Origin of the sequence: Streptomyces sp. NPDC017448, from assembly GCF_044330565.1 — a bacterium.
GTDB lineage: Bacteria > Actinomycetota > Actinomycetes > Streptomycetales > Streptomycetaceae > Streptomyces.
This window is the reverse complement of record NZ_JBIRLM010000008.1, coordinates 1-56,795: the sequence shown is the minus strand read 5'-3', so window position 1 is coordinate 56,795 and position 56,795 is coordinate 1. Positions and strand designations below refer to the sequence as shown.

The 56,795-nt window shown below is 71.0% G+C and carries 48 protein-coding genes and 3 tRNA genes (1 of these 51 running past the window's edge); 26 read left to right on the top strand and 25 right to left on the bottom strand.

Annotated elements, in window-relative coordinates; translation table 11 throughout:
• A protein-coding gene (cutA, locus tag ACH4K1_RS15600; RefSeq protein WP_398089804.1) for a divalent-cation tolerance protein CutA crosses the window boundary here: on the top strand, positions 1-131 show its 3' end. The gene continues 211 nt to the left of window position 1, outside the view; 131 of the gene's 342 nt are visible here — the last part of the coding sequence; its start codon lies beyond the left edge, outside the window; its stop codon occupies positions 129-131.
• A 385-nt stretch (positions 132-516) separates the two neighbouring features.
• Here cutA and ACH4K1_RS15595 read toward each other — a convergent pair whose 3' ends face one another.
• Complete coding sequence (locus tag ACH4K1_RS15595; protein ID WP_398089803.1) at positions 517-1,239, bottom strand: vancomycin high temperature exclusion protein; 723 nt, start codon at positions 1,237-1,239, stop codon at positions 517-519.
• A 454-nt stretch (positions 1,240-1,693) separates the two neighbouring features.
• On the opposite strand from ACH4K1_RS15595, the gene ACH4K1_RS15590 reads away from it, so the two are divergent.
• The 5 genes from ACH4K1_RS15590 to ACH4K1_RS15570 all read left to right on the top strand — a co-directional run bounded on the left by ACH4K1_RS15590 (position 1,694) and on the right by ACH4K1_RS15570 (position 8,625).
• Complete coding sequence (locus ACH4K1_RS15590; protein ID WP_398089801.1) at positions 1,694-2,458, top strand: sirohydrochlorin chelatase; 765 nt, start codon at positions 1,694-1,696, stop codon at positions 2,456-2,458.
• A gap of 53 nt (positions 2,459-2,511) precedes the next feature.
• Positions 2,512-3,906, top strand: coding sequence for a deoxyguanosinetriphosphate triphosphohydrolase (locus ACH4K1_RS15585; RefSeq protein WP_398089800.1), 1,395 nt, complete (start codon positions 2,512-2,514; stop codon positions 3,904-3,906).
• Between the two features lie 138 nt (positions 3,907-4,044).
• Positions 4,045-5,304, top strand: a complete 1,260-nt coding sequence (locus tag ACH4K1_RS15580; RefSeq protein WP_398089799.1) for an NAD(P)/FAD-dependent oxidoreductase — start codon at positions 4,045-4,047, stop codon at positions 5,302-5,304.
• 93 nt (positions 5,305-5,397) lie between these two features.
• Positions 5,398-7,332: a DNA primase gene (gene dnaG / locus ACH4K1_RS15575; protein ID WP_398089798.1), complete on the top strand. Its 1,935-nt coding sequence runs from the start codon at positions 5,398-5,400 to the stop codon at positions 7,330-7,332.
• A 201-nt stretch (positions 7,333-7,533) separates the two neighbouring features.
• Positions 7,534-8,625 carry an RNA polymerase sigma factor gene (locus tag ACH4K1_RS15570; RefSeq protein ID WP_398089797.1) on the top strand — a complete coding sequence of 364 codons (1,092 nt, stop codon included), beginning with the start codon at positions 7,534-7,536 and terminating at the stop codon, positions 8,623-8,625.
• 15 nt (positions 8,626-8,640) lie between these two features.
• Here the strand turns inward: ACH4K1_RS15570 and ACH4K1_RS15565 are convergent, their stop codons facing one another.
• From ACH4K1_RS15565 to ACH4K1_RS15550, 4 genes are all read right to left on the bottom strand, one after another.
• The gene (locus ACH4K1_RS15565; RefSeq protein WP_398089796.1) at positions 8,641-10,569 is read right to left on the bottom strand and encodes an ABC transporter ATP-binding protein; all 1,929 of its coding nucleotides are present in this window, start codon (positions 10,567-10,569) and stop codon (positions 8,641-8,643) included.
• On the bottom strand, positions 10,569-12,302 hold the full coding sequence (locus ACH4K1_RS15560; protein ID WP_398089793.1) for an ABC transporter ATP-binding protein: 1,734 nt from the start codon (positions 12,300-12,302) through the stop codon (positions 10,569-10,571). Before ACH4K1_RS15560 ends, ACH4K1_RS15565 begins: the two co-directional genes overlap by 1 nt.
• A gap of 206 nt (positions 12,303-12,508) precedes the next feature.
• A complete protein-coding gene (locus tag ACH4K1_RS15555) occupies positions 12,509-13,960 on the bottom strand; it encodes an FGGY family carbohydrate kinase (RefSeq protein ID WP_398089791.1) in 1,452 nt (483 codons plus the stop codon).
• An 84-nt stretch (positions 13,961-14,044) separates the two neighbouring features.
• Entirely contained in the window at positions 14,045-14,350 is a 306-nt protein-coding gene (locus ACH4K1_RS15550; protein WP_398090048.1) for a YtxH domain-containing protein, read from the bottom strand.
• Between the two features lie 182 nt (positions 14,351-14,532).
• Between ACH4K1_RS15550 and ACH4K1_RS15545 the strand changes: the two genes are divergently transcribed.
• The 3 genes from ACH4K1_RS15545 to ACH4K1_RS15535 all read left to right on the top strand — a co-directional run bounded on the left by ACH4K1_RS15545 (position 14,533) and on the right by ACH4K1_RS15535 (position 14,993).
• Positions 14,533-14,605: transfer RNA gene (locus ACH4K1_RS15545), tRNA-Asn, on the top strand.
• Positions 14,606-14,610: 5 nt separating this feature from the next.
• Positions 14,611-14,683 (top strand) — tRNA-Asn (locus ACH4K1_RS15540).
• A 236-nt stretch (positions 14,684-14,919) separates the two neighbouring features.
• Positions 14,920-14,993: transfer RNA gene (locus ACH4K1_RS15535), tRNA-Ile, on the top strand.
• A gap of 336 nt (positions 14,994-15,329) precedes the next feature.
• On the opposite strand, the gene ACH4K1_RS15530 is transcribed toward ACH4K1_RS15535, so the two are convergent.
• From ACH4K1_RS15530 to ACH4K1_RS15510, 5 genes are all read right to left on the bottom strand, one after another.
• The gene (locus tag ACH4K1_RS15530; RefSeq protein ID WP_398089789.1) at positions 15,330-16,646 is read right to left on the bottom strand and encodes an ABC transporter ATP-binding protein; all 1,317 of its coding nucleotides are present in this window, start codon (positions 16,644-16,646) and stop codon (positions 15,330-15,332) included.
• Positions 16,647-16,694: 48 nt separating this feature from the next.
• Positions 16,695-17,219 (bottom strand): DoxX family membrane protein, encoded by a 525-nt coding sequence (locus ACH4K1_RS15525; protein ID WP_398089787.1) that lies wholly within the window; start codon positions 17,217-17,219, stop codon positions 16,695-16,697.
• A gap of 148 nt (positions 17,220-17,367) precedes the next feature.
• Positions 17,368-18,021 carry a lytic polysaccharide monooxygenase gene (locus ACH4K1_RS15520; protein WP_398089785.1) on the bottom strand — a complete coding sequence of 218 codons (654 nt, stop codon included), beginning with the start codon at positions 18,019-18,021 and terminating at the stop codon, positions 17,368-17,370.
• A gap of 79 nt (positions 18,022-18,100) precedes the next feature.
• Positions 18,101-18,541 carry a DoxX family protein gene (locus ACH4K1_RS15515; protein ID WP_398089784.1) on the bottom strand — a complete coding sequence of 147 codons (441 nt, stop codon included), beginning with the start codon at positions 18,539-18,541 and terminating at the stop codon, positions 18,101-18,103.
• Between the two features lie 97 nt (positions 18,542-18,638).
• Positions 18,639-21,014: a family 49 glycosyl hydrolase gene (locus ACH4K1_RS15510; protein WP_398089782.1), complete on the bottom strand. Its 2,376-nt coding sequence runs from the start codon at positions 21,012-21,014 to the stop codon at positions 18,639-18,641.
• A gap of 743 nt (positions 21,015-21,757) precedes the next feature.
• On the opposite strand from ACH4K1_RS15510, the gene ACH4K1_RS15505 reads away from it, so the two are divergent.
• The 5 genes from ACH4K1_RS15505 (at position 21,758) to ACH4K1_RS15485 (ending at position 28,050) form a co-directional block, all read left to right on the top strand.
• Positions 21,758-22,939 carry an ROK family protein gene (locus tag ACH4K1_RS15505; protein WP_398089780.1) on the top strand — a complete coding sequence of 394 codons (1,182 nt, stop codon included), beginning with the start codon at positions 21,758-21,760 and terminating at the stop codon, positions 22,937-22,939.
• Between the two features lie 82 nt (positions 22,940-23,021).
• Positions 23,022-24,755, top strand: a complete 1,734-nt coding sequence (locus ACH4K1_RS15500; RefSeq protein ID WP_398089778.1) for an alpha-glucosidase — start codon at positions 23,022-23,024, stop codon at positions 24,753-24,755.
• A 71-nt stretch (positions 24,756-24,826) separates the two neighbouring features.
• Positions 24,827-26,149 (top strand): extracellular solute-binding protein, encoded by a 1,323-nt coding sequence (locus tag ACH4K1_RS15495; protein ID WP_398089776.1) that lies wholly within the window; start codon positions 24,827-24,829, stop codon positions 26,147-26,149.
• 93 nt (positions 26,150-26,242) lie between these two features.
• Positions 26,243-27,136: a carbohydrate ABC transporter permease gene (locus tag ACH4K1_RS15490; protein WP_398089774.1), complete on the top strand. Its 894-nt coding sequence runs from the start codon at positions 26,243-26,245 to the stop codon at positions 27,134-27,136.
• A gap of 2 nt (positions 27,137-27,138) precedes the next feature.
• Entirely contained in the window at positions 27,139-28,050 is a 912-nt protein-coding gene (locus tag ACH4K1_RS15485) for a carbohydrate ABC transporter permease (RefSeq protein ID WP_398089772.1), read from the top strand.
• A gap of 756 nt (positions 28,051-28,806) precedes the next feature.
• On the opposite strand, the gene ACH4K1_RS15480 is transcribed toward ACH4K1_RS15485, so the two are convergent.
• The 9 genes from ACH4K1_RS15480 to rfbB all read right to left on the bottom strand — a co-directional run bounded on the left by ACH4K1_RS15480 (position 28,807) and on the right by rfbB (position 37,732).
• Positions 28,807-29,721, bottom strand: a complete 915-nt coding sequence (locus tag ACH4K1_RS15480; RefSeq protein ID WP_398089770.1) for an MBL fold metallo-hydrolase — start codon at positions 29,719-29,721, stop codon at positions 28,807-28,809.
• Entirely contained in the window at positions 29,718-30,599 is an 882-nt protein-coding gene (locus ACH4K1_RS15475) for a 4'-phosphopantetheinyl transferase family protein (protein WP_398089768.1), read from the bottom strand. Before ACH4K1_RS15475 ends, ACH4K1_RS15480 begins: the two co-directional genes overlap by 4 nt.
• Positions 30,600-30,601: 2 nt before the next feature.
• Positions 30,602-32,329: an acyl-CoA dehydrogenase gene (locus ACH4K1_RS15470; protein WP_398089767.1), complete on the bottom strand. Its 1,728-nt coding sequence runs from the start codon at positions 32,327-32,329 to the stop codon at positions 30,602-30,604.
• The gene (locus ACH4K1_RS15465) at positions 32,329-32,829 is read right to left on the bottom strand and encodes a flavin reductase family protein (protein ID WP_398089765.1); all 501 of its coding nucleotides are present in this window, start codon (positions 32,827-32,829) and stop codon (positions 32,329-32,331) included. The genes ACH4K1_RS15470 and ACH4K1_RS15465 overlap by 1 nt, the downstream gene beginning before the upstream one ends.
• 108 nt (positions 32,830-32,937) lie before the next feature.
• Positions 32,938-33,195, bottom strand: coding sequence for an acyl carrier protein (locus ACH4K1_RS15460; protein WP_398089763.1), 258 nt, complete (start codon positions 33,193-33,195; stop codon positions 32,938-32,940).
• A gap of 135 nt (positions 33,196-33,330) precedes the next feature.
• Complete coding sequence (locus ACH4K1_RS15455; protein ID WP_398089761.1) at positions 33,331-34,599, bottom strand: ketosynthase chain-length factor; 1,269 nt, start codon at positions 34,597-34,599, stop codon at positions 33,331-33,333.
• The gene (locus ACH4K1_RS15450; RefSeq protein WP_398089760.1) at positions 34,596-35,864 is read right to left on the bottom strand and encodes a beta-ketoacyl-[acyl-carrier-protein] synthase family protein; all 1,269 of its coding nucleotides are present in this window, start codon (positions 35,862-35,864) and stop codon (positions 34,596-34,598) included. Before ACH4K1_RS15450 ends, ACH4K1_RS15455 begins: the two co-directional genes overlap by 4 nt.
• Entirely contained in the window at positions 35,861-36,625 is a 765-nt protein-coding gene (locus tag ACH4K1_RS15445) for a thioesterase II family protein (RefSeq protein ID WP_398089758.1), read from the bottom strand. The genes ACH4K1_RS15450 and ACH4K1_RS15445 overlap by 4 nt, the downstream gene beginning before the upstream one ends.
• A gap of 135 nt (positions 36,626-36,760) precedes the next feature.
• Complete coding sequence (rfbB, locus tag ACH4K1_RS15440; protein ID WP_398089756.1) at positions 36,761-37,732, bottom strand: dTDP-glucose 4,6-dehydratase; 972 nt, start codon at positions 37,730-37,732, stop codon at positions 36,761-36,763.
• A gap of 176 nt (positions 37,733-37,908) precedes the next feature.
• On the opposite strand from rfbB, the gene fabG reads away from it, so the two are divergent.
• From fabG to ACH4K1_RS15415, 5 genes are read left to right on the top strand one after another with little or no spacing between them, the layout of a single operon-like run.
• Entirely contained in the window at positions 37,909-38,694 is a 786-nt protein-coding gene (fabG, locus tag ACH4K1_RS15435) for a 3-oxoacyl-ACP reductase FabG (protein WP_398089754.1), read from the top strand.
• Between the two features lie 19 nt (positions 38,695-38,713).
• Entirely contained in the window at positions 38,714-39,652 is a 939-nt protein-coding gene (locus ACH4K1_RS15430) for an aromatase/cyclase (RefSeq protein WP_398090047.1), read from the top strand.
• Positions 39,649-40,494, top strand: coding sequence for an oxidoreductase (locus tag ACH4K1_RS15425; RefSeq protein WP_398089752.1), 846 nt, complete (start codon positions 39,649-39,651; stop codon positions 40,492-40,494). The genes ACH4K1_RS15430 and ACH4K1_RS15425 overlap by 4 nt, the downstream gene beginning before the upstream one ends.
• The gene (locus tag ACH4K1_RS15420; protein ID WP_398089750.1) at positions 40,491-41,069 is read left to right on the top strand and encodes a hypothetical protein; all 579 of its coding nucleotides are present in this window, start codon (positions 40,491-40,493) and stop codon (positions 41,067-41,069) included. The genes ACH4K1_RS15425 and ACH4K1_RS15420 overlap by 4 nt, the downstream gene beginning before the upstream one ends.
• Positions 41,063-42,505: a multicopper oxidase family protein gene (locus ACH4K1_RS15415; RefSeq protein ID WP_398089748.1), complete on the top strand. Its 1,443-nt coding sequence runs from the start codon at positions 41,063-41,065 to the stop codon at positions 42,503-42,505. The genes ACH4K1_RS15420 and ACH4K1_RS15415 overlap by 7 nt, the downstream gene beginning before the upstream one ends.
• A gap of 77 nt (positions 42,506-42,582) precedes the next feature.
• On the opposite strand, the gene ACH4K1_RS15410 is transcribed toward ACH4K1_RS15415, so the two are convergent.
• On the bottom strand, positions 42,583-44,253 hold the full coding sequence (locus tag ACH4K1_RS15410) for an MDR family MFS transporter (protein WP_398089747.1): 1,671 nt from the start codon (positions 44,251-44,253) through the stop codon (positions 42,583-42,585).
• Between the two features lie 36 nt (positions 44,254-44,289).
• Positions 44,290-45,006: a DsbA family protein gene (locus tag ACH4K1_RS15405; RefSeq protein ID WP_398089745.1), complete on the bottom strand. Its 717-nt coding sequence runs from the start codon at positions 45,004-45,006 to the stop codon at positions 44,290-44,292.
• 285 nt (positions 45,007-45,291) lie between these two features.
• Here ACH4K1_RS15405 and ACH4K1_RS15400 point away from each other — a divergent pair, with 285 nt between their 5' ends.
• From ACH4K1_RS15400 to ACH4K1_RS15385, 4 genes are all read left to right on the top strand, one after another.
• Complete coding sequence (locus ACH4K1_RS15400) at positions 45,292-46,422, top strand: glycosyltransferase (RefSeq protein WP_398089743.1); 1,131 nt, start codon at positions 45,292-45,294, stop codon at positions 46,420-46,422.
• Entirely contained in the window at positions 46,419-47,018 is a 600-nt protein-coding gene (locus ACH4K1_RS15395) for a dTDP-4-dehydrorhamnose 3,5-epimerase family protein (RefSeq protein ID WP_398089741.1), read from the top strand. Before ACH4K1_RS15400 ends, ACH4K1_RS15395 begins: the two co-directional genes overlap by 4 nt.
• On the top strand, positions 47,015-48,148 hold the full coding sequence (locus tag ACH4K1_RS15390) for a DegT/DnrJ/EryC1/StrS family aminotransferase (RefSeq protein WP_398089739.1): 1,134 nt from the start codon (positions 47,015-47,017) through the stop codon (positions 48,146-48,148). Before ACH4K1_RS15395 ends, ACH4K1_RS15390 begins: the two co-directional genes overlap by 4 nt.
• A 63-nt stretch (positions 48,149-48,211) precedes the next feature.
• Complete coding sequence (locus ACH4K1_RS15385; protein ID WP_398089737.1) at positions 48,212-48,664, top strand: nuclear transport factor 2 family protein; 453 nt, start codon at positions 48,212-48,214, stop codon at positions 48,662-48,664.
• 96 nt (positions 48,665-48,760) lie between these two features.
• On the opposite strand, the gene ACH4K1_RS15380 is transcribed toward ACH4K1_RS15385, so the two are convergent.
• The 3 genes from ACH4K1_RS15380 to rfbA all read right to left on the bottom strand — a co-directional run bounded on the left by ACH4K1_RS15380 (position 48,761) and on the right by rfbA (position 51,933).
• The gene (locus ACH4K1_RS15380) at positions 48,761-49,711 is read right to left on the bottom strand and encodes an NADP-dependent oxidoreductase (RefSeq protein WP_398089735.1); all 951 of its coding nucleotides are present in this window, start codon (positions 49,709-49,711) and stop codon (positions 48,761-48,763) included.
• Between the two features lie 54 nt (positions 49,712-49,765).
• Positions 49,766-50,932 carry an acyltransferase family protein gene (locus tag ACH4K1_RS15375; RefSeq protein ID WP_398089733.1) on the bottom strand — a complete coding sequence of 389 codons (1,167 nt, stop codon included), beginning with the start codon at positions 50,930-50,932 and terminating at the stop codon, positions 49,766-49,768.
• Positions 50,933-51,000: 68 nt separating this feature from the next.
• The gene (gene rfbA, locus ACH4K1_RS15370; protein WP_398089731.1) at positions 51,001-51,933 is read right to left on the bottom strand and encodes a glucose-1-phosphate thymidylyltransferase RfbA; all 933 of its coding nucleotides are present in this window, start codon (positions 51,931-51,933) and stop codon (positions 51,001-51,003) included.
• Positions 51,934-51,991: 58 nt separating this feature from the next.
• On the opposite strand from rfbA, the gene ACH4K1_RS15365 reads away from it, so the two are divergent.
• Positions 51,992-53,113, top strand: coding sequence for an SDR family NAD(P)-dependent oxidoreductase (locus ACH4K1_RS15365; protein WP_398089729.1), 1,122 nt, complete (start codon positions 51,992-51,994; stop codon positions 53,111-53,113).
• Between the two features lie 54 nt (positions 53,114-53,167).
• Here the strand turns inward: ACH4K1_RS15365 and ACH4K1_RS15360 are convergent, their stop codons facing one another.
• Positions 53,168-54,355, bottom strand: coding sequence for an acyltransferase family protein (locus ACH4K1_RS15360; protein ID WP_398089727.1), 1,188 nt, complete (start codon positions 54,353-54,355; stop codon positions 53,168-53,170).
• Positions 54,356-54,615: 260 nt separating this feature from the next.
• Here ACH4K1_RS15360 and ACH4K1_RS15355 point away from each other — a divergent pair, with 260 nt between their 5' ends.
• Complete coding sequence (locus ACH4K1_RS15355) at positions 54,616-55,899, top strand: DUF6365 family protein (RefSeq protein WP_398089725.1); 1,284 nt, start codon at positions 54,616-54,618, stop codon at positions 55,897-55,899.
• A gap of 120 nt (positions 55,900-56,019) precedes the next feature.
• Positions 56,020-56,661 carry a hypothetical protein gene (locus tag ACH4K1_RS15350; protein ID WP_398089723.1) on the top strand — a complete coding sequence of 214 codons (642 nt, stop codon included), beginning with the start codon at positions 56,020-56,022 and terminating at the stop codon, positions 56,659-56,661.
• Positions 56,662-56,795 lie beyond the last annotated feature (134 nt).

The window sequence follows — 56,795 nt, the reverse complement described above, 5'->3', positions numbered from 1 at the left end:
AGCTGGAGGAACACATCCAGCGGGAGCACGACTACGACACGCCGGAGGTCATCGCCCTGCCGGTGGTCCGGGGCAGCGCCCGCTACCTCGGCTGGGTGACGGCGGAGACGGCGCCCCCGGCACCCCTGTGACGGCGGCGACCCCGTCCGTGCTGGGCGACCGCCCCACCGGCGCCGAGCCGCCCTCCTCCGGGGCCGGGACGCTGCTTCCGGGCGGGGCCCCACCGCGCCCCGGCCCTCCGGGGCGTGGCGGGGCCCGCGTGACGCCGGGCCCCACCGCGCCCCGGAGGGCGCGGCAGCGGGGCGTGGGCGGAGGCCGGCCACGGGGCCGGGGCGGGGAGCGGCCACCGGGTCGGCCCTGCGCCCCTCCACCGGGGGGCGGACCTGCGCGCTCCTCCGCCGGGGGCGGTCCTGCGCCCCTCCACCCGGGGGGCCGGACCTGCGCCCCTCCACCGGGCCGGTCCTGCCCTCTCCTCCACCGCCGGGCTGGTCCCGCCTCCCTCCACCGGGCGGTCCGTCACCGCGCCCCGGTCGCCAGGGCCTCCGCCACCCCCGGCTCCCGCGGCCCCAGGAAGCGCGGGTCGGGCCGGAGCAGGGCGTCCAGGGCCGCCTTGCCCGAGGCCGCCAGTTCCCGGGCCCCGCCGTAATACCAGGTGGCGTCCCGCGGTTCGTCGACGCCCACGCCGTACGCGTCGATCCCGGCGGACCGGCACAGCGCGACCGCCCGGTGGATGTGGAAACCCTGGCTCACCAGTACCGCCCGGTCGACCCCGAAGATCTTCTTGGCCCGGACGCAGGAGTCCCAGCTGTCGAACCCGGCGTAGTCGCTCACGATCCGCCCGTCCGGTACCCCGTGCCCGGTGAGGTACGCGCGCATCGCGTCCGGCTCGTCGTACTCGACGCGGCTGTTGTCCCCGGTGACCAGCACGACCCGCACCTTCCCGGCGCGGTACAGCTCGGCCGCCGCGTCCAGCCGGTGGGCGAGGTACGGGGTCGGCCGGCCCTCCCACAGCCCCGCGCCGAAGACCACGGCGACCTCCCGCGCCGGGGCGTCGGCCACCGAGCCCACCCGGCCCCCGGCCTCCAGACGCATCCAGGTGGCGGGCACGAGGGCCAGCACGCAGGCGGCCACCACGCCCTGCACCAGCCGTCGCCGCCCCCGCCGGGTACGCGGCAGCCGCAGGGCCGCGAGCCGCCGCAGCCCCCGCACGCCCGCCGCCCGCACAGCCGCGAACCGCACAGCCGCGAACGGCCCCCGCAGGCCCGGGGCGCCGAACCGCCGCCGCAGCCCCGCGCCCGGCGACGCCGACCGCTCCCGCGGCGTCACGGACCGCCGCCCGAGCCGCTTCCGACCCTCCTCGCGCGTCCCGCCCGTCCCCCGCGCGCCCCTCGTTCCCCGCACCGCGACCCCCGCCCCTCGATCCGTCCGTCGCGCCGTGCGCGCCCGGTGCCCCCACACCCCCTGACGACCGGAGCACCGCAAAGGTTCGCCCCCCGCCCCGGTTGTGGCGTCCGACACCGCCGGCGAACCGGGCGGCCCAGCCCCCTACACCGCCCCCGCCCCCACCGCGGGAGGTCCGCGAACCGGGCGGAGAAGCCCCCGCACACCGCCCCCGCCCCCGCCGTGAGGTGGAGGCAACCCCCCGTGACCCCGGCGCAACGGCCGGGCAACCTCCGCCCGGCACCATCGCCCCATGACGGAGCACGCCCCGCGACACCCCGCCCCCGCCCTGGTCGCCGTGGCGCACGGCAGCCGCGACCCGGAAGCCCTGCGCACCGTGCTGGCCCTCCTGGACCGGGTGCGCGAGCTGCGCCCCGGACTCGACGTCCGGCTCGGCCACATCGAACTGAACGCGCCCCTGCTCCCGGCCACCCTGGACGGCCTGCGCGGGGCCGACGCCGTCCTCGTACCGCTGCTCCTGGGGCGCGGCCACCACGTCAAGCGCGACCTGCCCGCCACGGCCGCCGCCGCCCCCGCCGTACGCACCAGGACCGCCGCGCCCCTCGGCCCGCACCCCCTGCTCGCGGAGGCGCTGTACGGGCGGCTCCTCGACGCCGGCTGGAACCCCGCCGACCGGGGCGGCCGGCGCGCCGCCGTGGTCCTCGCCGCCGCCGGCTCCCGCGACCCCGAATCCGCCCAGGACACCCGGAGCACCGCCCGCCTGCTCGCCGAACGCCTCGGCGTCCCCGTCGTCCCCGCCTACGCCTCCGCCGCCGCGCCCACCGTCCCCGCCGCCCTGCGCGCGCTCGCCGCCCGAGGACGCCACCGGGCCTTCGTCGCCTCGTACTTCACCGCCCCCGGCCGCTTCGCGACCGCCTGCGCCGCCGCCCTGCCGCACCGGGCCGCGGCCCCGCTCGGCGCCCACCCGGCGATGGCCCGCCTCGTCCTGCACCGCTACGACCGGGCGCTCTCCGCGAGCCCCCCGGACCAGGCGGCCGTCCCGCTCGCTTCCGCCTGACACCCCGGCCCGCGCACGCCGCCCTGTCCGTCCCGGTCGCTACTGTCGGGAGCATGGAAGGCACACAGGACACACAGGGAGCACCCGGGACGGACCGGGCGACCGGCGCTCACGGCGTACACGGCGCTCACGGCGCACCGGCCGTACGGCACGCGCCGGGCGGCCGGGGGGCGAGCCCCTACGGGCCCGCCGACACCGAGCGGTTCGACACCGAGGAGGACAAGCGCCCCGGCCGTACCGCCTTCCAGCGCGACCGCGCCCGGGTCCTGCACTCCGCCGCCCTGCGCCGCCTCGCAGGCAAGACCCAGGTCGTCACGCCCGGCACCCGCTCCCCCCTGTGGGACGCCAGCCCCCGCACCCGGCTCACCCACTCCCTGGAGTGCGCCCAGGTCGGCCGCGAGCTGGGCGCGGCCCTCGGCTGCGACCCGGACCTGGTGGAGACGGCGTGCCTCGCCCACGACCTGGGCCACCCGCCCTTCGGCCACAACGGCGAACAGGCGCTCAACGACTTCGCCTCCGACTGCGGCGGCTTCGAGGGCAACGCCCAGTCGCTGCGCCTGCTGACCCGGCTGGAGCCCAAGCGGTTCGTCCACGACCCCCGCAGCGGCGACCTGGTCAGCGTCGGCCTCAACCTCACCCGGGCCGCCCTGGACGCCGCCACCAAGTACCCCTGGCCGCGCGGCGCGCACCCCACCGACCCGCACGCGGTGAAGTTCGGCGTGTACGCCGACGACCTCCCGGTCTTCACCTGGGCCCGCGAGGACGCGCCCGAGGACCGCACCTGCTTCGAGGCCCAGGTCATGGACTGGTCCGACGACGTGGCGTACTCCGTGCACGACTTCGAGGACGGGCTGCACGCCGGGCACATCGACCCCAACTGCCTCTACGCCGAGCCGGAGCGCGAGGAGATCTGGGCGGTCGCCGTCGGCCGCTACGTCCCCGCCGGCACCGACCCGCAGGAGCTGGCCGACGCCCTGGACCGGCTGATCGCCCAGGAGTGGTGGCCGCACGGCTACGACGGCTCCGCCGTGGCCCAGGCCCGGCTCAAGGACGCCACCAGCCAGCTCATCGGCCGGTTCTGCCTGCAGGCCGAGACCGCCACCCGGGCGGTGTACGGCCCCGGCCGCCTCGGCCGGTACGCCGCCGAGCTGGTCGTCCCGCGCGAGGTGCGCCACGAGTGCGCGGTGCTCAAGGCGGTGGCCGACCGGTACGTGATGCAGCGCGCCGAACAGGAGACCCTCCGCGCCGACCAGCGCGTCGTGATCGCCGAGCTGGCCGCCGCCCTCACCGCCCGCGCCCCCGAGGGGCTGGAGCCGCACTTCCGCGCCCTGTTCGACCAGGCGGCCGACGACCACGCCCGCAAGCGCGTCCTGGTCGACCAGATCGCCGCCCTGACCGACGCCTCCGCACGGTCCCTGCACGCCGCGCTCACCGACCGTCGCGGCTGACCGGCAGACTGGAAGGGGCCGGACACCCGACCACCGGGTGTGACCTGTCCGGGGCACACCCTCTTTCGCCACCACGCCGCGTGCGGGACGCTCGCAGCAGTGGGGGCGCCGCGCAGCACAGCACTGAGGAGGCATCACGTGGTCGACGCACACCAGACGTTCGTCATCGTCGGAGCGGGGCTCGCAGGAGCGAAGGCGGCCGAAACACTGCGCGCCGAAGGGTTCACCGGCCGCGTGATCCTCATCGGCGACGAGCGCGACCACCCCTACGAACGGCCGCCGCTCTCCAAAGGGTTCCTGGAGGGCAAGGCCGAACGCGACACCGTCTTCACCCATGAACGGCCCTGGTACGCCGGGGCCGACGTCGAGCTGCACCTCGGCCAGCCGGTCACCGCGCTCGACCGGTACGCGAAGACCGTCCAGCTCGGCGACAACACCGTCATCCACTACGACAAGCTGCTGCTGGCCACCGGCTCCGAACCGCGCCGCCTGGACGTCCCCGGCACCGACCTGGCCGGCGTCCACCACCTGCGCCGCCTCGCCCACGCCGACCGGCTGCGCAACGTGCTCGCCGCCCTCGGCCGCGACAACGGCCACCTGGTCATCGCCGGGGCGGGCTGGATCGGCCTGGAGGTCGCCGCCGCCGCCCGCGGCTACGGGGCCGAGGTCACCGTCGTCGAGCCCGAGCCCACCCCGCTCCACCAGGTCATCGGCCCCGAGCTGGGCCAGATCTTCACCGAGCTGCACAGCGCGCACGGCGTCCGCTTCCACTTCGGGGCCCGCCTCACCGAGATCATCGGCCAGGACGGCATGGTGCTCGCCGCCCGCACCGACGACGGCGAGGAGCACCCCGCCCACGACGTGCTCGCCGCGATCGGCGCCGCCCCCCGTACCGCCCTCGCCGAGGCCGCCGGGCTGGAGACGGCCGACCGCGCCCACGGCGGCGGCATCGCCGTGGACGCCTCGCTGCGCACCTCCGACCCGCACATCTACGCCGCCGGCGACGTCGCCGCCGTCCTCCACCCGCGGCTCGGCACCCGACTGCGCGTCGAACACTGGGCCAACGCACTGAACGGCGGACCGGCCGCCGCCCGCGCCATGCTCGGCCAGGACGTGACGTACGACCGCGTGCCGTACTTCTTCTCCGACCAGTACGACCTGGGCCTCGAGTACAGCGGCTGGGCCCCGCCCGGCTCCTACGACGAGGTGATCATCCGGGGCGACGCCGGGAAGCGGGAGTTCATCGCGTTCTGGCTCAAGGACCGCCGCGTCCTCGCCGGGATGAACGTCAACGTGTGGGATGTCACCGAAACGGTCCAGGAGCTGATCCGGGCCCGTCAGCAGCACGACCCGGAAGCCCTCGCGGACCCGTCCGTCCCCCTGGAATCCCTGCTCTGAGGCCCCGGCCGGGGCGCGGACCCCGCCGCCCGCGCCCCCAAGGAGCCGCCTGCCGTGCGTCCGGCCGTCCGCGCCCACCCGTAGACTTCACCCGTGGCGGGCAGGATCAACGACGACGACGTGAAGGCGGTACGGGACGCCGTCCCGATCGACTCCGTCGTGTCCGAATACCTCCAGCTGCGCAACGCGGGCGGCGGAAACCTCAAGGGCCTCTGCCCCTTCCATGACGAGAAGTCCCCCTCCTTCCAGGTCAGCCCCGCCAAGGGCCTCTTCCACTGCTTCGGCTGCCAGGAGGGCGGCGACACGATCGCCTTCGTGATGAAGATCGACCACCTCTCCTTCTCGGAGACGGTCGAGCGCCTCGCCGCCAAGGCGGGCATCACCCTGCGGTACGAGGAGGGCGGCTACAACCCCTCCCACCAGCGCGGCGAACGCATCCGGCTGATCGAGGCCCACCAGGCCGCCGCCGAGTTCTACGTCCGCGCCCTGGAGAGCCCCGAGGCCGAGATCGGCCGGAAGTTCCTCGCCGAACGCGGCTTCGACCAGGACGCCGCCGCCCGCTTCCGGGTCGGCTACAGCCCGGCGGGCTGGGACCACCTCACCCGCTATCTGCGCGGCAAGGGGTTCAGCGACAAGGAGCTGATCACCTCCGGCCTCTCCCAGGACGGCCGGCGCGGCCCCATCGACCGCTTCCGCGGCCGGCTCATGTGGCCGATCAGCGACACCGCCGGCGACATCGTCGGCTTCGGCGCCCGCAAGCTCCGCGACGACGACAACGGCCCCAAGTACCTGAACACCCCCGAGACCCCGGTCTACAAGAAGTCCCAGGTGCTGTACGGCATCGACCTGGCCAAGAAGGACATCGCCAAGGCCAGCCGCGCCGTCGTCGTCGAGGGCTACACCGACGTCATGGCCTGCCACCTCGCCGGGGTCACCACCGCCATCGCCACCTGCGGCACCGCCTTCGGCAACGACCACATCAAGATCCTGCGCCGCCTCCTCATGGACAACGGCAGCGCCCGGGTGATCTTCACCTTCGACGGCGACGCGGCCGGGCAGAAGGCCGCCCTGCGCGCCTTCGAGGACGACCAGAAGTTCGCCGCCGAGACGTACATCGCCATCGCCCCGGACGGTATGGACCCCTGCGACCTGCGCCTCGTCAAGGGCGACGACGCCGTGCGCGACCTCGTCGAGCCGCGCACCCCCCTCTTCGAGTTCGCGCTGCGCCAGATCGTCGGCCGCTACGACCTGGAGACCCCGGCCGGGCGCGCCGCCGCCCTGGACGAGGCCGCCGCCGTCGTCGCCAAGATCAAGACGAGCAGCGTGCAGCGCGAGGTCGCCGTCCAGCTCGCCGGCCTCGTCGGCATCCTCGACCAGGAGTTCGTCGTCCGCCGCGTCGCCCAGCTCGCCCGCTGGGCCCGCGACAAGGGCGGCGACCACGGTGAGCGCGGCGGTCGCGGCGGCCCCCCGGACGCCCGCGGCCCGCGCGGCGGCGCCCCCCAGCGGAGCGCCCCCGCCCCCGCCCCCGGCTTCTCCGGCCCCGCGCTCAACCTCCGCAGCCCCGCCCACCGCACCGAGCGCGAACTGCTCAAGCTCGCCCTCCAGAGACCCGCCCTGGTCTCCCCGGCCTTCGACGCCTACGGCGTGGACGAGTTCACCGCCCCGCCCTACGCCGCCGTACGCCGGTGCATCGAGGAGGCGGGCGGCGCCGAGCAGGGCGTCGTCGACGACCGGGCGTACCTGGGCGCGGTCCTGGACGCCGCACCCGACAACACCGTCCGCAGCCTCGTCACCGAGCTGGCCGTCGAGGTCTTCCACGGCAAGTCCATCGACGAGACCTACGCGGGCATGCACCTCGTCCACGTACGGCTGCGCGCCGTCGACCGCCGGATCGCCGACGTCCAGAGCAGCCTCGCCCGTCTCGGCACCAACGTCGCCCCCCAGGACCTGGCCGCCGCGCAGAACGAGGTCTGGGTGCTCCAGCAGTACGCCCAGTCCCTGCGCGCCCACGGCGCCGCCGCGCTCTGAGCCCCCACGGCCGGTGCGGGTAACCGGCCGGTGACGGACCGGAACCAGAAAGTCCCCGCACGCCCCTCGTGACAGCCGTGTGCCGTACCCCACACTGGGGAATGTCTGAGGCAACGGAGCACGCCGGTCCGCAGGGGAACACCCGCGCCCGGACGGACCTCCACCCCGTCATCCGGCCGCGATCACCTGGAGGTCGCCCCCGTGCAGACCCGGACCGTGACGACCACGACCGAGCCCATCGCGGCCATCCCGGCGCAGCACAGGGCCCGGCACCACCCGGAGGCCGCGGTCGGCCCGTCCGGATACGCCCCCGAGGCAGTCATGGTCGAAGCGACGCACCTCCCCGAACCTCCGGATCCCCGGAGCCGCGCGGACTCCGGCGGTCCCACCTCCGACCTGTTCCGGCAGTACCTGCGCGAGATCGGCCGCATCCCGCTGCTCACCGCCGCCGAGGAGGTCGAGCTGGCCCGCCGAGTCGAGGCCGGACTCTTCGCCGAGGAACGCCTCGCGGGCACCCCCGACCTCGACTCCCGCCTCGCCGGAGACCTGGACCGGCTCGTGGTGATGGGCCGCACCGCCAAGCGCCGCCTCATCGAGGCCAACCTCCGCCTCGTCGTCTCCGTCGCCAAACGCTACGTGGGCCGCGGGCTGACCATGCTCGACCTGGTCCAGGAGGGGAACCTCGGGCTGATCCGGGCCGTGGAGAAGTTCGACTACGCGCGGGGCTACAAGTTCTCCACGTACGCGACCTGGTGGATCCGCCAGGCCATGTCCCGCGCCCTCGCCGACCAGGCCCGCACCATCCGCGTCCCGGTCCACGTCGTGGAGCTGATCAACCGCGTGGTGCGCGTCCAGCGCCGCCTCCTCCAGGAACGCGGCGTCGAGCCGGGCGCCCAGGACATCGCCGCCGAGCTGGACCTGACGCCCGAACGGGTCACCGAAGTCCTGCGCCTGGCCCAGGAGCCGGTCTCCCTGCACGCCCCCGTCGGCGAGGAGGACGACGTCTCCTTCGGCGACCTCATCGAGGACGGCGACGCCCCCTCGCCCGTGGAGTCCGCCGCCTTCCTGCTGCTGCGCGAACACCTGGAGGCGGTGCTCTCCACCCTCGGGGAGCGCGAACGCAAGGTGGTCCAGCTGCGGTACGGCCTGGAGGACGGGCGGCCCCGCACCCTGGAGGAGATCGGACGGATCTTCGGCGTGACGCGTGAACGCATCCGCCAGATCGAATCCAAGACCCTCATCAGGCTGCGGGACCACGCCTACGCCGACCAACTCCGCGGCTACCTCGACTGATCCGCGCGCGGTGAGTCAGTCGACCTCGGCCAGCGCCTGGGCGAACTGCGCCGCGTACAACCGCGCATAGGCGCCGCCGGCCGCCAACAGCTCGTCGTGCGTGCCCTGCTCCACGATCGACCCGTTCTCCATCACCAGGATCACGTCCGCGTCCCGGATCGTGGAGAGCCGGTGCGCGATCACGAACGACGTACGCCCGTGGGCCAGGCGCGCCATCGCCTTCTGGATCAGCACCTCGGTCCGGGTGTCCACCGAACTGGTCGCCTCGTCCAGCACCAGGATCACCGGATCGGACAGGAACGCCCGCGCGATCGTGATCAGCTGCTTCTCGCCCGCGCTGACCCCGCTCCCCTCGTCGTCGATCACCGAGTCGTACCCGTCGGGCAGCGTCCGGATGAACCGGTCCGCGTGCGCCGCCCTCGCCGCCTCCTCGATCTCCTCCCGGGTGACCTCGCGCGAAGCGCCGTACGCGATGTTCTCCGCGATCGTCCCGCCGAACAGCCAGGTGTCCTGGAGCACCATGCCGATCGAGGACCGCAGTTCGGCCCGGGACATCCGCGCCACGTCGACCCCGTCGAGCGCGATCCGCCCGCCGGTCACCTCGTAGAACCGCATCAGCAGATTGACCAGCGTCGTCTTGCCCGCACCGGTCGGACCGACGATCGCGACGGTCTGCCCCGGCTCCACGCTCAGCGACAACTCCTCGATCAGCGGCTTGTCCGGCTCGTAGCGGAACGACACCTTCTCCAGCGAGACACGGCCCTCCAGCGCCTCCGGGCGCTCCCCGTGCTCCGGGTCCGCCTCCTGCTCCTCGGCGTCCAGCAGCTCGAAGACCCGCTCCGCCGACGCGATGCCGGACTGGATGAGGTTGGCCATCGAGGCGACCTGCGTCAGCGGCATCGAGAACTGCCGCGAGTACTGGATGAACGCCTGGACGTCACCGATCGACAGTGCCCCCGAGGCGACCCGGAGCCCGCCGACCACCGCGACCAGCACGTAGTTGATGTTGGAGATGAAGAACATCAGCGGCTGCATGAGCCCGCTGGCGAACTGGGCCTTGAACCCCGCCTCGTACAGCGCCTCGTTCTGCTCGGCGAAGTCCCGCGCGGACTCCTCCTGCCGGCCGAACACCTTCACCAGGGCGTGGCCGGTGTACATCTCCTCGACGTGGGCGTTCAGCGTGCCCGTCACCCGCCACTGCCGCACGAACTGCGGCTGCGACCGCTTGCCGACCTGGGTCGCCACGACCACCGACAGCGGGACCGTCACCAGCGCGACCAGCGCCAGCAGCGGCGAGATCCAGAACATCATCACCAGCACGCCGACGATCGTCAGCACCGAGTTGATGAGCTGCCCCATCGTCTGCTGGAGCGTCTGGGAGATGTTGTCGATGTCGTTCGTCGCCCGGCTCAGCACCTCACCGCGCTTGGCCCGGTCGAAGTACGACAGCGGCAGCCGCGCCAGCTTCGTCTGGAGGTCCTCCCGCAGCTGGAACACGATGCGGTTGATCACCCGGATCGAGGTCCGCGTCGCCACCAGCATCAGCAACCCGGCCCCGACGTAGATCACCAGGGCCACCAGCAGGACGTTCCCCACCGCACCGAAGTCGATGCCCTCGCCGGGGGTGAAGTCCACGCCCGACAGCATCTCGGCCATCGACCCCCGGCCGTCCTCCCGCAGCGCCTCGATCGCCTGCGCCTTCGTCGTGCCGTCGGGCATCCCGCGCCCGACCACACCGGCGAAGATCAGGTCGGTCGCCATGCCGAGGATCTTCGGCCCGGCCACCGCCAGCGCGACGCTCACCGTCACCGCGGCCAGCATCAGGTACAGCGACGCCTTCTCCCGGCCGAACCGCTTCAGCAGCCGCTTGCCCGACCCCTTGAAGTCCATCGACCGGTCGGTGGGAGCGCCGCCGGCCATCATCCGTCCGCCCGGACCGGCCATTACGCGGCCTCCGCTTCCGTCAGCTGGGAGAGCACGATCTCCCGGTACGTTTCATTGCCGTCCATCAGCTCGTGATGGGTTCCGGACCCCACGAGCCGGCCCTCGTCCAGCACCAGGATGCGGTCCGCGTCACGGATGGTGGACACCCGCTGCGCCACGATCACTACGGTCGCCCCGGCCGTTTCCCGCCCCAGCGCCGCCCGCAGCGCCGCGTCGGTTGCGTAGTCCAGCGCCGAGAACGAGTCGTCGAACAGGTAGATCTCCGGGCGCTGCACCAGCGTCCGGGCGATCGCGAGCCGCTGCCGCTGACCGCCGGACACGTTGGTGCCGCCCTGCGCGATCGGAGCGTCGAGGCCGTGCTCCAGCGCCTCGACGAACTCCTTGGCCTGCGCCACCTCCAGCGCGTGCCACAGCTCCTCGTCGGTGGCGTCCGGGTTCCCGTACCGCAGGTTCGTCGCCACCGTCCCCGAGAACAGGTACGGCTTCTGCGGCACCAGGGAGACCGTCTTCGCCAGCAGCGCCGGGTCGAGCGTCCGCACGTCCTCGCCGTCGACCAGCACCTCGCCCGCCGTCACGTCGAACAGCCGGGGCACGAGCCCGAGCAGCGTGGACTTCCCGCTGCCCGTCGACCCGATGACCGCGGTCGTCTCGCCGGGCCGGGCCACCAGGTCCACGTTCCGCAGCACCGGCTCCTCGGCGCCCGGGTAGCGGAACTCCGCCCCGCGCACCTCCAGATGACCGTGGCGCCGCAGTTCGGTGACGGGCGCGAGCGGCGGCACGACGCTCGTCTCGGTCCTCAGGACCTCCTCGACGCGCTCGGCGCACACCTCGGCGCGCGGCACCATCATGAACATGAAGGTGGCCATCATCACGGCCATCACGATCTGCATCAGGTAGGCGAGGAACGCGGTCAGCGCGCCGATCTGCATTCCGCCGCCGTCGATGCGGTGCGCCCCGAACCACACCACCGCGATCGACGACAGGTTCACCACCGTCATCACGGTCGGGAACATCAGCGCCATCAGCCGCCCGGTCGCCACCGACACGTCGGTCAGCTCCGTGTTCGCGCCCCGGAACCGCTCCTCCTCGTACGCGTCGCGGACGAAGGCGCGGATGACGCGGTTGCCGGTGATCTGCTCGCGCAGCACCCGGTTCACGCCGTCCAGCCGCTCCTGCATGGTGCGGAACAGGGGGCCCATCCGCTTCACGATCAGGCCGACCGAGACGCCGAGCACCGGCACGACCGCCAGCAGCACCGCGGAGAGCGGCACGTCCTGCCCGAGCGCCATGATGATGCCGCCGACGCACATGATCGGGGCCGACACCATCAGGGTGAACGCCAGCAGCACCAGCATCTGGATCTGCTGGACGTCGTTGGTGGTGCGGGTGATCAGCGAGGGGGCCCCGAACCGCCCCAGCTCACGGGCGGAGAAGGACTGCACCCGGTCGAAGACGGCGGCCCGCACATCGCGGCCGAGCGCGGAGGCCGTGCGGGCGCCGTAGTACACGGCCCCCACGTTGCAGACGATCTGGAGGACGCTCACGGCGATCATGAGACCGCCGAACTCCAGGATGTAGCCGGTGTCGCCCGTCACGACACCGTTGTCGATGATGTCGGCGTTCAGGCTGGGCAGGTACAGGGTGGCGCAGGTCTGGAGCAGCTGGAGGAGCACCAGCAGCGCGATGGGTTTCTTGTACGGGCCCAGATGGACCCGCAGGAGTTTTATGAGCACGCGTGTCTCTCGGAATCGGCGGCAGGCAGAGGCCGACCCAGTTTCGCGTACGCCGTACTCCGGGAGCCAACCCTTTTCCCCAAACCCGGGTCAAACCTGGAGCGCGCGGGAAGGGGACCGCGCGCTCCGACCACGGGGGCGCACCGGTTCGCCCGGGGCTCCCCTCCCGGGCGCGGGCGGGCGCGGGCGGTCGAACGGCCCCGGGCTCACTCCGGGTGGACGCCTCCGAAGGCCCCGGGGTGGATCTGCTCCCGGGTCGCGGTGTACTGCTGACGCACCGCACCGCCCACCGCCAGCTCGTCGCCCGGCTCCAGCACCTGGGCCGCCGCACCCTGCCAGGCCGGGGGAGTGCGCGGGTCGAGCGAGCCCTGCGAGACCCCGAGCGCCCACGCCGCCTGCCGGGCCGCGCCGATCGCCGCGTACTGGGCGGGCTGCGGCACCACGACCTGGGTGCCGAACACCGCTGGAGCCAGCGCCTGTACGGCGGGCAGCTCGGCGGCGGCCCCCAGCAGGAACACCCGCCGCACCTCCACCCCCCGCCCGCGCAGGACGTCCAGCGCGTCGGCGAGCGAGCACAGCATGCCCTCGAACGAGGCCCGCGCCAGGTGCTCGGGCTTCATCGACTCGCGCCGCAGCCCGCAGAGCGTGCCGGCGGCGTGCGGGAGCTGCGGGGTGCGCTCACCCTCCAGGTACGGAAGCAGGACGAGGCCCGAGGCGCCGGGCGTCGACTTGAGCGCCAGCGCGGACAGCTCCTCCAGCCCCTCCACGCCCAGCATCTCGGCGGTCCCGCGCAGCGCGCGTACGGCGTTGGAGAGGTGGACGACCGGCAGGTGCATCCCGGTGGCGTCGGCGAACGAGGTGATCATCCCGCTCGGCTCGGCGAGCGCCTCGTGGTGCACGGCCATCACGGAACCGGAGGCCCCCAACGACACCACCGCGTCGCCCACCGAGACCCCGAGCCCGAAGGCGGCGGCCATGGTCTCGCCGGTGCCCGCGGAGATCAGCAGCCCCTCCGGCGTCATCCCGGCGGAATCGGCGGGCCCGAGGACCTCGGGCAGCGCGGCGGAGTGCCCGAGGGCGAGCTCCACCAGGTCGGGCCGGTAGGAGGCGGACCCGGCCGACCAGTACCCGGTGCCCGAGGCCGCGCCCCGGTCCGTGGTCCGCCGGGCGGGCCGGCCCAGCAACTGCCACACGAGCCAGTCGTGCGGCTGGAGCACGGACGCCACCCGCTGGGCGTTCTCCGGCTCGCTCCGCGTCAGCCACCGCAGCTTCGCGACCGGCTGCGCGGCGCTCGGCACGGCCCCGACGGCCTCCGCCCACGCCTGCCGCCCGCCGAGCGCGTCGATCAGGTCGGCGGCGGCGACCTGCGCGCGCCGGTCGTTGCCGAGCAGGGCCGGGCGTACGAGATTGCCCTGCCGGTCCAGGGCGACGAGACCGTGCTGCTGCGCGGAGACCCCGATGGCCTGCACGCCTTCGAGCAGGCCGCCGGAGGCCGCCTCGCCGAGCGAGAGCAGCCACGCCTGCGGATCGACCTCGGCGGCCTTGGCCTCGACCGGATGGGCGGCGTACCCCTCGCGGAGCACGGCGCCCGACTCCGTGTCGCAGACGACGATGTGAGTGAATGCGGACGAACTGTCCAGCCCCGCGACTATGCCCATACGGTGATTCTGCCGCACCGGGGGACGTTCCCGTAACTCGCCTCGCACCCCCCGGAGCCGCCGGGCGCGGGCCCCGCGGGGCCGCTAGGTGTTCGTCGTCCCCCAGTCGTCCTCCAGCCCGTTCCGGCTGCTGCGCTCCCGCAGGGAGCGGACCCGCTCCGCGACGGAGGCGGGCACCCGGTCCCCGACCTTGTCGCCGACCGATTGGTACGCCTTGCCCGCGAAGTCCCGCCCGCTGTGCGCGGCGGTCTCGGCGGCGTTGCGGACGGCGGGGTTCTCCGCCAACCGCCGGGCCGACTTCTTCAGCTGCTCGTAACGCTCGCGCCCGGCTCGCGTGCCGAGCACGTAACCGAGGGCCACTCCGGCGATGAACGTGAGCCGGTACCGCATGGCTGCCACCCTTCCTACGCTTGGTGCGACGTGTGCAGCCCGCCTACCCGCAGGCACCCGAGATCACCCCGGGCGATACCGATTGGCGGAGCACCCCCCTGCTTGCGCTAATGTATGTGTCGCAGCGAACGCGCGCCGCCCGGCAGCCGCCAGGCAGGTACGATTTCGAGGCAACGCAGCAATCCCCTGTAGCTCAATTGGCAGAGCAGCCGGCTGTTAACCGGCAGGTTACTGGTTCGAGTCCAGTCGGGGGAGCGCGATCCCCTGTAGCTCAATTGGCAGAGCATTCGGCTGTTAACCGGAGGGTTACTGGTTCGAGTCCAGTCGGGGGAGCGGAACGGGAGAGGACCCTTCGGGGTCCTCTTTCGCGTCTGGCCGGGAGACTCCTCCAGGCCCGGTCGGAACGGCCCCGCGATCACCCTTTGGGGTCTCCTTCGCCCCGACCGCAACCGGGCAGCACGCAGCGCCGTCCTCAAGATCAGGCGAAGTCGACCATCCGAAGCAAGAGATCGTATGACCGGCTATGCTGCGGCAGACGGGGCGCACACGTGTACGCGCCACGCCGAGACGGGGCGGTAGCTCAGCCGGTTAGAGCAGCGGACTCATAATCCGTCGGCCGTGGGTTCGAGTCCCACCCGCCCCACCGAGCGTCCCCAGGCAGAATCGTTCTGACCTGGGGAAACGTGCATTCTGCGGCGGTTTTCCGTGCGGTACTAGCCGCGCGCCGTGCGGTACTGACCTGCTGCTGCAGCGTGTAAGCGCACTTCAGATGCGTCTGACCTGGCCTTTTACGGCGACCACCGGGGAGAGCGTCGTGGTGCGGCCCCACGGCCGATGACGGAAACCCGCACTCCGCCGACCTCACCGCACCGAAGGTTCTGAACTCGACCCGGCGCCCGGTCGGCGGGGTGGACGCGCTGCGGGTGCGGTCAAGGCAGCCGTAGTTGTCGAGATGACTTCGGGACGTGCTCCCGCGTGGTCATAGCTCGGGTATCTGAGTCGGGTCGGGGCTGACGCGTTCGCCTCTTTCATCGAAGATGAGCAGGTTGCGTACGTCGACGAGGAGGGGGATGTGTTGGCCCCTCCGATGACGTGCGCCCGGTTCAGCGCGTATGACGAGTTCTCCGATGCCTTTGCGGGCAGGGGACTGCGGCGGAGGCTGTAGGTCGCCAGGGAGTGTGGGGTGGCGGTCGAAGAGTCTGGTGCGGCGGCGGAACTGCCGCAGGTGGTCGGCGGCGCCTCTGCGGGCAGGGTTGTGAGTTGCGTGGTCGGGGAGTCGGGCCGGTACGTCGGCTCGTTGTCCGCCGAGTGATAGGTGGAGCAGCGCTTCGTGACCTTGGAACTCGGTGTGCTCGACAACTCCGGTCATGGCTCGCTCGAAGGCCGTGGCGTGGGCCTTGTCGGCGATACGGATGGCTTCGGGGCGCAGGCCGATGAGGAGCGGCTGTCCCTGGACGACGCGGAGCATCTGGTGGTCATGGGTGAGGGGGTACGACAGGGTGATTTTCTGGGCCCCGAGGTCGAGTGCCATGACGCCGTCGACGGGGGCGTACACGGTGCCGCGCAGCAGGTTGATCCTCGGGGTGCCGACGAAGGCGGCGACGAAGGCGTTGGCGGGCAGCGCGTAGAGGGTGCGGGGGGTGTCGATCTGCTGGAGGGCCCCGTCACGCATGACTGCCACCCGGTCGCCGAGTGCCATGGCTTCGGCCTGGTCGTGGGTGACGTAGATGGTCGTGGCCCCGGTGCTGCGGGTGACCGCGAGCATTTCGGTGCGCAGGCGGGTGCGCAGTCGGGTGTCGAGGCTGGAGAGCGGCTCGTCCATCAGGAAGACCGAGGGGCGGCGGACCACGGCGCGGCCCATGGCGACGCGCTGGCGCTCTCCGCCGGAGAGCCGGCCGGGGATCTGGTCCAGGAGGTGGTCGATGCCCAGCATCCGGGCGACGGACTGCACGCGGGCACTCACCTGGTCGTGGTCCTGCTTCTGGACCGCGAGGGGGAATCCGATGTTCTGCGCGGTGGTCATATTGGGGTAGAGCGCGAAGCTCTGGAAGATCATCGCGATGTCGCGTTCGCTGGGCTGGAGGTCGTTGGCGATCTCTCCGTCGAGGTGCAGCTGGCCCCCGCTGATCGTTTCCAGGCCGGCGATCATGCGCAGCAGGGTGGACTTGCCGCATCCGGAGGGGCCGAGAAGGACGAGGAACTCGCCGTCCTCGACGGACAGAGAGACCTGGCGCACGGCCCTCTGCCCGTTGGGGTAGGTCTTGGCGAGGTCGCGAAGGGTGATGGTGCTGCCCACGGGTGCTCCTGGTACGAGTCGCGCTTGGCGGGAAGTAAGTCGGGCCGGTCAGGGGGTGAGTTCGTCGGCGGCGATGTGGAGGCAGGCGGCGACCAGGACGATGTTCTTGATGACGTACTGGCCTTCGAGGGTGGGAACAGCCGCGGCGTGCCAGGCGGCGTCCGGCAGCACGAGCAGGGAGAGGAAGACTCCGGCCATGTGAAGGAAGAGCACTGCCAGGGCCCCGCGGAGCAGGAAGCCGGTCAGGAGCGCGAGTCCGATGCCCGTCTCCAGGACCGCGAGCAGGAGCAGGCAGACCGGGGCGGGCATGAGCCCCAGGGTCATCTCGGTCATGGCCCTGATGGCGAAGCCCTCGGCCGCGCTCGCTCCGGGGAAGAACTTCAGAACGCCGAACCAGCAGAAGATCAGGCCGATGCAGACGCGCAGAACGGTGGGGCTGATCCGCTTGTAGCGGTGTGCGCGGGGTGCGAGACGGCTTCGCAGGGACTGCTGCGGGCTCGGCCGCGGGGCGGGTGCCCGGTCGGTGGGGGCAGGGATTTCGGCGGGGTGGCGGCGGTGGGAAGTGCTGGTCATCGTCGATCCTCCGCTGGAGACGATCACGGGTACAGACTGCTGGGCACCTGACGAGGGCGGTCGTTCGCCGATCCGGGCCCTGTGGGTTCGGAAGGGGAAGGGCCCCGGGGGAGGCAGTGCCTTCCCCGGGGCCCCGGTCAGCTGGCTGTCAGCTGAAGTTGACGTCGCTGCACAGGAAGTACTTCTGGTCCATGTGCGATGCCTTCCAGACGGTCACCACAACGTGGCGTCCGCTGTAGCCGGAGGTGCTGACGTCCGTGACGTAGTGCGGCTGGTAGGGGTACCTGCCGGTCTTCTTCACCAGTTCGAGGTCGTCCCACCCGATCAGCTGGTACTCCGGGTTGAAGCCCTGCTTGGTGACGTAGACCTCGAGCCAGTCCGCGCCGTGTCGGGCCTCGTCGTAGATGTCGACGGTGAAGTCGGAGCCGATGTTGGTCATCTTCCACGGGCCCGGGCGGTCGAGGGGCCGGTAGTTCGTCTCGCCCTGGCCGCCGGCGCTGCAGATCTCACCGTTGGCGATGACCTGCTTGTAGTTGTCGCCGGTGTTGTTGGCGTAGACGGCCTTCCACGCGCCGATGGCGTTCGCGTTCTCGTGGTAGGTCCGGTAGCACATGGGGTCCTGGGACTCGCTGGGCTCGGTGTAGCCCCAGCGCTGCAGGCAGCCGTAGTTGCGGGTCTCGGGAGTGATGACGGTGCCGTGTGCGGAGGCCGCCGGCGCCTGGATGACGCCGAGGAGGGCGGTGGCCAGTACGGCGGAGCTCAGCGCGACGACGCGCGACAGCGTTGCGGGTATGCGGTGCATGGTGCTTCCTCCGTGTGTGTGGAGATCACAGGCCGATTCCGGCCAGTGATTTAGGTGCACATGACAGCCTGGGGTGCGTTCAGGCGTTGCTCGGGTGGGTGCTCGTGCTCACCTCCTCTCGTCGGCGCGCGGGCCGGTTCAGCAGAGTGGTCAGGGACCACTGGCCGGGACCGAGGGCGGCGATGAGCAGGAAGGCCCAGCAGAACAGCGCGGCGCTCTCCCCGCCGTTCTGTAGCGGGAACAGTCCGTCGCCCTGGTGGTGGACGAAGTAGGCATAGGCCATGGACCCGGAGCACAGCAGAGCTGCCGGGCGGGTGCCGAGCCCGATCAGCACGAGCGCTCCGCCGGCCAGCTGGATTACGGCAGCCCACCAGCTGGGCCACTGCCCGGCGCTGGGCACCTCGCCGTGCGGGCCGCCCAGGACGTCGAAGAGAGTGGCGGCTCCGTGGCAGGCGAAGAGCAGGCCGGTCACGATGCGAAAGAGGCTCAGGACGGGCTGTTCGAACCTTGCTGATGGCATGGGGAGCATGCCTTTCTGGGGGTGGCGGGGGAGGGCGGTGCTGCTGGGTCCGGTGGCCGGTGGCCGCTGCGGTGGCGGCCACCGGCGACCGGTGTGGCTAGGCGGTGAGGTTGAACTTCTGGCTGGCCCAGGTGCTGCAGTCCCACAGGTGGAGGCGGGCTCCGTCGGCCGTGCTCTGGCCCTCGACGTCGAGGCAGCGGCCGGACGTGAGGTGCTTCAGCGTGCCGTTGGCCTGGAAGGCCCACTTCTGGCTGTCCCAGCCGCCGCAGTCCCACAGGTGTGCCTTGGTGCCGTTGGCGGTGGCGCCGCCGTCGACGTCCAGGCACTTGCCGCCGGACTTGAGCTGCTGGCCGTCCAGCGTCCAGGTCATCGAGGCGGTGTTCGCGCAGGACCACTGCTGGATCGCGGTGCCGTTGGCCGTGCCGGCTCCGGCGCGGTCGACGCACTTGGCGTTGCCGCCGTTGACGATCTGACCGGAACCCGTACCCGGGTCAGGGTCGGGACCCGGGTCGGGATTGCCGCCGCCGGGGCCCCAGGCGTTCCAGTTGTCCCAGTTCTCGGCGTCGAAGCCGATGCGGCCGGGTTGTTCCGCGCCCCAGTTGGTGCCGGACTTGTTGATGACGGTGCCGCCGACGGTGTAGTTCTCGAGCTTGAGGCCCTTGCTCTGGGTCGTCTCGTTCCCCAGGGCGACCTTCTGGCCGGCGGCGTTGGAGTGGCGCTTGAGCAGGCTGACCTGGCTACTCGGGTCGAGGCCGTTCCAGCTGTCGATCTTGAGGTTCTTGACGTGGATGTTCTCGGTGCTGGAGAGGGCGAAGACACGGATCGCGCAGTTGGTCTGGCCTTCGACGGTGATGTTCTCGAAGGTCATGTTCTTGACCCAGGTGTTGGGGTCGCCCTTGGTGGTGGACCCCATGTCCTCCCAGTGGGAGGAGGAGTTGAGGATGCAGGTGTTGTACTTGACGTCCTTCCAGTACATCCGGTTGTGGATGACATGGGTGTTGGTCACCCGGACGTTGTCGATGTTGCGGGGGGTCCAGCCCCACTGGATGACGGGGCCGTTCTCGTTCTTCCAGATGACGGTGTTATCGATGCTGACGTCACTGTGGTACATCTTCAGCACGTCGTCGTTGGCGTTGAAGAACGTGTTCTTCATGGTGCTGCCGCGGTAGAGCTCGATGCCGTCGGTCTGCCAGTACCAGGAGCCGACCTGCTTGTAGTTGTCGACGCGCATCCGGAAGGTCTGCTCGTTGCCGTAGACGACGAACGAGTGGTAGGGCGGTTCGTTGATGGTCACGCCCTGCAGGTCGAGGTACTGCTGGGCGTCGGCGGACTGGAACTGGAGCATCTTCACGCAGGAGTCGTGGCAGTTCGACGCCCCGTTGAGGTGGTCGTAGTTGTTCTTGGTGTCCGCCTCGTAGACGTACTGCTCACCGGAGAGCACCCCGTACCCGGTGACCTTGTACAGGCTCTGGTTGTCGTGGAAGAAGCGGAAGGCTCCCTTCACGTAGGCGCCGGGGGCGAGGTAGACCCACTTGACGTTCGGCGGGAGCACCGCGTGGTACTTCGAGCCCATGGTGTAGGTGCCGGGGCGGAAGTAGATGATTTCCTTGTCGATGGTGTTCAGGTTGGTGACCTGGCCGGGCTCGGGGTAGTGGATGCTTCCCGACGCGGCGGTGGGGATCAGCCGGTCCTTCTCCGCGCCGGTCGGCGTCGGCTCGGCGAAGATCATCATCGAGTTGCGTGGTTCGGTGTGGATGGCCCGGTTGTTGCCGCCGCCGCTGGTGGTCAGCTTGCCGGCGTCGTTGGCCGGCCCGGACATGTCGTTGTAGGCCGTGTAGAGCTGCGGGTCGAACTCGACCGAGAACCGGTAGCCCTTGTTGCTGTAGGGCACCTTGATCCGGATGGTCTTGCTGTTGACGAGCTCCTTGTCGAAGTTCAGGCTGCTCGGCTTGAGCTTGACCTGGTCGGCCGAGGAGATGCTCTGGTCGGTGCGCAGCGACACGTCGACCCAGGTGTCGGCCGTGTACTGGAAGGAGGACCAGCTCATGGTGAGGTTCGCCGAGGCGGAGAACTCCGCGCCGTCCTCCTTGGTGTAGCCGATCTTCCCCTTGCCGCTGCGGGGGATGCTCATGTAGGCGAACGAGTCGTACTTCGTGGTCGGCGCCGCTGCCGTGGCGACCTTCACGTCGTAGAAGGAGGACCGTCGAATCTTGTCGCCGCCCACCGGGCTGCTGGTGTTGAACTCGTGGTTGTCGTGCCACCAGGTCTGCAGCTGCTCGTTGTTGGCGGTGTCGCCCGCCGCTCCCGCTGCCGGTGCCGCGAGCACGGCGGCTGCGGGGACGAGCTGTCCTGCCGGAGCGGGGGCGGCTGAGGCCAGGGTGCTGGCGGGTACGACGGCTCCGGCGAGCGCCAGGGCCAGGCCGGCGGCGATGGCGGCCAGCGGGTTGAGCCGTCGCAGTCTTCCTGCGGGCATGGTGATGTCCTCTCCTTGGTGAATCGGGGCACGGCCCCAGGGCGCCCGCCCGGGGGCGGGCACGGACACCGCTAGGACAGCTGGGACAGCTGTGTGGCGGAGTCATAGGTGCATGCGGTCGCCCGTTTCCGGGGGCTTGACCGGGGTGCGGAGTGCGGCACTCGTCGTGTCCGGCGGTGCATCTCTCTTCGGGGGAGCCGGCTGAGGGAGTCACGCGGGGATCATTCGCAGGGCCAGGAGCACAGGACACCGGTCCTGCGAGCGGAACGAACCGGTCCTGCCCGCCCCGAAGGGTGAGGGGGCCGCAGGTGTGACGGCGGCCTGTGGCCCAACAGGCCCTGGCTCCGCCCCGGTTGCCGGTTAACTTCCCGTCATTTCTTCCCTGTGTCAATGAAATGAACACGATTCTTCGAACTGCGGGACCGGCGCGTGTCTAACAAGAAGCGCAAAAGGCGCAAGTCGACCACATGTGTTCGGCAGGAGTGCGCTATCACGGTTGCGTAACGCGATGTTTTCTTCCTTGACGCACTTAAAGGCTGCGGGACACACTCCCGTCATGAGCAGCGACGCCGACGCGTGCAGGTCGACGGCGTCCCAGCCGCAGGAGGCGCGATGACGATCTCTGCAACGCTTGGCAGCTCCGGCCCCGCGCATAAGGGAAGCCCTCGCCGCCCGCATCGGGTTCGATGGCGCTGAACCCGATGCAACGGCCCTGACAGACCACTACCTGGAGGCACCGCGTGATGAGCCCGTCCAAGATCCGGTTCTCGGAGCTTGTCAGTGAGCAGACCCGGGCGGAGATCTTCGCGACCGTGCTCACCGCAGGACCCATCTCGCGCACTCAGCTCGCCCAGCGCCTGGGTCTGGTGCCCTCCTCCGTCACCCGCATGCTGCCGCCGCTGCTCGAGCACGACTACCTGCGCGAGAGCGACCCGGTTGCGCAGGGACGGGGCAGGCCGCAGAAGATGCTGCACGTCAATCCCGACAAGCACGTCGTCGTCGGCATGAAGATCGGTCCCGGACGGGTCTTTGGCGTCGTCACCGACATGGCGGCCAACGTCCTGGCCCGGGACGAGGAGCCCCTGGCCGACTGCACCCCCCGGACCGCCCTTTCCGCCGCGGCCTCCCTGACCGGCAGGCTCCTCGAAGAGGCGCCCCAAGCGGCGGACAGGGTGCTCGGCCTCGGCGTCGGTGTCAGCGGCCACGTCGACTCGGCAGCCGGGATCTGCCGCTACTCCGCCCTGCTCGACTGGAACAAGGTGGACGTGGCCGGGCCCCTGCGGGAGGCGACCGGGCTGTCGGTGGTCGTCAACAACGACGTCAACACCCTGGTCGTCGCCGAACGCTGGTTCGGTGAAGGCCGCGACCTCGACTCCTTCGCCGTGGTCACCGTCGGCCCCGGCATCGGCTGCGGCCTGCTCCTGGACGGCGCCCTGTTCTCCGGCGCCACCGGACTGGCGGGCGAACTCGGCCACCTGCCCCTGGACCCCTCCGGCCCCATGTGCAGCTGCGGCCGGCGAGGGTGCCTGGAGGCCCTGGCGGGCGACCGCGCCATCCTGCGCCACCTCGCAGACGGCGGGTTCCCCTGCGGCACGATCACCGAAGCCATCGACCTCGCGCGAGGCGAAGCCGGGGCGGCCCGCACCGTGGCCCGTTCCGCCTTCGCTGAAGCCGGCACCGCCCTCGGCAGAGGCGTGGCCGGCATGTGCAACCTGCTCAACCTGCAGAAAGTCATCATCGCCGGCGAAGGCGCCGTCGCCTACGACCTGTTCGGCCCGCACATGAACGAGGCGATGGAAGCCCAGGCGTTCTCCACGGCGGCCACCGACTGCGACATCCACGTCGACCCCGCCCGCCACGACCTCTGGGCCCGGGGCGCCGCCTGCCTCGTCATCCGCGACACCGTGGGCGCGGCCATTTCCTGACCCACAGCGCCCGTCGGTGCTGCGGCAACCCGCATCCAGAATAGTAACTAAAAGTAATCATGCAGACACGATGAGGTTTGACGTGCCCGAAATCGAAGCCAATCCCGCCGACGCCTGGTGGAGCGAAGCGGTGGTCTACCAGATCTACCCCCGCAGCTTCGCCGACTCGAACGCGGACGGCATCGGCGACCTGCAAGGCATCATCGAACGGCTGGACTACCTGGCCCAGCTCGGCGTCGACGTCCTGTGGCTGTCCCCTGTCTATCCGTCCCCGCACGACGACAACGGGTACGACATCAGCGACTACCAGGACATCGACCCGCTCTTCGGAACCCTCGCCGACTTCGACCGGCTCCTGGCCGCCGTCCACGAGCGCGGCATGAAGCTCGTCATGGACCTGGTGGTCAACCACACCTCCGACGAGCACCCCTGGTTCACCGCCTCCCGCGACGAAGGCCCCCAGGGCAACAAACGGGACTGGTACATCTGGCGCCCCGCCCGCGAAGGCATGGAACCGGGCACACCGGGCGCGGAACCCAACAACTGGGGCTCCTTCTTCTCCGGACCCACCTGGACCTACGACGAGAAGAGCGGCGAGTACTACCTGCACCTGTTCTCCCGCAAGCAGCCCGACCTCAACTGGGAGAACCCCGACCTGCGCCAGGCGGTCTACGCCATGATGCGCTGGTGGCTTGACCGGGGCGTCGACGGCTTCCGCATGGACGTCATCAACCTCATCTCCAAGACCCCCGGCCTTCCCGACGGCATCGTCCACGAGGGCGCCCTCCACGGGGACGGCAGCCCCCACTACATCTGCGGCCCCCGCATCCACGAGTACCTGGCGGAGATGCACCGCGAGGTCTTCGAAGGCCACCCGCGCCGCCTGCTCACCGTCGGCGAAATGCCCGGGGTCACCGTCGAGGACGCCAAGCTCTTCACCGACCCCTCCCGCCGCGAGCTCGACATGGTGTTCCAGTTCGAGCACGTCGGCCTCGACCAGGGCCCCGGCGGGAAGTTCGATGTCCGCCCGCTCAAGCTGACCGACCTCAAAGCCAGCCTCGGCCGCTGGCAGACCGGCCTCGGCGAGACCGGCTGGAACAGTCTGTACTGGAACAACCACGACCAGCCCCGTGCCGTCTCCCGCTTCGGCGACGACAGCCCCGCCCACCGCGACCGCTCCGCGAAACTTCTCGCCACCGTGCTCCACCTGCACCGCGGCACGCCTTACGTGTACCAGGGCGAAGAGCTGGCCATGGCCAACACCCGCTTCACCTCCATCGATGACTTCCGCGACATCGAATCCCTCAACTACCACCGCGAGCAGACCGCCCACGGTGTCGACGAGGAACAGGTCCTGGCCGGGCTCCGTCACCGCAGCCGGGACAACGCCCGCACCCCCATGCAGTGGGACACCTCCCAGCACGCCGGCTTCACCGCCGGAACCCCGTGGATCGCGGTGAACCCCGACCACACCCATACCAACGCCAAGGCCCAGCTCGCCGACCCCGACTCCGTCTTCCACTACTACCGCCGCCTGATCGCCCTGCGGCACACCGAGCCCGCCCTCACCCACGGCGACTTCCACATGCTCCATCCCGACCACGAACAGCTCTACGCCTTCACCCGTCATGACGCGGCCTCCGGCACCGAACTGCTCGTCCTCGCGAACTTCGGACCGGGCGACCTCACTGTCGACCTGCCCGACGGCTGGGAACACAGCGAGACGCTGATCGCCAACGTTCCCGCCACCACCCACCTCAGCGCCTCGCACACCCTGCTGCCCTGGGAAGCCCGCGTCCACCGCCGCAACGCCTGACCGCCCCCACGGCCCCTCCGGCACCGTCTCCCCCCGCACCGCCCCGATCCGCGCACACCCAAGGAATCCTCATGACGACCATGCGCTTCCGTGCCACACGACACACCACACGCCGAGCCCTGCTCGCGATGTCCGCCCTGGCACTCGTCGCACCGCTCGCCGCGTGCGGCGGCGGCTCCGACACGGCAGAGGGAGACGGCAAGACACTGCGCCTGTGGCACTACGAGCAGGAGGATGGCGCCCTCAGCAATGCCTGGGACGCGGCCATAGCCGAGTTCAAGAAGACCCACCCCGACGTGAAGGTCGTCTTCGAACGCAAGACGTTCGAGCAGATCCAGCAGAACGCGGGCATGATCCTCAACTCCGACAAGGCGCCCGACGTCATGGAGTACAACAAGGGCAACGCCACTACCGGCCTGCTCGCCAAGCAGGGGTTGCTCACCGATCTGACCGCCACCGCGAAGGAGCGCGGCTGGGACAAGAAGATCAGCGAGAGCGCCTCCGTCACCGCCCGATACGACGCCAACGGCGAAATGGGCGGCGACAAGTGGTACGGCGTCCCCAACTACGGCGAGTTCGTCCTGGGGTACTACAACGACGACCTCTTCAAGAAGCACAACATCACCAAGCCCACCGACCTCCAGAGCTTCGAGGCGGCCCTGGCCGACTTCAAGGCCGCGGGGATCACCCCGCTCGCCAACGCCGGCAACGACCACCCCGCCGGCCACTGGCTCTACCTCCTGGCCCTGGCCGAGGCGAATGACGCATGGGTCGACAACTACCAGCTCTACAAGGGCAAGGTCGACTTCCACGGCCCGGAGTGGACCTACGCGGTCGAGACCTACAAGGACTGGCTCGACAAGGGCTACTTCGAGAAGAAGGACGTCGGCCTCAAGGGCAGCGACATGACCGAACAGTTCGTCTCCCAGAAGCGTCCGATCATGGTCGGCGGCAACTGGTGGTTCGGCGGCCTGACCACGGACATCACCGGCTTCTCCTGGTCCACCGCTCCCTACCCCGGCAGCAAGAAGACCCTCGGCTCCGGCGGCAACCACTGGGTCGTGCCCACCAAGGCGAAGAACAAGGAACTCGCCGAGGACTTCATCGACATCACCATGTCGGACAAGATCCAAAAGATCCTCGGCGAAGAGGGCAACGTCCCGCTCGCCGCGAAGCCGGACTCCATCGAGAACCCCAAGTCCCGCGAGCTCATCACCGCCTTCAACACCTACCAGGACGGCAACGGGCTCGCCTTCTACCCCGACTGGCCGGCACCCGGCTACTACGACACCTGGATGGGCGCAACCCAGAACCTCATGAACGGTGGCAGGCCCCACGCCGTCCTCGACGAGCTCAAGGCCCCCTACGAGAAGTACACCGCCTCGCGGCGCTGAGGCTGACCCGCCCGAACCCGCGCGTTAGCCCTTCTTCCCGGGGACGGCGGCCCGCCCGCACCGGTCCGCCGTCCCGCCCCTCTTGGAGCAACAGTGAAAACCACACGTCGCCCGCGGCCCACGGGGTACGCCGTCTTCCTGGCCCCCGGCCTGCTGCTGAGCCTGCTCTTCCTCGTCGTCCCGCTGGTGATGACCTTCTACTACAGCCTCACCCAGTGGCAGGGCGTCGGAGAACCCACCTGGATCGGCTTCGACAACTACACCCGCCTCTTCAGCGACGCCGACTTCTGGGCCTCGTTCCGCAACATCGCCTTCGTCATTATCGGCATCGCCGTCGTCCCCACCCTGCTCGGGCTGTTCCTCGCCGCCCTGCTCTTCGACTACATCGGCAAGAAGCACGGAGACGGGTTCGTCAGCCTCTTCCGCTCCGGCCTCTACCTGCCCCAGGTCATCCCGGTCGCCGTCACCGGGCTGATGTGGGGCTGGATCCTCGCCCCCGAAGGCGCCGTCAACAGCGTCCTCGAAAAGATCGGCCTCACCTCCCTGGCCCAGAACTGGCTCGGAGACCCCGACCTCGCCCTGTGGATGGTCCTCGCCGTCCTCGTCTGGATGCAGCTCGGCTACCCCCTCGTCCTGTTCCTCTCCGGACTCCAGCGCATCGACCCCGAACTGTACGAAGCCGCCTCCCTCGACGGAGCCACCTGGTGGCAGCGCTTCACCCGCATCACCGTGCCCGTCCTGCGGCCCGAGGTCTACGTCGTACTCGTCACCACCACCATCGCCGGCCTGAAGGTCTTCGCCCAGATCTTCGTCCTCACCGGCGGCGGACCCGGCAACTCGACCCTCGTCCCCGCGTACTTCGCCTACCAGAACTTCTTCGAGCGCGCCGACGTCGGATACGGCTCCGCCATCTCCAGCACGATCACCCTGCTCGTGCTGATCATCGCCGGAACGATGCTCACCCGCCAGGCCCGCGAGGACGGATGACCATGACCACGCACACCACTCTTACGGCACCCCCCGGCCACCGGCGCAAGCCGGTCAAGGTCAGAGCGGGCAAGGCCAAAGCCACCGGCAAGCGCCGCACCCCCGGCTCCTACGCCGTCCTGGCCGCCGTCGCCGTATTCGTCCTCGCGTTCCTCGCACCCTTCATCGTCATCCTGCTCAACTCGTTCAAAACCAGCGCGGACTTCCGCACCAACGGATCGCTCTCCCTACCCGCCCAGTGGAACTGGAGCATCATCGCCGAAGTCTGGGAACGCGTCGGCTTCACCCAGAAACTCTTCAACAGCATCCAGATCAGCCTCGGCGTCGTCCTCATCGCCGTCCTGCTCGCCCTCTTCAACGCCTACGCCATCGGCATCGGCCGCATCCGCTGGCGCACCCCCTTCCTCATCTTCTTCCTCGGCGTCAACGTCCTCCCGCAGGAGGGCCTCGTCTACCCCATCTACTACCTCTTCAAGGAGATGGGCCTCTACGACGGGAAACTCGGGTACACCATCCTCGTCGGCATCACCTACAGCGCCTTCGGCACCTACCTCCTCTCCTCCGTCTTCGCCGGCTTCCCCCGTGAACTGATCGAAGCCGCCTCCATGGACGGAGCCGGCCGCTGGACCATCCTGTGGCGCATCGTCCTGCCCATGAGCTGGCCCACCCTGTCGGTGATGTGCGTCTTCTTCTTCGTCTGGAGCTGGAACGAGTTCCTCTACCCCCTCGTCCTGCTCATCTCCAACGACAACCAGACCGTCCCCCTCGGCCTGTCCGTGATGCAGGGCCAATACACCAGCGACCCCACCGCCATGAGCGCCGCAGCCCTCCTCGGCATCGTCCCCATGGTCATCTTCTTCCTCATCTTCCAACGCTCCCTCACCCGTGGCATGACCGCCGGAGCGGTCAAATAGCCCACCCGCAACACCCAAAGCCACCCCGGATCCGGCACGCACCGCCCCGCCGCCGGATCCGGGGTCATCCTCGCTCAGGGCGTGTACGCGCTGGACAGCCTCGGCACCCGCATGAGCTGCCGGGGCGTTGTGCGGTTCACCCGCGTTGATCACCTCTACGTGCAGCACCGGGGCCTCCTATAGCCGTGCGGTACGTACCGCACGGCAGTGCCGTTGACGGGGATCGAGCCGGATGCAGCGGGTTCCAGCAGGATACGAATGTCCGCCTCTGTGGTGTTTCCGCAGATGAGACGCGTCACCGTTTTGGGTTCGAGTCCCACCCGCCCCACCGAGCGTCCCCTGGCAGAACCGTTCTGACCTGGGGAAACGTGTTTTCCGGGGTCATACTGCGTCAGGTGTTCGCCTCACGGTGGTGGGGCGGACGCGGGTCTTCACGTGTCGAGGGCGCTTCCTGCGCGGCTGCGACCTGGACCTTTCCGGTCCCGGCGCCGTGGGATGGGTCACCGTGGGTCCACTGCCGTGGCGCAGGGAGGTGACGGCGCCGGAACCCGGTCGCACCGTGGGTGAAATCTGCGTCCTCCATGGCGTTGGCGGCAACCACGCGGAGGTCCCGGGGCCGGGGCCGGCGCGGGGCCGGGGCGGCGGGCACCGCACGACCTGCCCGCTGATCCGCGAGGCGGCGGCGTTCTGACGGTGTACGCGTACGAGGACGGGCCCCGTACCCCGTACGAGCCGGCGCCCGGCCGCCGCGCGGGGTCAGGCCGCGCAGTGGGGCAGGCCGCCGTGGAAGTCGACCATCTCGGAGAACAGTTCGCCGATGTCCAGGGGGTGGCCCGGTGCCGCGCCGGCGGCCTCGGCGAAGGCGCGGTGCAGGTTGGGTACCAGCCGTTCGCTGTCGAGGAGGTGGTCGAACGGGGTCGGGCCCGCCTCGCGTGCGGTCCCGAGCGGGGTGAGCCCCTCGGCGATGCCGTCGGCGGCCAGGCGCTGGACGTGGCGCAGGTAGGACTCGGTGGTGTCGAGGAGTTCGGGGCCGCCGACCGGGCCGTGGCCCGGCACCACGATCTCCGGGGACAGGCCCCGCAGCCGCTCGACGACGGAGATCGACCCCGAGACGGAACCGGTCAGGCAGAACGGTGTGGCTCCCGACATCACCACATCGCCGGTGAACAGAACGCGCTGGTCCGGCAGCCAGACCACGGTGTCGTTGGTGGTGTGGGCGGTGCCCAGGTGCATCAACTCCGCCCGGACGTCGCCGAGGTGGAGGGTGATGGGTTCGCGGAAGGTGAGGGTGGGCAGCTCCACCGAGAGATCGCCCCAGCAGACGCCGGGCCACAGGCCGGTCAGATGCAGTCCGGCCAGCTCCATCTCGGCGCGGGTCGCCTCGTGGGCGATGATCACCGCCTCGTCCGCGAAGAAGCGGTTGCCGAAGGTGTGGTCGCCGTGCGGGTGCGTGTTGACGACATAGCGAGGAGCGCGCGGGGCGACGTCGCCGACCGCCTTCCGCAGCTCCAAGGCGCGGGCCTCGGTCGCCGCCGTGTCGATGAGCGCGGGGCTGCCCCCCGCGGTGATGAGGCCGGCGTTGTTGAGGCACCAGCCGCCGTCCGGCTGAACGTACGCGTAGACGTCCTCGGCGATCTCCTGGAGCCGCGTTGCGGACGGGGAACCGGTCATGTCTCTCTCCTCGTTGTCTCGGTACGGTCGGCCCGCGGCCGCGACGATCCGCCCACGGCTGCTCTCATGAGCCGCTGGTCGACCATGTCCGCCGCGCGCCGGATCCCGGTGGGCGCGAAGACCGAAGGACCGATGGCGGCACTGAGCGTGCAGCCGCCCTCCAGCGCGTGCGTCTCGAACCGCCAGCCCTCGGTGCCGGAGGGCCGGCCGTCCGCCCTCAGCAGCCGCGGGGCGACACTGCCGCCGTCCGGGGCGGTGAACCCGAAGGACCGGAACGGGAGCCGGGCGCCGAGACCGAGGGCCTTGCTGTAAGCCTCCTTGAGGGTCCACAGCCGGATCAGCGCCGCGTTGCGGTCCCGGGCAGGAAGCCGATCGAGGGCGGCACGTTCGCCGGGGGTGCAGACGTTCTCCGCCAGGCCGGCGGCGTAGGCCGGACGACCGGGTTGTTCGACGTCCACCCCGATGGGGCCGAGTCCGCTCAGCCCCACCGCCACCGTGCGGCCGGTATGGCTCAAGGTGATCTCGAAGCGGCCGAAACCCCTGAGGTACGGGCGGCCGTTGGGGTGGCGGGCCAGCTCCAGATCGACCGGTTCGGCGTCGAGCAGCGCCCCTGCCGCGTACTTGACCAGCAGCCGGGAGACGGTGAAGCGGTCGCGCACCCCGGCTGCCGCGATCGTCTCCAGCCGCCCGGCTTCGTGCCCCAGCAGCCGCTGCACGCCCCGGGCCCCCCCGGCGGCGGGACGCCAGTCCTCCACCTGGGCGTGGACGAGCACGTACCCCCTGTCCCGGAACGCGTCGCGCACCGCGGTCCAGGGCCCCGACGGGCCGGCGACGCGGGTGGGGGCCGGGCCGGGCGGCCCCGGGCGCGACGGGGACACGGTCAGCCCCTCCGGGGACCGGGCGCCGGGGAGCCCAGCACCGTTTCGTACAGGTCCAGGCTGCGGTTCTCCCGGCAGCGGAGCACCGCCTCGGCGAACAGCGCCTCCTGCGCCTCCTGCTCGTGGCCGGGCGCCGGAGCCGTGCCGGGGCGGCCCAGCCGCAGCGAGATCCTGCCCAGGGCGACCGTCAGCCAGCGGGGGTCGGCGAGGAAACCGGCGTCCGGCCGCCGTCGCGCCGACCGCCATACGCCGAGGCAGGCGGCGGCCGCCACGAGCAGCGTGTAGCGCTCCGCGTGGGCATAGCCGCGGGCGTTGGCCACGGCGGCGGGATCGTGTTCCGGCAGCCGTCGGCACTGCTCGGCCAACTCGGCCAGCCGAAGGCCAAGTTCGCGCAGCCGGTGGCGGAGTGCGGCCGGTACCGGCCCGCTGTCCGCATCGGCCCGGTCAGCCGCGTCGGCCAGCATGCTGGTCAGCGGGTCCGCACCGATCGCGCCGTCCAGGCGGCCGGGGTCCAGCGGGGGCAGCGGCCCGTCGCGCAGGAACAGTTCGTCGATGTCTCCCGTGTCCGCCGCGGTCCACGACCGCCGGGCAAGGGTCGCCAGGTGCGGCAGGAGGGTGGACAGCGCACGCGTGTCCACGGCGGATCCCGGCGGCAGTTCGGCGAGGTCGCGCAGATGCTTGTGGAAGGTCCCGTAACCGCCGTCCTTCCGCAGGAGATGGACGCCCAGTACGGCACGGAGGTCTCCCGTGCTCTCCTGGAGGAGGCGCGGGGCGAGGAAGCGGGCCGCCGCCGTCCAGATGCTCGACAGGGCGGGCCGCAGATACAGGGAGCGGGTCGCGACGAGGAGGAGGCAGTCCGCCGCCAGCAGGTCGGCGAACTGGGCGACGACGGCCTGCCGGGTGGAGCGGGAGGTGATGCGGCGGGCCCCGCCCCCGAGGGCGGCGCGCAGTACGGCGCGCAGGGCGGTGTCGGCGCAGCCCAGCGCCATCCAGGGGCCCAGCGTGCGCGTGGTCTGCAGCACTCGCACGGTCAGGGGGAGGCCCTGGCCCGGTCGGCCGACGAAAGACCGTTCGGGCACCGGCCAGCCACGGAAGTCCAGGGCGCCGGAGGGGATCCGGCGGAGGGCGGGAGCCTCGTCGGGGGAACAGGCCCGGACCGTGCCGGGGGGCAGATCCTCCCGGTGGATCAGCAGGACCGACTCGCCGCCGTCCGCCGGGTGACGCGCCGCCGTGACGAACCCCGCCGCTCTCGGGGCGTTGGCCAGGGCGGGCAGCGACCCTTCGAGCCGCCAGCACGCGGTGCCGGCGCGAGCCACGACCGCCAGGCCGTGGCCGCTGTAGGCGCCGGTGGCGAGCCGGCCTCCGGCCAGCAGGAGGCGGGCGGTGCCGCGTTGCTGCTCGGGGGTGCCGTAGGCCCAGACGAACTGTGCCGCAACCAGGCTGGCGGAGCCGTATCCGCGGGCCAGCGCCAGATCTCTGCGGCTGATCGCACGCAGCATTCCGGCGACGGCGGCGATGCCGGTCAGCCGACCGCCCAGGGGGACCGGCACGAACTCGGCGTCGAGACCGAAGGTCCTGAGCGACGACTCGGCCCCCGGGGGGAGTTCGCCGCGCCGGTCCGCCGCGAGCACGGCTTCGTCGCCGAGGGGGTTGAGCCGTTCCGCGGGGTCCGCGAGCAGACTCTCCAGCGCCGCGATCCGGTCCTCGGCGGCGGGTGGGGGCGTGGTCATCAGCGGGCCGGGGTGAGAGCCGGGTCCGCCGGCCGGGTGAAGCGACGGTTGTAGTGGACGAGCGGCTCCCGGTCTCCCGTCGCGACGGACTCGACCCGGCCGACCAGGATGCTGTGGTCGCCGCCGTCGAGCACCGCGTGGAGCGTGCACGCGATCCGGGCGGTGGCGGTGGTGAGGCCGGGCAGGCCGAATTCGCAGGGTGTCATCACGCCGCCGGCGAACTTGTCGTGGCCGGACCGGGCGAAGTCGGCGGCGATCGCCGCCTGGTCGGCGGAGAGCACGTTGACGAGAAACCGGTCCGCGGAGACGAAGGCCCCGTGGCAGGATGCCGACCTGGCCGGGCAGACGAGTATCAGCGGCGGGTCGAGCGAGAGCGAGTTGAAGGTGCCGGCGGTGAATCCCCACCGCCTGCCGGCAGCGTCCACGGTGGTGACCACGGTCACCGGGGTGGGCACCCGTCCCATGGCGCGGACGAATTCCGAGGGGTCGACGATGGGCAACGGTCCTCCTGGCGGGGCGATGCTGAGGCGGCCCCGCCGCCCCGTGGCACCGCGTGGAGCACGCGGACCACGAGGACGGCTCGGAGCCTCGGGCGGTGGGGTGCCGGGTCAGTTCTTCACCGAGAGCGCCTCGTTGACGAGGGCGAGGTACTGGCGGGGCGTCTCGGCCTCCGCGACCGCGTCCTCGTCGATGGTCACCCCGTGGTCGCGCTCGATGCATCCGGTGGTCTGGAGCAGGGCGAGCGAGTCGTAGCCGAGGTCCGCGAAGGCGGTGTCGAGCACATCGCCGTCGAGGTCGACCGTGTCGTCCTCGCCCGCGGCCTCGCGCAGCAGACCGGTCAGCTGGGTGATCGTGAAAGCAGTCATCGTTGCCCTCTCAAGGTCTTCGTCGGATCAGGTCGGGATCGGATCGGTCGGGTCGGGCCGGTCCGGGTCGGGGCCGGTTGGGGTCGGGACCGGTTCGGGCCGGGTTCGCGGTGTTCTGCGGTGCTCCTGGCGCGGTCAGTCCGTGGACCGGACGACCATGGCGGCGTTGAAGCCGCCCCGGCCGCGTGCCAGGACGAGCGCCGTACGCAGCCGAGCCGGGCGCCCCGTGCCGGTGACGAGGTCGAGGGGGCAGTCGGGGGCCACCTCCCCGACGTTGACGGTCGGCGGGATCAGCTGGTCGCGCAGGGCCAGGAAGGCCGCGGCCAGGTCCAGGGAAGCGGCGCCGGCGCCGAGCCGTCCGGTCATGGTCTTGGGCGCGGTGACGGGTACGCCGTACTCCCCGAAGACGCCGCTGATCGCCTCGGCCTCCTGCCGGTCGGCCTCGCGCCGGCCCGCCGCGTCCGCGAACACCACGTCCACGTCCGCGGCGGTCAGCCCGGCGTCGCGCAGGGCCAGTTCGGCGGCGGCGCGCAGCCGCGGTGCGCCACCGGCGCCGGGGGGCGGGTCGAAGGTCGCCGCGTATCCGTCGACCGTGCCGTAGATCCGGGCCCCGCGCTCGCGGGCATGGGCCGCGTCCTCCAGGACGAGGAGCGCGCCGCCCTCGCCCGCGACATGGCCGCAGGCGTCGGCGGAGAACGGCAGGTAGGCCTGGTTCGGTCTGTCCCGGGTGCTCAGTTCGCCGCCCGCCAGGTGGGCCGCCCACCCCCAGGGGCAGAGTGAGGAGTCGACCCCGCCGGTGACCAGCAGCCGGGTGCCCTTGCGGAGCTGCCGGCGGGCCTGCGCGACCGCGTCGAGACCGCCGGCCTGTTCGGTGACCAGTACGCCGCTGGGTCCGCGCAGGCCGTGCCGAATGGAGATCTGTCCGGTGTTGACCGCGTAGAACCAGGCGAAGGACTGGTAGGCGCTGACGTGCCGGCCGCCCTTGCTCCACAGCGCCTGCAGCTCGCGCTGGCCGAACTCGAAGCCGCCGGCGGAACTGGCGGTGACGGCCCCGGCCGCGTAGTCGGGGAGCTCGGAGGTGTCCAGCCCCGCGTCGGCGAGGGCCTCCTCGGCGGCGGTCAGCGCCAGCCGGGTCATGTGGTCGGTCTGCGGCATCAGCCTGCTGGGGATGTGCGCGGCCGGGTCGAATCCCGGCACCTCCCCCGCGAGCCTGGCGGGGTACTGCCCGGGTTCGAAGCGGGTGATCGGGCGGATGCCGGTCTCGCCGCACAGGACGGCCTGCCACCACGCCCCGGTGCCGAGGCCGTTGGGCGCCGCGGTGCCGATGCCGGTGACGACGGGCGGCTCGGGGGCGGGTGCGACGCCGGAGCCGTGCCATCGGTGGGTCTGGGTCTGGGTGGTCATGCGGTCTCTCCCGGGCGCGGGCCGGTCAGGATCATGGCGCTCTGGAAGCCGCCGAAGCCGCTGCCGACGCTGAGCACGGTGTCCGTGCGCTGCTCGCGCGCGGTCAGGGGGGTGTAGTCGAGGTCGCAGGCCGGGTCGGGCGTGTGCAGATTGGCGGTGGGCGGCACGGTGTTGTGCTCGATGGCCAGCGCGCTGGCCGCCACTTCCAGGGATCCGATGGCGCCGAGCGAGTGCCCGATCATCGATTTGATGGAGCTGACCGGTACGTCGTAGGCATGGCTGCCGAGGCTGCGCTTGAACGCGGCGGTCTCGTGCCGGTCGTTCTGCTTCGTACCGGAACCGTGGGCGTTGATGTAGTCGACGGCGGTGGCGTCGAGGCGTGCCTCGTCCAGGGCGACCCGGATGGCTTCGGCCATCTCCTTGCCGTCCGGTTTCAGGCCGGTCATGTGGTAGGCGTTGCAGCGGGTGGCGAAGCCGGAGATCTCGGCGTAGACGTGCGCGCCCCGGCGGCGCGCGTGCGAGAGTTCCTCCAAGGTGAAGACGGCCGAGCCCTCGCCCAGGACGAATCCGTTGCGGGTCGCGTCGAAGGGGCGCGAGGCGGTCTCGGGTTCGTCGTTGCGCGGCGAGGTCGCCTTGATGGCGTCGAAGCAGGCGACGGTGATCGGGGAGATCGGGGCCTCGGTGGCGCCGGCGATCATGACATCGGCGCTTCCCTCGCGGATGAGCTCCACCGCGTGGCCGATCGAGTCGAGCCCCGACGTGCATCCGGTGGAGATCAGGGAGACGGGGCCCTGCGCGCCGGTCCGCCAGGCCACCTCGGCCGCCATCGAGCTGGGCACGAAGTAGTCGAACAGATGGGGCACGGCCAGTTCGTGGTCGACCTGCCAGGCGCGGCCGCCCTCGCTCACGGTGTTGTACTCACGGTCCAGTCCCATGGTGCAGCCCACCGCGCTGCCCAGGGTGACTCCCGTGCGCAGCGGGTCGAGCGTGCCGGTCAGCCCGCTGTCCTCAAGGGCCTCGGCCGCGCTGACGATCGCGAACTGGGCGGCACGGTCCAGCCGTTCGGCCTCCTCGGCCGTGAAGCCGTGCTGGAGCGGGTCGAAGTCGGCCTCGGCGGCGATGCGCGAGCGGAAGGGCGAGGCGTCGAACAGAGTGATGCCCCGCGTCGCTGTCCGGCCGGCGGTCAGCTGTGACCAGAACTCTTTGGTGCCCACTCCACCGGGGGCGACGACCCCGATGCCGGTGATGACGACTCGGCGTTTCATCGGCGGTCCTCCACGTCTGTCCTCCTGTTGACCTGATGCGCCAGTGGCTGGGTGCGCTGTGCGACGCGGCAGGCCCGCCCCAGCAGCCGGGGCAGTTCCCTTCCGCGTACGAAGAAGTGGTCGCCGGGAAGCGTGCGCTCGACGACGGTCCGGGTGCCCCAGTCGCGCCAGCCGGCCATGACGTCGGGCCCGGCAAGCGGGTCGTCGCGGCCGGAGAGCACGAGCAGCGGCACATCGAGCGGTCCGTCCGCGTCCGCGCGCAGCGCCCGGGCGAGTCTCAGGTCGTCCCGGATGACGTCCAGCGCGACCCGCTGCCACACGCCTCCCCGAGGCGCGTCCGGCGGCAGGGCGCCGAACCCGGCGAGTACGTCCAGCAGTTCGTCGTCGGGCAGCTCGCAGGCGTCGGTGAGCCGCGCGCCGACGTCGGGCGGCGGGCACGCTCCGACCGCGACGAAGGCGGGGCGGGGCAGCCCCGCCCGGTGCGCCGCGCGGGCGACGGTGTAGGCGATCAGCCCGCCGAGGCTGTGGCCGTAGATCCCGTACGGCTCCTCGGTCGGCCTGCCGTACCTGCGGAGCAGGTCGGCGAGCAGCACTCTGCGGTCGACGATGCGCTTCTCGCGGCGTCTGCCGTCCCGGCCCGGCAGCAGCACCGGGGTGGACGAGGCCGCGGAGCCGATCGCCGAGGGCCAGCGGCCGAAGGACGAGACGCCGGCTCCCGCGTGGGGGAAGCAGTACAGCTTTATCGGCCCCCGATCAGACATGGGTACTCCTCTTCACGTCGGCCGGTCCATGAGGGGGTGGTACGCGGTTCGAGAGTCGAGGACGCACCTGGAGACCGGCTCGAAGCGGGGATGGAACCGGCTCGTGGGGTGTCCGGACCGGCAGGAGGCGGCAGGTCATGCCTCGACCAGCGGCTTCCACCAGTCGGGGTGGTCCCGGTACCAGCCGACGACCTGGGCCAGGCCCTCGTCCAGGGGGATGCGGGGGGCGTAGCCGAGTTCGGTCCTGATCCTGGTGTCGTCGACGGCGTACCGCAGGTCGTGCCCCTTGCGGTCGGCCACGAACCGGACCGCGCTCCAGTCCGCGGCGCAGAGCTCCAGCAGCCGCTCGGTCATCTGGCGGTTCGTCAGCGGCGTGGCGCCGCCGATGTTGTACACGGCTCCGGGGCGCCCGCCGGTGAGCACCAGATGGAGGGCCCGGCAGTGGTCGTCGACGTGCAGCCATTCGCGGATGTTGCCGCCGTCGCCGTAGAGCGGCACCTGCAGCCCGCGCAGCAGCCGCGTCACGAAGTTGGGGATCAGCTTCTCCACGTGCTGGTGGGTGCCGTAGTTGTTCGAGCAGCGGGTGACGCGGACGTCCAGGCCGTGCGTGCGGTGGTACGCCCGGGCCAGGAGGTCGCTGCCCGCTTTGGAGGCGGAGTAGGGGGAGTTGGCCAGCAGCGGCGCGCTCTCGGTCCAGCTGCCGGAGTCGATGGAACCGTAGACCTCGTCGGTGGAGACGTGGACGACCGGCCCGGTCCCGGTGCGCACCGCGGCGTCCAGCAGGTTCTGGGTGCCCAGCACGTTGGCGCGCACGAACGCCGCCGCGCCGTCCACGGACCGGTCCACATGGGATTCGGCGGCGAAGTGGACGATCGCGTCGTGGCCGGGCAGGAGATGGAGCAGGAGTTCCTGATTGCCGATGTCCCCGCGTACGAACGTCAGGCGCGGGTCCTCCAACGGCAGGTTGGCGGGGTTGCCGGCGTAACTGAGCTTGTCCAGCACGGTGACGCGGGCGTCCTCGTAGCCGGCGTAGCCGCCTGACAGCAGCGTCCGGACGTAGTGCGAGCCGATGAAGCCGGCTCCGCCTGTGACGAGGATGTTGGACATTGAGGCCTCCCAGGGCTTCGCATCGGCAGCAGATTCCGCGAGTCCCCTCGATGGCGCTTCGAGGCCGGATCGGGGTCGGGTCGCCACGAGACCGCTTCGAGTGGCACTCCAGTCAGGCATGAGTCCGGCCTGTGAACGTCGGTGGGCGACGCAACCCGACTTCTCTAGGAGAGCTCATGCCGGATCAGGCCCAGCGGGTCGCCCTCGTCACCGGTGCGACGAGCGGGATCGGTCTCGCGGTGACCCGGTTGCTGGCCGGCCAGGGACATCAGGTGTTCATCTGCGCCCGCAGCGAGGACAACGTGGCCGCGACGGTCAAGGAACTGCGCGACGAGGGACTGGACGTGGACGGGGCCGCCTGCGACGTGCGGGACGCCGGTGACGTCGAGCGGCTGGTGCGCGGGGCGGTGGACCGCTTCGGCCCGGTGGACGTGCTGGTGAACAACGCCGGCCGCAGTGGCGGCGGACCCACCTCGGGCATCACGGACGAGTTGTGGTCCGACGTCATCGACACCAATCTCAACAGCGTCTTCCGCGTGACCCGGGAGGTCCTCACCACGGGCGGGATGGAGGCGCGCGGGAGCGGCCGGATCATCAACATCGCCTCCACCGCGGGGAAGCAGGGCGTGGTGCTCGGCGCCCCGTACTCGGCCTCCAAGCACGGCGTGGTCGGCTTCACCAAGGCGCTCGGCAACGAGCTGGCTCCCACCGGCATCACCGTGAACGCCGTGTGCCCGGGGTATGTGGAGACGCCCATGGCCCAGCGGGTACGGCAGGGCTACGCGGCCGCGTACGACGCCTCCGAGGAGCAGATCCTGGAGAAGTTCCAGGCCAAGATCCCGCTCGGCCGTTACTCCACTCCCGAGGAGGTGGCCGGTCTGGTCGGCTACCTGGCCACGGACACGGCGGCCTCCATCACCTCGCAGGCACTCAACGTCTGCGGCGGTCTCGGCAACTTCTGAGCACGAAGGAGACATGAGCATGCCCCGGGAAGTCGAGCACGAAATCACGGTCGACGCGGCCGCCGAGGACATCTACCGACTGATAGCCGAGGTCGAGAACTGGCCGCGGATCTTCCCCCCGACCGTCCATGTGGAGCAGGTCGAGCGAGGCGAGCACACCGAGCGCATCCGGATCTGGGCCACCGCCAACGGCGAGGCCAAACACTGGACTTCACGCCGCGACCTGGACCCGGAAGGGCTGCGCATCACGTTCCGGCAGGAGGTGTCCGCTCCGCCGGTCGCCACCATGGGCGGCACCTGGATCATCGAGCCGCTCGGCGGGAGCAGTGCGCGCGTACGGCTGCTGCACGACTACCGGGCGGTCGACGACGACCCCGAGAGCCTGGAGTGGATCGACCGGGCCGTGGACCGCAACAGCCGCTCCGAGCTGGCGGCCCTGAAGGCCAACGTCGAGCTGGCCACCGGAGCGGCGGAGCTGACCCTCTCCTTCGAGGACAGCGTGCGCGTCGAGGGGTCGGCGAAGGACGTCTACGCGTTCATCGACGAGGCCGACCAGTGGAAGTCCCGGCTGCCGCACGTGGCCGAGGTCGATCTGCGGGAGGACGAGCCGGGCCTGCAGGTGCTGCGGATGGACACGTTGACCAAGGACGGCTCCTCCCACACCACCGAGTCGGTCCGGGTGTGCTTCCCCCACCACAGGATCGTCTACAAGCAGACCACTCTGCCGGCGCTCATGAAGCTCCACACCGGCTACTGGCGGCTGACCGACAACGGTGACGGGAGCACGACGGCCACCTCTCAGCACACCGTGGTCGTCAACACCGAGAACATCGCCCGGATCCTCGGTGCGGACGCGGGCGTCGCGGAGGCCCGGACGTACCTCCGCAACGCCCTGGGCGCCAACAGCCGGGCCACCCTCGACCACGCCAAGCGGTACGCCGAGCGGGGCGGGCGGTGAGCCGGGAGGCCCCGCGGACCTGGTTCGTCACCGGCGCCTCACGCGGTCTCGGGCGGGCGATCACCGAGGTCGCTCTGGAGGCGGGGGAGACGGTCGTCGCCACCGCCCGCGATGCGCGGTCGCTCGACGACCTGCGGGAGCGCCACGGCGACCGCGTCGTTCCGCTCGCGCTGGACGTCACCGATCGCCGGGCCGTCCTGGCGGCCGTGGGGCGCGCGGTCGACCTCGCCGGCCGGATCGACGTCCTGCTGAACAACGCCGGTTACGGTCTGGCCGGGGGCGTCGAGGAGGTCAGCGAACAGCAGGTGCGCGACCAGATGGAGGTGAACTTCTTCGGCGCGCTCTGGATGACGCAGGCCGTGCTGCCGGTGATGCGCCGCCAGGAGAGCGGTCACATCCTGCAGATGTCCTCCATCGCCGGGATCGCCTCCTACCCCAACCTCGGCATGTACCAGGCCGGGAAGTGGGCGCTGGAGGGGCTGAGCGAGTCGCTCGCCAAGGAGGTGTCCGGGTTCGGCATCCGTGTCACGCTGGTGGAGCCGGGCGAGTTCCGTACGGAGTGGAGTGCGGGCAGCATGGCCCGGGCCACGCCGATGCCGGAGTACGACGCCGTGCTCGCCGCCCGGCGGCACGGGCTCTCCGGGGCCTACGCGGACGTGCAGCCCGGCGATCCCCGCAAGGCGGGGCAGGCGCTGCTCAAGCTGCTGGACGAGAAGAACCCGCCGTTGCGGCTGCTGCTCGGCAACAGCGCGGCCGACCTCGCCCCCCGTGTCTACCGGGAGCGTCTGGCGGAGTGGGCCGACTGGGACCACCTGGCCCGCACCACGGACTTCGAGCAGTGAGCGGCCGGGACCGCGGCGGGGCGGCGTCCGCGCGGCGGTTCACCGCCGCGGTCCCGCGCCCCGCCGTGCTCGGTGTCTTCGCCTTCGTACCGGCCTTTCTGATCGCCTGGGTGGCGTACGAGCGGACGCTCCCCACCCGTGACACGGCGATGATGCGGTGGTGGCACGAGGGCGGCGGGCATGCCCACGGCTCCTCGGGTTCCGGCGGCCTCGGGACGTATCTCGCCCTGTCGGCCGCCGCCCTGTACGTGCTGCTGCCCCTGCTCGTCCTGGCCTCGCGTGCGGCCCGCGCCTTCGTGACGGCACGGGGCGGCACCGCTTTCACGGCCCGGGCCGTCTTCGCCGCGCTCACCGCGACCGCCGCGGCCCTCATCTGCGTTCCGGTCACCGCGCTGGCCCTCGGGCTGAGCCCGCAGGACGGGACCGGTCTGTGGCAGGCGGTGCGGGCGGACGCGGTGACCGTCCTGCGCTCCTGCCTCCCGATGGTTCTCCTGCTGTCCGTCGCCTTCGGCGTGCCGTGGAACGACGCCGGCCCGTCCACCCGATCATCCGAGAAGGAAACGCCTCCATGCTGAACCGCAGAAACCTGTTGAAGGCCGCCGCCGGCGCCGGGGCCGTCGCTCTGTTCCCCTGGGAGCGGGTGACGGCGGCCGCGTCCGGGAGCGCGGTGGCCATGGGCGACGCGGCCCCGACGACGCCGTTCGCCCACGCCATGCCGCTGCCTCCCGTGCTGCGGCCCTCGTTCTCGACCCCGACCGCCGACGTCTACCGCCTGCGCATGGCCGAGAGCAGCCTGGAGATCGTGAAGGGTCTCCGCTCCACGGTGCGCACCTACGGCGGCAGCCTTCCGGGCCCGACGATCAAGGCGGTCAGAGGCCGCAAAGCGATCGTCCACCAGACGAACGGCCTGGCCGTGGACACGGCGGTCCATCTGCACGGCGGTCATGTCCGCTCCGAGGACGACGGCCTCCCGATGGACACCATCGCGCCGGGCGCCACCCGTACGTACACCTATCCCAACCAGCAGCGCGCGGCGCTGCTCTGGTACCACGACCACGCCCACCACCTGGAGGCCGAGAACGTCCACATGGGCCTGCACGGCCAGTACCTGATCACCGACGAGCAGGAGCGGAGTCTTCCGCTGCCGAAGGGGCGGTACGACGTGCCGCTGGTCATCCGGGACGCCCGGGTCGAGGCCGACGGCACGTTCGTGTACACCCGGCCGTCCGACTGCCCCCACCTGCTGGTCAACGGCAAGGAGCGGCCGTACTTCACGGTCGAGGCGCGCAAGTACCGGCTGCGCGTCCTCAGCGCCTGCGTCAACCGCTACCTCGGTCTGCGGTTCGCCGACGGAGCGGAGTTCACCCAGATCGGCGCCGACGGCGGCCTGCTCGACGCACCGGTCGCCCGGGACTCGATGACCGTCATGGGCGGGGAGCGGGTCGACATCGTCGTCGACTTCTCCCGCTACCGGGCCGGTTCGTCGGTGGTGCTGGAGAACACCCTGGCAGGGAGCGGGGAGCGCACCGAGGTCCTGCGCTTCGACGTCGTCGGCGCGGCCGAGGACCCCAGCTCGGTGCCGAGCCGGCTGTCCGCCCTGCCGCCGGTGCCCCGGGCGGACGTGGAGCGAGAGTTCGTCCTGCGGACCTACCCGCAGATGACGATCAACGACAAGCTGTACGACCCGGCCCGCGTCGATGTGCGGACCACGCTGGGCAGCAACGAGGTCTGGACGGTCACCAACGCCGAACCCCCCATCGCCCGGCCCGACTTCCATATCTGGCACAGCTTCCACACCCACCTGGTCCCCTTCCGGGTGCTGGATCGCAACGGTCGGGGTCCGGGCCCCGACGACGCCGGGCTGAAGGACACCGTGACACTGGCGCCGGGCGACACGGTCCGGCTCGCCATGACCTGGAGCGGTTACGCCGGTTCGTACCTCTACCACTGCCATCAGCTCGGCCACTCGTCCAGCGGGCAGATGGGCCGCATCGACGTCGTCGCCCCCTGAGGCCGCGCGGCGGCACGAGCGCCCCACCGGAGCCGGTGGGGCGCTCGTGGGCGTTCCGGCTCAGGACCGGAGGCGGGTCACTCCGCGGCCGCGATCTTCTCGCCCGCCTCGTCGCTCTCCTCGTCCGGCTCCTTCGGCCCCTTCTTCTCCTTGATGGTGAGCGAGACGAGCACCGCGAGGAGGCCGAGGGCCCCCAGGGCGAGGAAGACGGTGTTGATACTGCTCCCCAGGCCCTCCAGGATCGGGCGCGCGACTCTGGGGTCGAGAGTGCCGAGCACCGACGTGTTGTCGAGGTCGATGCCCTCGGTGCCGTCGAGCAGCCCGTCGAGGACCTTCTGGTCGGCGGCGCTGGCCTGCACGGCCGGGTCGTTGACCGCGGCCCGCACCTCGGGCGAGTTCCGTACCGAGGCGAAGGAGTCGATGATCCGGCCGGCGGCGATGCCGAACATGATCGAGAGGAAGATCGCCGTGCCGGAGATGGCGCCGAGCTGCCGCGAGAAGCTGTACAGCCCGCTGGCGACGCCCATGTCCTTGCGGGGAACGCTGTTCTGCAGGGCGGTGAGGACCGTCTGCATGAAGACGCCGAGCCCCAGGCCCATCGCGACGGCCAGGGCGCCCATGATCCAGAGCGAGGTGTCCACGCCGACCGTGCTGAGGACCAGATAGGTGACGCTGAGCATGGTCAACCCGCCGGCCAGCATGAACTTGTAGCGCTCGGTCCTGGCGACGACGGGTCCGGCGAACTTGGCTCCCACGGTGGTCGCGAGCGACTGCGGCAGCAGCAGCAGGCCCGCGGTGGTGGGCGAGAGGCCCTGCACGATCTGGAGGTAGAGCGGCAGGAACGTCATGGAGGTGAAGGCGCCGATGCCTCCGATGAAGTTCACCACGTTCACCCGCGTGAACGCGCTGTTCCTGAAGAGCCGGGGCGGCATCAGCGCCTCGTCGCCCATCCTGCGCTCCACGAGCAGGAACCAGACCGCGCCGGCCGCGCCCAGCGCGAACAGCGTCAGCGAGAGCGGCGAGGCCCAGCCCCATTCCTTGCCCTGTTCGGCGACCAGCAACAACGGCACCAGTGCGATGACCAGCGAGGTGGCTCCCCAGTAGTCGACGCGCTGGGGGACCCGGACGCTCTTCAGGGTGAACAGCTTGCCGACGACGACCAGGGTGATCAGGCCGATCGGCAGGTTGATGAGGAAGATCCAACGCCATCCCTCGATGCCCAGGAAGCTGTCCAGGCCGGCGAAGAGCCCGCCCACGGCCGGGCCCAGGACGCTCGCGACGCCGTAGACCGCGCCGAAGTTCGCCTGGTAGCGCACCCGCTGGTCCGGCGGCAGCATGTCGGCCAGCACGGCCAGGGCGACCGACGCCAGTCCGCCGCCGCCCAGCCCCTGGACGGCTCGGTACAGGGCGAGTTCGTACATCGACTGGGATGTCGCGCAGAGCAACGACCCCAGCAGGAAGAGCGCGATGGCGACCATGTACAGCCGCTTGCGGCCGAAGATGTCGGAGAGCTTCCCGTAGAGCGGCAGCGAAATGGTCGCGGTGATCAGATAGCCGGTGGTGGCCCAGGCCTGCAGGGTCTGTCCGTGCAGGCTGTCGGCGACCGTCCGCATCGCGGTGGCCATGATCATGCCGTCGAGCGCGGACATGAAGACCGCGAGCAGCAGCCCGGTCACCACCAGGGTGACGGTCCGCCGGCTCAGCTCGGGGTACTGCGGTTCCTCGTCCGCCGCGACTGCCTCAGCCATGGCTGGTACGTCCCTTCTCGCTTCGAGCCATGATGGTCAGAACACCAGCCGCGGCTGCGGCACCGTACGGTCGCCGACGACCTTCAGCTCTCCGGCCAGCTCCTCGCCCGCCACCAGCCGGACGCCGTCCCACAGCCGCCCCGCCCGTTCACCGGCCGGAATCGCGCTCAGTACGGGGCCGAACCAGCCGTTGCCGCCGTTGACGGAGATCACCGGGACGCCGATCAGGTCGATCCGCCGCCCGTCGAGCGGGATCGAGGCGTGGGAGGCGGCGAGGAAGTCGTCCCATCGCGTGGAACGGATCTCTTCCGACAGGCCCGGCTCCAGGCCCACCTCGGCGAGTGCGGCGGCGAGTGCGCCCTCGGCCTTCTCCAGCAGTTCCAGCTGGACCAGCCTGCGCTCCTCGGGCGACAGGTCGCGCGCCCGCCCGAACACGCCCTCCAGGAGGCCGCCCGGTCCGTGCAGACGCGCACCGATCGCGTCGTAGAGCGGAGCGAGGATCTCCTCGCCACGCTGCGCGTGGGCCGCCGCGATCACCCGTGCCGGGCCCTGCGCGAGCTCGTGGTACCGCGCGTTCACGTCCACCTGGCCGGTGCGGGCGCGCATCAGCGCGAGCCCGGTGGGACGCAGGCGCAGCGACACCTCGCGCACGGTCTCCACCTGGCGTAACCACTGGTACGCGAGCCAGGTCCAGCCGCACAGGGGGTCGAACCAGAAGTCCACCCGGTCGCGGTCGGTGTGGTCGGTCGTCATAGTGCTCTCCTCCGGTTGGTCGGCCATGGGCCTGCAGCCGGTGTCCATTGGGCCACCTCAACCGGACTTGAGGTCAAGTCGCGGTGCGGGGCCGGGGCGCGCTGTGTCACCGCGCAGGATCCCGGGCCGTGGTGGGAGTCCTCTCGAAGCGCTCTCGAACCGGAACGGGCGGGAAACGGAGCCGTCCGGGCGGCCGGTCCGTGTCGCGGCATCCTCGACCGGGCTTCGAGCCCGTCTCGCGACGATCGCCGCGACCGCGTCCACCCACGCATCGAAGGTGTGCACATGAAGCTTCTGTTCGTCGCCGGGGGCAGTGGTGGCGTCGTCTTCGCCATCACGCCGCTCGCCGTCGCCGCGCGCGTCGCGGGGCATGAGGTCTACGTCGCCGGGCCCGAGAACGTCGCGTCCACCGTGACGAGCGCCGGGCTGCCCTTCGTCGCGGTCACCGACCGGACCATGCCCGACTTCCTCGCCGACCGGCAGGGAAACAAGGTCGAAGTGCCCAAGGACCTGCACGAGCGGTTCATCTTCAACGGGCGCATCATGGGCCGGTTCGCCGCCGCCTGTGTACCCGGCCTGCTGGAACTGGTCGAACGCTGGCGGCCCGACGTGGTCGTCGGCGGGGCCCTCTCCTTCGCCGCACCCGTCATCGCCGGACACCTCGGCGTCCCGTTCGTACGGCACGCTGTCGACATGGGCGAGCCGCGCACCATCGACCTGGCCGCCGCCGCCGAACTCGGCGTCGAACTGGAGCAGCTGGGTCTGCACGACATGCCCCGGCCGGACCTCTTCATCGACATCTGCCCGCCCACCATGCGGCGGGCCGACGCCCCGGCGGCGCAGCTCATGCGGTACGTGCCGTTCGTCACGCAACGGCAGGTCGAGCCCTGGATGTACACCAAGGGCGACAAGCCCCGGGTGCTGGTGACGGCCGGCAGCCGGGTGACCAAGGAGTTCGACTTCGACATCCTCGTCCAGCTCGGCAACGGCGTCGCCGAGCTGGACGTGGAGCTGCTGATCGCGGCGCCGGAGGCGATCTCGGAGGAGCTCCGCCCGCTCCTGCCCGAGCGGGTGCGGGTCGGCTGGATGCCGCTGGACGTGGTGGGGCGCACGTGTGACCTCTTCGTCCACCACGCGGGCGGCAACACCATGCTGGCCGGTATGGCGTACGGCGTACCGCAGGTGCTCATCCCGTATCTGCCGTACGTGGTCGACTACACCAGCCGGCTCGCCGAGTTCGGCGCGGCGAAGATGCTCACCCCTGAGCAGGACTCGACGGAGAACATCGTGGCCGCCTCCCGCGAGGTGCTGGGCGACCCCTCCTACGCCGAGCGCGCGCGCGAGCTCTCCCGGGAGATGGCCGCGCAGCCCGGCCCTTCGGAGGTCGTGGGCGCCCTGGAGAAGCTCGCGGCATGAAGATCACCGAGCTGGACGTGCCCGGTGCGCTGCTGATCGCCCCCATACCCCATGTCGACGAACGGGGCAGCTTCTACGAGGGGTTCAGGTCCGACGCGCTGCGCGAGGTCACCGGGCGGACGTTCACCGTCGAACAGATCAACTACTCGGTCTCCAGGAACCGCACGCTGCGGGGCATCCACGGCGTGACCATTCCGCCGGGGCAGGCGAAGTACGTCACCTGTGTGAGCGGGGCGCTCCTGGACATGGTCGTCGATCTGAGGGTCGGCTCGCCGACGTTCGGCCGGCACGCGGCCAACGTCCTGGACGCCCGCACGGGGAACGCCGTGTACGTGCCGGAAGGCCTCGGCCACGGCTTTCTGGCGCTCAGCGACGACGCCTGCATCTGCTACGTCCTGTCCAGCCGGTACGTCCCCGGCACCCAGTTCGAGATCGATCCGCTCGACCCCGAGCTCGCGCTGCCCTGGGGGCTCACCGACGCGCCCCTGCTCTCCCCGAAGGACGCGGCTGCTCCCACGCTGGCCCGGGCGAGGGCCGCCGGGACGCTGCCGGTCTGGCAGGAAGACATCTTCGACGTGTACGGAGGAATGCGATGATCAACGTTTTCCAGCCGCAACTGGGCGAGGAGGAGCTCGCCGCGGTCAAGGAGGTGTTCGAGAGCAACTGGCTCGGACACGGCCCCCGGACCAAGGAGTTCGAGGCGGGGTTCGCCGAGCACATCGGCGTCGGCGCCGAGCACACCCTCTTCATCAACTCCTGCACCGCGGGGCTGTTCCTCGCCATGGAGCTGCTGGGCCTCGGCGAGGGCGACGAGGTCGTCCTGCCGTCGGTCAGCTTCGTGGCCGCGGCCAACGCCGTCGCCGGTTCGGGCGCCCGGCCCGTCTTCTGCGACGTCGAGCCGCGCACCCTCAACCCGACCGTCGAGCAGATCGAGGGCGCGATCACCGAGCGGACCCGGGCGGTGATCGTGCTGCACTACGGCGGCTACCCCGGCGACATCGAGCGCATCGCCGCGCTCTGCCGCGCCCGTGGCATCCCGCTGGTCGAGGACGCGGCGTGCGCGGTCGCCTCCCGGGTCGGCGGGCGGGCCGTCGGCACCTTCGGCGACATCGCCCTGTGGAGCTTCGACGCGATGAAGATCCTGGTCACCGGGGACGGCGGCATGCTGTACGTCAAGGACCCGGAGCTGGCGCACCGGGCCCGCCGACTGGCGTACCACGGCCTGGAGCAGTCCAGCGGTTTCGCCGGGGCCAAGGTCTCCCACCGGTGGTGGGAGCTGGACGTCCGGGACTTCGCCCGGCGGGTGATCGGCAACGACCTGACCGCGGCGATCGGCACCGTACAGCTCGGCAAACTGCCGGAGTTCGTCCGGCGCCGCGCCCGGGCGGTGGAGCTGTACAACAGCGAACTGGCGGGCGTGCCGGGGCTCGTGCTGCCGCCCGCCCTGCCGGAGGGGCACGAGACCTCGCACTACTTCTACTGGGTGCAGATGAGCGCCGCCATCCGCGACGAGGTGGCCGCCGAGCTCTACGCCTCCGGCATCTACACGACCTTCCGGTACCCGCCGCTGCACAAGGTTCCCGCCTACGGCGCCGACCTCCGACTCCCGGACGCCGAGCAGGCGGCGGAGCGCACGCTCTGCCTGCCGCTGCACCACGGCCTCCAGGACGCCGAGGTGCGCGAGGTGGCCACCGCGCTCCGCAAGGCCGTCGCCTCCCGGAGCTGACCGCCCGGCCGGCGCTCCGCACCACTGATTCCCTCTGTTCCCTTCACCGGAAAGGCAGTTCAGATGACCCAGCCGCAGAATTTCGCCGCCGACTCCTTCGTCTCCCCCGAGCTCTACACGGAGATCCAGCAGTTCTACGTCCGCCAGCTGGGGCTGCTCGACCAGACCCGGATCGCGGAGTGGGCCGAACTGTTCACCGAGGACGCCGTGTTCGACCAGATCACCGGGGTCGCGCTGCAGGGGCGTGACGTCATCCGCAAGCAGGTGCTCGACCGGGCCGACGAGGTCGTGGAGAAAGGCCTGGACTACTTCCGGCACTGGCTCGGCATGCTCGACGTACGGCCCCAGGACGACGGCAGCCTGCGGGTGCGCGCCTACTCGCTGGCGATGCACACGCCCACCGGCGGCGCGCTGAACATCCACGCGAGCGTGGTCATGGAGGACGTGCTGGTGCGGCAGGACGGCGGATGGAAGGTGTCCCACCGCAATCTCACGCTGGACGGCCGCCCGGCCTGACCCGCCCCGCGGGCACGGAAGAGGGGATGGCTCCCGCGGGAGCCATCCCCTCACTCGTGCACCGTCCCCTCACGCGTCGTCACGCGTCGAGTGGGCTCAGCCGATGGAGATGACGACCTTCCCCCTGCCGTGACCGCTCTCGACGTCACGGTGTGCGTCGGCCGCCCGGTCCAGCGGGTAGACGTGGCGCAGGTGGACCGTGAGCTCGCCACGGTCGTAGCGCTCCACCATGCCCGCCAGCCGCTCCGCGGTCCGCTCACCGCGCACCACCTGGACACCGAGCTCCTCGTGGAGGTGGTAGGCGACCATGGTGCCGATCCGCTTCCGGTCCGCCACCAGCTCGACCGAGGCGCGCAGGGCCTCCTCGCCGGCCAGGTCGAGGGCGGCGTCCACGCCCTGGGGCGCCGCGGCCCGCACCCGGTCGACGACGCCTTCCCCGTACGCCACCGGGATGGCGCCGAGGGACCGCAGGTACTCGTGGTTGGGCTCGCTCGCGGTGGCGATGACCGCCGCCGCGCCCAACTGCTTCGCCAGCTGGATGGTCAGGGTGCCGAGGCCGCCGGAGGCGCCGTGGATCAGCAGGGTGTCGCCCTTTCCGACCTCCAGTACCTCCAGGGCGAGCGCGGCGCCCTGCGCGTTGCCCGGGAAGCCTCCCGCGGTCTCCCAGGACATGCTCGCGGGCTTGCGGACGATCTGGTCGGCGTTGACGGCCAGGTATTCGGCGTAGCACTTGAGCATGCTGAAGCCGAGCACCTCGTCGCCCACGGCGAATCCGGTCACGCCCTCGCCGATCTCGTCGATGACGCCGGCGAACTCGTTGCCGGGGATCTCCGGGAAGGTCATCGTGTAACCGGCCGGGGTCCATCCGGCACGCACCGCCGGGTCGTACGGCATGACGCCGGCGGCCTTGACATTCACCCGCACCTGACCGGGACCGGCCTGCGGCGCGTCCAGTTCGGTCGTACGCAGGACGTCTGCGGGCCCGAACTCGGCGAACGCTGCGGCTTTCATCTTCATGAAGTACTCCTCCACCTTGTATCCGGCCACGGGGCCGGGTGTTTCTTGATATCTGCCCCGGTCAGGGAGCGGGGCGCCGTCGGTTCACTTCGTGTGCGAATCGACGAGCGGAAGCCGCTGGTCCGTCGCGTCGGGCGACCGGCGCGGACGGGACCAGCGGAGCATGGCGGGGACCTCGACGAGCCGGTACATCAGCCAGGCGAGGACGAGGGCGATGGCGAAGGACAGGGCCACGATGCCGAGCGCCGGGAACAGCTCCCACTGGCGGCCGGTGCCGAACTTCATGGGGCCGTAGTAGAGGACCAGCATGTGCACCATGTAGAAGGCGAAGGAGATCTCTCCGAGCCACACCATCGGGCGGGAGGCGAAGAAGCGCGACCGGCCGGCCACGTCGGCCGAGGCGGCGCTGGCCACCACCAGCGCGAGCGGGACGGTGCAGGGCAGCACCATGTTGAACGGGCTGGGCAGCCACAGGGTGATCAGGTATCCGGGCACCACGGTGAGAAGGGCGAGCGGCAGCGGCAGTCGGAGGTACCGGCCGGTCATCACGATCCGCGCCATCACGATACCGATCATGAACTCGAAGACGCGGGCCGGCGGGAGGAAGTTGACGAACCAGTACTTCCACCAGGAGACGTCGTAGAGGTCCACCCGGGGGTTGTCGGGCAGCACGGTCGCGAGGAACGGGATCGCCACGATCGCGGCGAAGAGCATTCCGGCCCACAGCCACAGCCTCTCCGGCCGGATCCGGTTGGCCAGCACGAGCAGCCAGGGGAAGGAGAAATAGAAGAGCAGTTCCACGGCGATCGACCAGCTCGGCCCGTTGATGCCCACGACGACGGTGAAGTCGGGGAACCAGGGCTTGATGAGCAGCAGGCTGGGGAGTGCCGCCTTGGAGGTGACCGCCACTCCGGCCGCGGCCATCAGGATCAGGCCGGCCAGCCAGGTGACGAAGTGGTTGGGGAAGATCTTCACCACGCGGCGGCGCCAGAACCCGCGCCAGTGGTCCCCCGGGCGGGCGGACCAGGTGAGGACGAAGCCGCTGAGGATGAAGAAGAACTGGACGCCGATGAAGCCGAGTGTCGAGATGTACTTCGCCAGCGCCTCGTTGACGCCCTCGCCGGGGAAGATCCACGACAGGGAGACATGGGTGGCGAACACCATCATGGCCGCCACCCACCGCATGCCGGTGAGCGAAGGCAGCGTGACGGGTCTCGCCGGGGCCGTTCCGTTCCGGTCGTGGTCTGCCATGCCGAAATCCTTCTGCTCGCGGTGGGGTTCGGATCGGTCGCGGCCCTGCGGGGCGGCGTCGGGAAGGCTCATCCGGCCAGCGCCCCGATGCCGTACTCGGAGACGGGTTCCCGCTGCCCGCCGCCCTCGGCACGCACCGCCTCGGCGACGGACACGATGTAGCGGCCGTATCCGGACTTGGCGAGGCGGGTGCCGAGCCGGTGGCACTGTTCCGCGTCGATGAATCCCATGCGCAGCGCGACTTCCTCGATGCAGGCGATGCGCAGTCCCTGCCGGCGTTCCAGGATCTGGATGTACTGGGACGCCTCCAGGAGCGAGTCGTGCGTCCCGGTGTCCAGCCAGGCGAACCCCCGGCCGAGGTCGACCAGGCCCGCCTTGCCCCGGTCCAGGTAGTGGCGGTTCACATCGGTGATCTCCAGCTCCCCGCGTGCCGAGGGGCGCAGATCCGCGGCGATGGAGACCACGTCGTTGTCGTAGAAGTACAGCCCGGTGACGGCGCGGTTGGACACCGGCTGCCGCGGCTTCTCCTCGATGGAGAGGAGCCGGCCGTACGCGTCGGCCTCGGCGATGCCGTACCGCTCGGGGTCCTTGACCGGATAGCCGAACAGGAGACACCCGTCGGTGTGCGGCAGGTGGCTGTGCAGCAGCCGGGAGAAGCCGGGGCCGTGGAAGATGTTGTCGCCCAGCACGAGGGCGACCGGGCCCGAGCCGATGTGCCGTGCCCCGATGACGAAGGCATCGGCCAGGCCCCGCGGCTCCGGCTGCGGCGCGTAACTCAGTTCGATGCCGAGGGAGTTGCCGTCACCGAGCAGACGCCGGAAGTGCGGCAGGTCTTCGGGGGTGCTGATGATGAGGATGTCCCGGATGCCGGCCAGCATGAGGACCGACAGCGGGTAGTAGATCATCGGTTTGTCATACACGGGCAGCAGTTGCTTCGAGAGGCCGAGAGTGATCGGGTGGAGTCGCGTCCCGCTACCGCCGGCCAGGATGATTCCCTTCAAACTGGCACCTCGCTCACCTGGCGCGTCCCCCGCGTCGGAAGGGCGCGCTCCTTGACTCATGACCGCCCGAGACTGCGGTACGGCGGTGGAGCCTTCCTCGAACCGGCATCGCGCTCGAACCGACATCGCGGACTCCGTTCTCCGCGTTCGGGGTGCGGCGCCGCGGGACGGCGACCGTCGAAGATTCTCGCGGCGCACTCGAGGCCCACTCGAAGATCACTCGTGGCGCCGCCCGAGCCGTCCTCCACCGGTGCTCGATTCCGACGGACGAGAGTCGCCCCGCGCGCGGTCGGGCCGTACCCCCAGCCGGTCGCGCCTCCTTCCCTGCCCTCTGATGCCGGAGTCGATCATGGATCTCTCGAACCAGACAGCGTTGGTGACCGGAGGGGGGCGCGGCATCGGAAGGGAGATCGCCGTGGCTCTCGCCTCCGCCGGAGCCCGGGTGACGGTGATCGCCCGTGACCGCGCCCAGCTCGCGGAGACGGCCGCCCTCGCCGACCCCGGCGGCGCGCGGGTGCACACCGCCGTCGCGGACGTCACCGACGAGCAGGCCGTCGGCCGCGCGGTCGCCGAGGCCCACCGGCGCTTCGGCCCCGCGACCCTCCTGGTGAACAACGCGGGCGGCTACGCCCCCGACGAGCCCCCCCTGTGGGAGGCGGATCTCGGGAAGTGGTGGCGGACGGTGGAGGTCAACCTCTTCGGGACGCTGGTGTGCAGCAGGGCCGTACTGCCCGCGATGCTCGCCGCCGGCCGCGGCCGGATCGTCAGTGTCGGCAGCGACGGCGGGGTGATCCCCATGCCGCTGAACTCCTACTCCCTGAGCAAGAACGCCGTGGTGCGCTTCACGGAGGCGCTCTCCATCGCCCTGGCCGAGCAGGGCGGCGGCACCGTCCGGACCTTCGCCGTCAACCCCGGACTGGTCCGCACCGCGATGACCGAGCAGTTCGTCGACCGGTACCCGGACACCTCCTGGACACCCGTCGAACTCAGCGGACGTCTGGTCGCCAAGCTGGCCTCCGGGGCCTACGACGCGCTCGCGGGCCGCTATCTCGCCGCCGAGGACGACCTGGACCTGCTGATGGAGCGGATCGAGGACGTCGAGCGGGAGGAGCTCTACGTACAGCGGTTGCGCAGGTTCGCACCCGACGGCGGCATCGAGTCGATCCACTGGCCGGAGTGAGACGGGCGCCGCTCCGGGCCCGGCGGCCGGGAGCGGCATCCGTGCGCGGAGCGGCTAGCCGCCGTGCGGGAGGGCGGACTCGCGCTCGGCACGTCCGCCGTCCCGCGGCGCGGCCTTCGGCCCGCCGCCTCCGGCGGGCGGTGTGCGCTCCTTGCGCGCGGGACTGCCGAACCGGCGCATGACGGGCTCCTCCACCAGACGGTGCAGCAGCCACGCCAGGAGCAGCGTCACCAGCAGCGACAGCGCCACGACCGCCGTCGCCGCCGCGGTGCTCCAGCCGTCCGTACCGAACGCCCCGGTGATCCGGGTCAGCACCATGTGGTGCCAGAGGTAGAAGGCGAAGGAGATCTCGCCCAGCCGGACCATCACCCTGCCGCGCAGAGGTGAGCGGGTGCCGCGGATATCGGCCGTCGCGCCCGCCGCGATCAGCAGGGCCAGGGGCACGACGGTCGCCGCCGCGAACACGAACAGGACGGGGACGTAGAGCGAGATCGCGTAGCCCACCGCCAGCGCCGCCGTCGCGCCGACGAGGCCCGGGCCGGCCCAGCGGCCCTCCCGCACGATGCGCGCCATGAGGACGCCGAGGACGAACTCCATCATGCGGGTCAGCGGAAACACGTAGACGAACCAGAACTGCCAGGCCGGGTTGGGCGCCCACGGCAGATACGGGCGCTCCGGCAGCAGCCCCGCCGCGAACGGCAGGCAGATCACCACGGCCGCCAGCCCGGCCGCCCAGTACCACAGGTGCTCCGGCGCGATCCGGGCGATCAGTCTCCGCCACAGCGGGAAGGTGGCGTAGAACACCAGCTCACAGGAGATCGACCAGCTCACCGGGTTGCCGCCCATCGAGATCGACGGGTCGTGCCACCACGACTGGATCAGCAGCGCCCCCGGCAGGACTCCGGTGACCTGCGCCCCCGCCCACAGCGCCAGCAGGAGGGCCGCCGTCAGCGTGACCAGATGGTTGGGGTAGATCTTCAGGAGCCGGCGGCGCCAGAACCGGCGCACCGTGTCCCCGGGCTTGGCCGACCAGGCGAGGACGAACCCGCTGAGCACGAAGAAGAACGAGACACCGACCCAGCCGAGGTTGCTCGCGAGGCGGCCCCCCGTCTCCCCGAAGAGTTCGGCCGGAAAGGTCTCCCAGACGGCGTGGTAGACGAAGACGGAGAGGGCGGCCAGCCACCGCATCCCCGTCAGTGTGGGCAGGCGTTCTCCCGCGGACCGGATCTCTCCCGTGCTCATAACGACCTTTTCCATGCGGTGGGACGACTCCGTGACGGGCCCGGTGGGGGACGGAAACCCGTCGTCCGGAGGGGACGCGGCCAGCCTCGCCGCCGTGGCTCGATCCCGACTCGTTTCCGCCCTCAAACCTCTGTCCACCGGCTCTCAAGTCCCCGTCCAGTGCGCTTAGAGCCACCGTGTGCAGGGTGTGCACCGCAGGCCAGGGCGGCCGGCCGGCATCGGCCGGAACACCGCCTCGATTTCGTCAACGGGGGCGTGTCATGAGGCTGTTGTTTCTCGCGGCCGTGGTCAAGGAGCATCACGAGGCGACCGTCGGCGTCGACCTCGCCAACCAGCTCCGTGGCGCCGGCGTACAGAGCCACTTCGTCATCGACACCTACAACGAGCAGCAGGTGGCGGCGGCGGGCCACCCCGCCACGGTCGTCTCGCCGGCGATGGACGACGACATCCGTGACGTCCTGCGCCGGGTCGTGGGCACGTTCCGGCCGGACGCGATCGTGCTGAGCGACTACGTCGCGCACTGGGTCGCGTTCACCTACGCCTACCGGACCGACCCGTGGTGCGTCGAGGAGTTCGGCCTGCCGATCATTCCGATGGATCTGTACGAGCTCGCGAACACCGACTTCGACCTGGAGATCCTGGGCCGCACGGTCCGGGCGGACGACCGGATCCTGTCCATGCCCGCCCACCTGCGGCCCGTCCCCGTGGCCCGGCCGGAGCCCGGCCCCGGCCCCGGCGACGCCCAGGCCCTTCCCTACCGGCTGAGCCGGACGATCGGGCCCGCTTCGGCCGCCGAGCGGAACCGGATCCGCGGGCCGCTCGGCCTGTCGGACGACGAACGCCTTCTCGTGGTCCCCACCATGGACTGGCAGCAGCTCATCTCGGCCAAGGGCGACCGGATCACCCGAGAGCTGGGCGCCCGGGTACCGGAGCTGATCGCCGGTTACCTCGGCCGGCTGCCCGAACGCACCCGCTTCCTGCTGCTCGGCCCGGACTGGGAGGCGTTCCGGCGGCTGCCCCCGGAGCGCACCCACCTGGTGTCCTCCTACACCCCCGCGGAACACGACGACTGGGTCCGTGCCGCGGACGGGGTGATGGCCTTCCACCTCCCTTCCCCCGCGCTCGAACGGTCCGTCTTCGCCGACGTCCCGGGGCTCTACGCGGTCAACGGGATCGAGGTGGAGCCCGGCGCCGGGCGCGCGGTGCTCACGGACGCCCTCGGCGGGGTGTCCCCGCGGGTGGCCGCATGGCTGGACGCCTTCCCGCTGACCCTGCCCGAATTCCACCTGTGGCCGCTGCGGTGGAACTCCATCTACCGGCCGCTGTACGCCGGGAACCCTTTCGCGGAAGCGGTCGCGCACGCCGAGATCCTCGATGAGCCATCGGTCGTCGGCCAACTGGAGGAACTGCTGTACGACGGCGCCGCGCAGGACCGCCTGGCGGCGGCGCGCGACGGATACCGGCGGCAGATCGACGCACTGCCCGACACCGTCGAGGTCTTCTCCGAAGCCGCCCGGCGCTTGGGGCTGAAAGGCCCGTCCTGATCGCTGCGTCCACCGCGCGCAGCCTTTCTGACCGCATTCCTTTTCCTTATTCCTTTTCCGCTTCCCCTTTCCGCTTTCCCTTTCCTCTCATCCGGACCAGCACTCGAACGGGAGTCCACCATGTCCTTTTCCCTGACCGCCAAGAGCACGTGGAAGCGCAGAGTTCTCGCCACCGCCGCCATATCCACCGCCCTGTGGACGATGTCGACGTCCATCGCGAGCGCCGATTCGCTGACCGTCCCCTATTTCTGCCGCAGCGCCGAGGGCTCCGGGGAGTGGGAGCCCTACACCGGCCCCCGCGGCTACGAGGTGACCGCCCCGGCCACCGTCTCCCCGTACCAGACGTTCACCATCGTCTTCGACACCTCCGCCAACCTGGCGAACCCGGCCTACGCCTCGGAGGTGCGGGACGTGAAGCTGGTGTACCGGCTTCCGCAGAACGCCCTCATCCGCGGCTACAGACTGACCGGCGGCCACGGTCTCGGCGACGCGAAGGTGAAGGTGCAGGCCTCGGGGCACGAACTCTCCGTGGTGACCGCAGGACCGCTGACCACCAGCACCACGCTCGATCTGCCCAACCTGGAGGTCAAGCTGACCGCTCTCGGCTCCGGCACGCTCGTCAGCACGGCGGGCGGCACGTCGTTCGACGACCCGGGGTACAAGTTCCGTTTCCGCGGTGTGCCGAGCAACGAGTGGGGCCAGGCCCAGTGCTACCCCGACCCCGCCGGGCCGATGACGCTGAGCACGATCCCCATCGTCTGACCGGCGCCGGGCGAAGGGGGCCCGGGGGGGGGGGGCCCCCCGCCGCGCGGCGCCCGGCCCCCCGCGCCCGGGCCCCCCCCCCCCGCCCCCCCCCCCCCCCCCCCCCCCCCCCCCGCCCCGGCGGCCACCCGCCC

Excerpts from the sequence above, each read along its gene's own strand:
- ACH4K1_RS15590 (WP_398089801.1), top strand. The coding sequence starts at position 1,694 with ATGACGGAGCACGCCCCGCGACACCCCGCCCCCGCCCTGGTCGCCGTG.
- ACH4K1_RS15585 (WP_398089800.1), top strand. The coding sequence starts at position 2,512 with ATGGAAGGCACACAGGACACACAGGGAGCACCCGGGACGGACCGGGCG.
- ACH4K1_RS15565 (WP_398089796.1), bottom strand. The coding sequence starts at position 10,569 with ATGGCCGGTCCGGGCGGACGGATGATGGCCGGCGGCGCTCCCACCGAC.
- ACH4K1_RS15555 (WP_398089791.1), bottom strand. The coding sequence starts at position 13,960 with ATGGGCATAGTCGCGGGGCTGGACAGTTCGTCCGCATTCACTCACATC.
- ACH4K1_RS15550 (WP_398090048.1), bottom strand. The coding sequence starts at position 14,350 with ATGCGGTACCGGCTCACGTTCATCGCCGGAGTGGCCCTCGGTTACGTG.
- ACH4K1_RS15525 (WP_398089787.1), bottom strand. The coding sequence starts at position 17,219 with ATGACCAGCACTTCCCACCGCCGCCACCCCGCCGAAATCCCTGCCCCC.
- ACH4K1_RS15520 (WP_398089785.1), bottom strand. The coding sequence starts at position 18,021 with ATGCACCGCATACCCGCAACGCTGTCGCGCGTCGTCGCGCTGAGCTCC.
- ACH4K1_RS15515 (WP_398089784.1), bottom strand. The coding sequence starts at position 18,541 with ATGCCATCAGCAAGGTTCGAACAGCCCGTCCTGAGCCTCTTTCGCATC.
- ACH4K1_RS15510 (WP_398089782.1), bottom strand. The coding sequence starts at position 21,014 with ATGCCCGCAGGAAGACTGCGACGGCTCAACCCGCTGGCCGCCATCGCC.
- ACH4K1_RS15505 (WP_398089780.1), top strand. The coding sequence starts at position 21,758 with ATGAGCCCGTCCAAGATCCGGTTCTCGGAGCTTGTCAGTGAGCAGACC.
- ACH4K1_RS15495 (WP_398089776.1), top strand. The coding sequence starts at position 24,827 with ATGACGACCATGCGCTTCCGTGCCACACGACACACCACACGCCGAGCC.
- ACH4K1_RS15485 (WP_398089772.1), top strand. The coding sequence starts at position 27,139 with ATGACCACGCACACCACTCTTACGGCACCCCCCGGCCACCGGCGCAAG.
- ACH4K1_RS15480 (WP_398089770.1), bottom strand. The coding sequence starts at position 29,721 with ATGACCGGTTCCCCGTCCGCAACGCGGCTCCAGGAGATCGCCGAGGAC.
- ACH4K1_RS15470 (WP_398089767.1), bottom strand. The coding sequence starts at position 32,329 with ATGACCACGCCCCCACCCGCCGCCGAGGACCGGATCGCGGCGCTGGAG.
- ACH4K1_RS15460 (WP_398089763.1), bottom strand. The coding sequence starts at position 33,195 with ATGACTGCTTTCACGATCACCCAGCTGACCGGTCTGCTGCGCGAGGCC.
- ACH4K1_RS15455 (WP_398089761.1), bottom strand. The coding sequence starts at position 34,599 with ATGACCACCCAGACCCAGACCCACCGATGGCACGGCTCCGGCGTCGCA.
- ACH4K1_RS15450 (WP_398089760.1), bottom strand. The coding sequence starts at position 35,864 with ATGAAACGCCGAGTCGTCATCACCGGCATCGGGGTCGTCGCCCCCGGT.
- ACH4K1_RS15445 (WP_398089758.1), bottom strand. The coding sequence starts at position 36,625 with ATGTCTGATCGGGGGCCGATAAAGCTGTACTGCTTCCCCCACGCGGGA.
- rfbB (WP_398089756.1), bottom strand. The coding sequence starts at position 37,732 with ATGTCCAACATCCTCGTCACAGGCGGAGCCGGCTTCATCGGCTCGCAC.
- fabG (WP_398089754.1), top strand. The coding sequence starts at position 37,909 with ATGCCGGATCAGGCCCAGCGGGTCGCCCTCGTCACCGGTGCGACGAGC.
- ACH4K1_RS15430 (WP_398090047.1), top strand. The coding sequence starts at position 38,714 with ATGCCCCGGGAAGTCGAGCACGAAATCACGGTCGACGCGGCCGCCGAG.
- ACH4K1_RS15415 (WP_398089748.1), top strand. The coding sequence starts at position 41,063 with ATGCTGAACCGCAGAAACCTGTTGAAGGCCGCCGCCGGCGCCGGGGCC.
- ACH4K1_RS15410 (WP_398089747.1), bottom strand. The coding sequence starts at position 44,253 with ATGGCTGAGGCAGTCGCGGCGGACGAGGAACCGCAGTACCCCGAGCTG.
- ACH4K1_RS15405 (WP_398089745.1), bottom strand. The coding sequence starts at position 45,006 with ATGACGACCGACCACACCGACCGCGACCGGGTGGACTTCTGGTTCGAC.
- ACH4K1_RS15400 (WP_398089743.1), top strand. The coding sequence starts at position 45,292 with ATGAAGCTTCTGTTCGTCGCCGGGGGCAGTGGTGGCGTCGTCTTCGCC.
- ACH4K1_RS15395 (WP_398089741.1), top strand. The coding sequence starts at position 46,419 with ATGAAGATCACCGAGCTGGACGTGCCCGGTGCGCTGCTGATCGCCCCC.
- ACH4K1_RS15390 (WP_398089739.1), top strand. The coding sequence starts at position 47,015 with ATGATCAACGTTTTCCAGCCGCAACTGGGCGAGGAGGAGCTCGCCGCG.
- ACH4K1_RS15385 (WP_398089737.1), top strand. The coding sequence starts at position 48,212 with ATGACCCAGCCGCAGAATTTCGCCGCCGACTCCTTCGTCTCCCCCGAG.
- ACH4K1_RS15375 (WP_398089733.1), bottom strand. The coding sequence starts at position 50,932 with ATGGCAGACCACGACCGGAACGGAACGGCCCCGGCGAGACCCGTCACG.
- ACH4K1_RS15365 (WP_398089729.1), top strand. The coding sequence starts at position 51,992 with ATGACCGCCCGAGACTGCGGTACGGCGGTGGAGCCTTCCTCGAACCGG.
- ACH4K1_RS15360 (WP_398089727.1), bottom strand. The coding sequence starts at position 54,355 with ATGAGCACGGGAGAGATCCGGTCCGCGGGAGAACGCCTGCCCACACTG.
- ACH4K1_RS15355 (WP_398089725.1), top strand. The coding sequence starts at position 54,616 with ATGAGGCTGTTGTTTCTCGCGGCCGTGGTCAAGGAGCATCACGAGGCG.
- ACH4K1_RS15350 (WP_398089723.1), top strand. The coding sequence starts at position 56,020 with ATGTCCTTTTCCCTGACCGCCAAGAGCACGTGGAAGCGCAGAGTTCTC.